Annotated in this window: 57 protein-coding genes and 1 tRNA gene (2 of these 58 only partly in view); 30 read left to right on the top strand and 28 right to left on the bottom strand. The window is 60.4% G+C overall.

The features are described 5' to 3' along the window. The 7 genes from IE127_RS16875 to IE127_RS16905 all read left to right on the top strand — a co-directional run. A protein-coding gene (locus IE127_RS16875) for a tape measure protein (RefSeq protein WP_189426961.1) crosses the window boundary here: on the top strand, positions 1-103 show its final stretch. It extends 2,171 nt beyond the left edge of the window; 103 of the gene's 2,274 nt are visible here — the last part of the coding sequence; its start codon lies beyond the left edge, outside the window; the stop codon is at positions 101-103. A gap of 81 nt (positions 104-184) precedes the next feature. Beyond that, a complete protein-coding gene (locus tag IE127_RS16880) occupies positions 185-631 on the top strand; it encodes a hypothetical protein (protein ID WP_189426962.1) in 447 nt (148 codons plus the stop codon). Positions 632-1,454: 823 nt separating this feature from the next. Further along, positions 1,455-1,676, top strand: coding sequence for a hypothetical protein (locus IE127_RS16885; RefSeq protein ID WP_189426963.1), 222 nt, complete (start codon positions 1,455-1,457; stop codon positions 1,674-1,676). A 53-nt stretch (positions 1,677-1,729) separates the two neighbouring features. Further along, a complete protein-coding gene (locus tag IE127_RS16890) occupies positions 1,730-2,233 on the top strand; it encodes a hypothetical protein (RefSeq protein WP_189426964.1) in 504 nt (167 codons plus the stop codon). Positions 2,234-2,332: 99 nt separating this feature from the next. Continuing rightward, positions 2,333-2,776 carry a hypothetical protein gene (locus tag IE127_RS16895; RefSeq protein ID WP_189426965.1) on the top strand — a complete coding sequence of 148 codons (444 nt, stop codon included), beginning with the start codon at positions 2,333-2,335 and terminating at the stop codon, positions 2,774-2,776. Beyond that, entirely contained in the window at positions 2,773-3,108 is a 336-nt protein-coding gene (locus IE127_RS16900) for a hypothetical protein (protein ID WP_189426966.1), read from the top strand. The genes IE127_RS16895 and IE127_RS16900 overlap by 4 nt, the downstream gene beginning before the upstream one ends. Then, entirely contained in the window at positions 3,105-3,284 is a 180-nt protein-coding gene (locus tag IE127_RS16905) for a hypothetical protein (protein WP_189426967.1), read from the top strand. The genes IE127_RS16900 and IE127_RS16905 overlap by 4 nt, the downstream gene beginning before the upstream one ends. Positions 3,285-3,414: 130 nt before the next feature. Here the strand turns inward: IE127_RS16905 and IE127_RS16910 are convergent, their stop codons facing one another. The 4 genes from IE127_RS16910 to IE127_RS16925 form a co-directional block, all read right to left on the bottom strand. After that, positions 3,415-4,896, bottom strand: coding sequence for a DUF8370 family protein (locus IE127_RS16910; RefSeq protein WP_189426968.1), 1,482 nt, complete (start codon positions 4,894-4,896; stop codon positions 3,415-3,417). A gap of 61 nt (positions 4,897-4,957) precedes the next feature. Next, positions 4,958-6,604, bottom strand: coding sequence for a site-specific integrase (locus IE127_RS16915; RefSeq protein ID WP_189426969.1), 1,647 nt, complete (start codon positions 6,602-6,604; stop codon positions 4,958-4,960). 147 nt (positions 6,605-6,751) lie between these two features. Beyond that, a tRNA-Gln gene (locus IE127_RS16920) sits at positions 6,752-6,825 on the bottom strand. A 113-nt stretch (positions 6,826-6,938) separates the two neighbouring features. Beyond that, complete coding sequence (locus tag IE127_RS16925) at positions 6,939-7,178, bottom strand: hypothetical protein (protein WP_189426970.1); 240 nt, start codon at positions 7,176-7,178, stop codon at positions 6,939-6,941. Positions 7,179-7,461: 283 nt separating this feature from the next. Between IE127_RS16925 and IE127_RS16930 the strand changes: the two genes are divergently transcribed. Both IE127_RS16930 and IE127_RS16935 read left to right on the top strand, forming a co-directional pair. Then, positions 7,462-8,658: a Ppx/GppA phosphatase family protein gene (locus tag IE127_RS16930; protein ID WP_189426971.1), complete on the top strand. Its 1,197-nt coding sequence runs from the start codon at positions 7,462-7,464 to the stop codon at positions 8,656-8,658. After that, a complete protein-coding gene (locus tag IE127_RS16935; protein ID WP_373297336.1) occupies positions 8,594-9,367 on the top strand; it encodes an RlmE family RNA methyltransferase in 774 nt (257 codons plus the stop codon). Before IE127_RS16930 ends, IE127_RS16935 begins: the two co-directional genes overlap by 65 nt. A gap of 66 nt (positions 9,368-9,433) precedes the next feature. Here the strand turns inward: IE127_RS16935 and IE127_RS16940 are convergent, their stop codons facing one another. From IE127_RS16940 to IE127_RS16950, 3 genes are all read right to left on the bottom strand, one after another. Continuing rightward, complete coding sequence (locus IE127_RS16940) at positions 9,434-10,183, bottom strand: dienelactone hydrolase family protein (protein WP_210310539.1); 750 nt, start codon at positions 10,181-10,183, stop codon at positions 9,434-9,436. Positions 10,184-10,504: 321 nt separating this feature from the next. After that, entirely contained in the window at positions 10,505-10,684 is a 180-nt protein-coding gene (locus tag IE127_RS16945; protein ID WP_189426974.1) for a hypothetical protein, read from the bottom strand. A gap of 100 nt (positions 10,685-10,784) precedes the next feature. After that, on the bottom strand, positions 10,785-12,230 hold the full coding sequence (locus IE127_RS16950) for an MFS transporter (RefSeq protein ID WP_189426975.1): 1,446 nt from the start codon (positions 12,228-12,230) through the stop codon (positions 10,785-10,787). Positions 12,231-12,459: 229 nt separating this feature from the next. On the opposite strand from IE127_RS16950, the gene guaB reads away from it, so the two are divergent. The 5 genes from guaB to guaA all read left to right on the top strand — a co-directional run bounded on the left by guaB (position 12,460) and on the right by guaA (position 17,887). Further along, positions 12,460-13,959, top strand: a complete 1,500-nt coding sequence (guaB, locus tag IE127_RS16955; RefSeq protein ID WP_189426976.1) for an IMP dehydrogenase — start codon at positions 12,460-12,462, stop codon at positions 13,957-13,959. Between the two features lie 55 nt (positions 13,960-14,014). After that, a complete protein-coding gene (locus IE127_RS16960) occupies positions 14,015-14,449 on the top strand; it encodes an MAPEG family protein (protein WP_189426977.1) in 435 nt (144 codons plus the stop codon). Continuing rightward, a complete protein-coding gene (locus IE127_RS16965) occupies positions 14,449-15,726 on the top strand; it encodes an RsmB/NOP family class I SAM-dependent RNA methyltransferase (protein WP_189426978.1) in 1,278 nt (425 codons plus the stop codon). The genes IE127_RS16960 and IE127_RS16965 overlap by 1 nt, the downstream gene beginning before the upstream one ends. A gap of 32 nt (positions 15,727-15,758) precedes the next feature. Further along, positions 15,759-16,244 carry a TspO/MBR family protein gene (locus tag IE127_RS16970; RefSeq protein WP_189426979.1) on the top strand — a complete coding sequence of 162 codons (486 nt, stop codon included), beginning with the start codon at positions 15,759-15,761 and terminating at the stop codon, positions 16,242-16,244. Between the two features lie 74 nt (positions 16,245-16,318). After that, positions 16,319-17,887: a glutamine-hydrolyzing GMP synthase gene (gene guaA, locus IE127_RS16975; protein WP_189426980.1), complete on the top strand. Its 1,569-nt coding sequence runs from the start codon at positions 16,319-16,321 to the stop codon at positions 17,885-17,887. A 32-nt stretch (positions 17,888-17,919) separates the two neighbouring features. Here guaA and IE127_RS16980 read toward each other — a convergent pair whose 3' ends face one another. Continuing rightward, complete coding sequence (locus tag IE127_RS16980; RefSeq protein WP_189426981.1) at positions 17,920-19,068, bottom strand: acyltransferase family protein; 1,149 nt, start codon at positions 19,066-19,068, stop codon at positions 17,920-17,922. Positions 19,069-19,184: 116 nt separating this feature from the next. Next, a complete protein-coding gene (locus IE127_RS16985; RefSeq protein WP_189426982.1) occupies positions 19,185-19,922 on the bottom strand; it encodes a DUF4336 domain-containing protein in 738 nt (245 codons plus the stop codon). Positions 19,923-20,084: 162 nt separating this feature from the next. Here IE127_RS16985 and IE127_RS16990 point away from each other — a divergent pair, with 162 nt between their 5' ends. The 4 genes from IE127_RS16990 (at position 20,085) to IE127_RS17005 (ending at position 24,174) form a co-directional block, all read left to right on the top strand. Continuing rightward, on the top strand, positions 20,085-20,426 hold the full coding sequence (locus IE127_RS16990) for a DMT family transporter (RefSeq protein WP_189426983.1): 342 nt from the start codon (positions 20,085-20,087) through the stop codon (positions 20,424-20,426). 93 nt (positions 20,427-20,519) lie between these two features. After that, the gene (locus IE127_RS16995; RefSeq protein WP_189426984.1) at positions 20,520-21,245 is read left to right on the top strand and encodes a tetratricopeptide repeat protein; all 726 of its coding nucleotides are present in this window, start codon (positions 20,520-20,522) and stop codon (positions 21,243-21,245) included. Positions 21,246-21,348: 103 nt separating this feature from the next. Next, positions 21,349-22,791 carry a ribosome biogenesis GTPase Der gene (gene der, locus IE127_RS17000; protein ID WP_189427244.1) on the top strand — a complete coding sequence of 481 codons (1,443 nt, stop codon included), beginning with the start codon at positions 21,349-21,351 and terminating at the stop codon, positions 22,789-22,791. A gap of 81 nt (positions 22,792-22,872) precedes the next feature. Continuing rightward, positions 22,873-24,174 carry a hemolysin family protein gene (locus IE127_RS17005; protein WP_189426985.1) on the top strand — a complete coding sequence of 434 codons (1,302 nt, stop codon included), beginning with the start codon at positions 22,873-22,875 and terminating at the stop codon, positions 24,172-24,174. Here the strand turns inward: IE127_RS17005 and IE127_RS17010 are convergent. The 9 genes from IE127_RS17010 to rpsF form a co-directional block, all read right to left on the bottom strand. Then, on the bottom strand, positions 24,171-24,905 hold the full coding sequence (locus tag IE127_RS17010; RefSeq protein WP_189426986.1) for an SDR family NAD(P)-dependent oxidoreductase: 735 nt from the start codon (positions 24,903-24,905) through the stop codon (positions 24,171-24,173). The two genes, IE127_RS17005 and IE127_RS17010, sit on opposite strands and share 4 nt — an antisense overlap. After that, entirely contained in the window at positions 24,906-26,447 is a 1,542-nt protein-coding gene (gene purF / locus IE127_RS17015) for an amidophosphoribosyltransferase (protein WP_189427245.1), read from the bottom strand. A gap of 40 nt (positions 26,448-26,487) precedes the next feature. Beyond that, complete coding sequence (locus IE127_RS17020) at positions 26,488-27,087, bottom strand: CvpA family protein (RefSeq protein WP_189426987.1); 600 nt, start codon at positions 27,085-27,087, stop codon at positions 26,488-26,490. 129 nt (positions 27,088-27,216) lie between these two features. Then, entirely contained in the window at positions 27,217-28,614 is a 1,398-nt protein-coding gene (radA, locus tag IE127_RS17025) for a DNA repair protein RadA (protein WP_189426988.1), read from the bottom strand. A gap of 67 nt (positions 28,615-28,681) precedes the next feature. Further along, positions 28,682-29,812, bottom strand: coding sequence for an alanine racemase (gene alr / locus IE127_RS17030; RefSeq protein ID WP_189426989.1), 1,131 nt, complete (start codon positions 29,810-29,812; stop codon positions 28,682-28,684). An 8-nt stretch (positions 29,813-29,820) separates the two neighbouring features. Continuing rightward, entirely contained in the window at positions 29,821-31,305 is a 1,485-nt protein-coding gene (locus tag IE127_RS17035) for a replicative DNA helicase (RefSeq protein ID WP_189426990.1), read from the bottom strand. 255 nt (positions 31,306-31,560) lie between these two features. Next, positions 31,561-32,145 carry a 50S ribosomal protein L9 gene (gene rplI, locus IE127_RS17040; RefSeq protein WP_189426991.1) on the bottom strand — a complete coding sequence of 195 codons (585 nt, stop codon included), beginning with the start codon at positions 32,143-32,145 and terminating at the stop codon, positions 31,561-31,563. 84 nt (positions 32,146-32,229) lie between these two features. Further along, positions 32,230-32,484 carry a 30S ribosomal protein S18 gene (rpsR, locus tag IE127_RS17045; RefSeq protein ID WP_373297337.1) on the bottom strand — a complete coding sequence of 85 codons (255 nt, stop codon included), beginning with the start codon at positions 32,482-32,484 and terminating at the stop codon, positions 32,230-32,232. 18 nt (positions 32,485-32,502) lie between these two features. After that, positions 32,503-32,868, bottom strand: coding sequence for a 30S ribosomal protein S6 (rpsF, locus tag IE127_RS17050; RefSeq protein ID WP_189426992.1), 366 nt, complete (start codon positions 32,866-32,868; stop codon positions 32,503-32,505). Positions 32,869-33,177: 309 nt separating this feature from the next. Between rpsF and fabD the strand changes: the two genes are divergently transcribed. The 6 genes from fabD to gmk all read left to right on the top strand — a co-directional run bounded on the left by fabD (position 33,178) and on the right by gmk (position 38,627). Continuing rightward, positions 33,178-34,128 (top strand): ACP S-malonyltransferase, encoded by a 951-nt coding sequence (gene fabD / locus IE127_RS17055; protein WP_189426993.1) that lies wholly within the window; start codon positions 33,178-33,180, stop codon positions 34,126-34,128. 47 nt (positions 34,129-34,175) lie between these two features. Continuing rightward, positions 34,176-34,913, top strand: a complete 738-nt coding sequence (fabG, locus tag IE127_RS17060; protein WP_189426994.1) for a 3-oxoacyl-[acyl-carrier-protein] reductase — start codon at positions 34,176-34,178, stop codon at positions 34,911-34,913. Between the two features lie 207 nt (positions 34,914-35,120). After that, entirely contained in the window at positions 35,121-35,357 is a 237-nt protein-coding gene (locus IE127_RS17065; RefSeq protein ID WP_189426995.1) for an acyl carrier protein, read from the top strand. Positions 35,358-35,388: 31 nt separating this feature from the next. Continuing rightward, on the top strand, positions 35,389-36,651 hold the full coding sequence (gene fabF / locus IE127_RS17070; protein ID WP_189427247.1) for a beta-ketoacyl-ACP synthase II: 1,263 nt from the start codon (positions 35,389-35,391) through the stop codon (positions 36,649-36,651). A 93-nt stretch (positions 36,652-36,744) separates the two neighbouring features. Next, a complete protein-coding gene (mltG, locus tag IE127_RS17075; RefSeq protein ID WP_189426996.1) occupies positions 36,745-37,875 on the top strand; it encodes an endolytic transglycosylase MltG in 1,131 nt (376 codons plus the stop codon). 113 nt (positions 37,876-37,988) lie between these two features. After that, complete coding sequence (gene gmk, locus IE127_RS17080; RefSeq protein WP_244640297.1) at positions 37,989-38,627, top strand: guanylate kinase; 639 nt, start codon at positions 37,989-37,991, stop codon at positions 38,625-38,627. On the opposite strand, the gene rsmA is transcribed toward gmk, so the two are convergent. From rsmA to IE127_RS17110, 6 genes are all read right to left on the bottom strand, one after another. Continuing rightward, on the bottom strand, positions 38,628-39,476 hold the full coding sequence (gene rsmA / locus IE127_RS17085) for a 16S rRNA (adenine(1518)-N(6)/adenine(1519)-N(6))-dimethyltransferase RsmA (protein WP_189426997.1): 849 nt from the start codon (positions 39,474-39,476) through the stop codon (positions 38,628-38,630). Positions 39,477-39,478: 2 nt separating this feature from the next. Next, complete coding sequence (gene pdxA, locus IE127_RS17090) at positions 39,479-40,471, bottom strand: 4-hydroxythreonine-4-phosphate dehydrogenase PdxA (RefSeq protein ID WP_244640300.1); 993 nt, start codon at positions 40,469-40,471, stop codon at positions 39,479-39,481. Positions 40,472-40,509: 38 nt separating this feature from the next. Next, positions 40,510-41,427, bottom strand: a complete 918-nt coding sequence (locus IE127_RS17095; protein ID WP_189426998.1) for a peptidylprolyl isomerase — start codon at positions 41,425-41,427, stop codon at positions 40,510-40,512. A 79-nt stretch (positions 41,428-41,506) separates the two neighbouring features. Beyond that, positions 41,507-43,792 carry an LPS-assembly protein LptD gene (locus tag IE127_RS17100; RefSeq protein ID WP_244640332.1) on the bottom strand — a complete coding sequence of 762 codons (2,286 nt, stop codon included), beginning with the start codon at positions 43,790-43,792 and terminating at the stop codon, positions 41,507-41,509. After that, positions 43,792-44,868, bottom strand: a complete 1,077-nt coding sequence (locus IE127_RS17105) for an LptF/LptG family permease (protein ID WP_189427000.1) — start codon at positions 44,866-44,868, stop codon at positions 43,792-43,794. The genes IE127_RS17100 and IE127_RS17105 overlap by 1 nt, the downstream gene beginning before the upstream one ends. Continuing rightward, positions 44,865-45,953 carry an LptF/LptG family permease gene (locus IE127_RS17110; protein WP_189427001.1) on the bottom strand — a complete coding sequence of 363 codons (1,089 nt, stop codon included), beginning with the start codon at positions 45,951-45,953 and terminating at the stop codon, positions 44,865-44,867. Before IE127_RS17110 ends, IE127_RS17105 begins: the two co-directional genes overlap by 4 nt. Before the next feature lie 186 nt (positions 45,954-46,139). Here IE127_RS17110 and IE127_RS17115 point away from each other — a divergent pair, with 186 nt between their 5' ends. Together IE127_RS17115 and IE127_RS17120 are read left to right on the top strand one after the other, a co-directional pair. Next, positions 46,140-47,639: a leucyl aminopeptidase gene (locus IE127_RS17115; protein ID WP_189427002.1), complete on the top strand. Its 1,500-nt coding sequence runs from the start codon at positions 46,140-46,142 to the stop codon at positions 47,637-47,639. Between the two features lie 10 nt (positions 47,640-47,649). Then, positions 47,650-48,096, top strand: a complete 447-nt coding sequence (locus IE127_RS17120) for a DNA polymerase III subunit chi (RefSeq protein ID WP_189427003.1) — start codon at positions 47,650-47,652, stop codon at positions 48,094-48,096. A gap of 17 nt (positions 48,097-48,113) precedes the next feature. Here the strand turns inward: IE127_RS17120 and IE127_RS17125 are convergent, their stop codons facing one another. The 3 genes from IE127_RS17125 to IE127_RS17135 form a co-directional block, all read right to left on the bottom strand. Beyond that, positions 48,114-48,965, bottom strand: a complete 852-nt coding sequence (locus tag IE127_RS17125) for a DUF4344 domain-containing metallopeptidase (protein ID WP_189427004.1) — start codon at positions 48,963-48,965, stop codon at positions 48,114-48,116. 89 nt (positions 48,966-49,054) lie between these two features. Then, a complete protein-coding gene (locus IE127_RS17130) occupies positions 49,055-49,486 on the bottom strand; it encodes a cupin domain-containing protein (RefSeq protein ID WP_189427005.1) in 432 nt (143 codons plus the stop codon). Then, on the bottom strand, positions 49,483-51,357 hold the full coding sequence (locus IE127_RS17135; RefSeq protein WP_189427006.1) for an ABC-F family ATP-binding cassette domain-containing protein: 1,875 nt from the start codon (positions 51,355-51,357) through the stop codon (positions 49,483-49,485). The genes IE127_RS17130 and IE127_RS17135 overlap by 4 nt, the downstream gene beginning before the upstream one ends. A 246-nt stretch (positions 51,358-51,603) precedes the next feature. Between IE127_RS17135 and ndk the strand changes: the two genes are divergently transcribed. Continuing rightward, complete coding sequence (gene ndk / locus IE127_RS17140) at positions 51,604-52,026, top strand: nucleoside-diphosphate kinase (RefSeq protein WP_189427007.1); 423 nt, start codon at positions 51,604-51,606, stop codon at positions 52,024-52,026. A gap of 53 nt (positions 52,027-52,079) precedes the next feature. Here ndk and IE127_RS17145 read toward each other — a convergent pair whose 3' ends face one another. Further along, complete coding sequence (locus tag IE127_RS17145; RefSeq protein WP_210310540.1) at positions 52,080-52,664, bottom strand: MarR family winged helix-turn-helix transcriptional regulator; 585 nt, start codon at positions 52,662-52,664, stop codon at positions 52,080-52,082. 131 nt (positions 52,665-52,795) lie between these two features. Here IE127_RS17145 and IE127_RS17150 point away from each other — a divergent pair, with 131 nt between their 5' ends. From IE127_RS17150 to IE127_RS17160, 3 genes are all read left to right on the top strand, one after another. After that, on the top strand, positions 52,796-54,346 hold the full coding sequence (locus IE127_RS17150) for an MDR family MFS transporter (RefSeq protein WP_189427009.1): 1,551 nt from the start codon (positions 52,796-52,798) through the stop codon (positions 54,344-54,346). 266 nt (positions 54,347-54,612) lie between these two features. After that, entirely contained in the window at positions 54,613-55,236 is a 624-nt protein-coding gene (locus tag IE127_RS17155) for a hypothetical protein (RefSeq protein WP_189427010.1), read from the top strand. 67 nt (positions 55,237-55,303) lie between these two features. Continuing rightward, positions 55,304-56,965: the 5' portion of a molybdopterin-containing oxidoreductase family protein gene (locus tag IE127_RS17160; RefSeq protein ID WP_189427011.1), read on the top strand. It continues 444 nt past the right edge of the window; 1,662 of the gene's 2,106 nt are visible here — the first part of the coding sequence; the start codon lies at positions 55,304-55,306; its stop codon lies beyond the right edge, outside the window.

Here is a 56,965-nt window from a genome sequence, read left to right on the forward strand (position 1 = left end):
CGCACGGCAGACCGCCAAGCATGTTGAGAACCAAGTCCGGGCGGCCGTTCATGAAGAAATTCGTGCCGCAACCCGACCGGGAGGCTATCTGCGGCGCGCTTAGGCCCTGCCTCAAACAGCAACCCACACCTTGCATTCTTTCTTGTTAACAAGTAATATTGCATTTTGTTAATAGGAGCCCAAAATGTCCAAGCACGTTGTGTTGCCGGATGAGCGGGAAGCCAAGCTCAAGCAAATTGCTGCCAAGCATGAAATCACGGTTGCCGAAGCGGTAGGTCTACTTATCGAGTGGGCCGTCGAGCATGAAAAAGTGGAACCGGGGATCCCTGGCATCGAAATCCGTCGCGACACCAATAACGTCGTGATCGACTTCGGCGTGTTCCGGCGCACCTATTCCTTAGAGGTTGCCAAGGCATTCTCAGTAGCATTGCGCTGGTATGCGCGGCCTAAAGGGACGCAGTTCTCAGATATCCTCGACGCGCTTAGCGGGTCGGAGATTGTGGGACTTTCGCGTCGAGGCACCTCAGTGAAGGTAGCCGGCCCAAACGGGGCCGAGCGCACGCTAGCGCCATCTGTCGCGCGCGAACTAGCTACGTTAATCGAACGCAGCACCGCTCAACTTTCGCTATAAATACCGAAATAGGCCGAACCGGGCCGTTACCCGGTGAGGAGCATACTGGCACAAGACTAAAATCCGCGAACTGGGAATGAGACCGGCGCGATGAGCCCGCCAGTGGGCGAACACGGAAAGGCGGCATACCGCTCCCCGGCAGAAAATGCTGGACGCGCTTGCTGAGAGGCCGTGCTGGGAAATGCCCAGCGAAAAGAACCATCAATGATTGCGGCAATGTTGAAAGCCTCACAGGATGAGGTAGCGACAACCGCAAGTCATGCTGCGGTTGAAGGTAAGCCGCGCATGACGAGAACCGACAGGTTCGACCGTGTTGCCCTCTATGGGCAGGATATCGGAGCTAATGCAGGTCAATGGACACCGCCTGCTGGCCTAACAAGCCTTGGCTCTTCACCACTTCGACGGATGAGATTGAAGCTATCCCCAAGCGCTATGCAGTGCTTTTCCAATACTGCGTAGGGCTGGGGGATAAGTCTTACTCTGGATGAGGCTGTTCATCCTATTCTTCCGCTTCCGGCAAGCAAGACAAAGGGGCAGCGAGCGAAGCGAGCTGGTAAGGCCGAAGGCCGCGCAGGGAGGCGCGAAGCGCCGAGTGACGCCATTCATTTCTCGTCTGCATGCTTCCCGCTTGGACCATAAAAGTAGCGAGACAACCTCACCCTCGCTTGGCGTGAGGGTCGTTTTTCGTGGCACTGTGATGGGCCGTTCTGTGTGAGTAAGTAAGTGATTACTTATTTAAAAAACAATGACTTAGATAGATAAGTGACTTGACTAAGGCCGTTGTGGTGTCGGATTCTGAACCTGCAGATCAACGGGGACACCGATGCACGACGAAACGACCTATCTATCAAGCTTAAGCTGGTCTGAACTTCTTCATGTGTTCAACATCAATGCCGCGTTGCGCCTCAAGCTAGGTGTCAAGCTCTGTCCGTTCACCGGTAGGGTGGAGGAATACACGCTGGCGGACCAGCTTGGTGGCATGCTCAACGTGTGGCCCGCAAAGTGGCGCGAGATCATCGAAGACAGTCGGATTGAAGCCGCTTGACACGTAAGATAGTGTCGGTTACATGTAACCGACACTATGGAGCTGGTTGGAAAATGGCATTGTCTAACGCAGAAAAGGTCCGTCGCTACCGAGAGCGCAAGAAAGCCGCCAAGGAAGCAGCGCCAGATCTGACGGCAAACTTCATCGAAGGCTCGTTCGCCGAATTTGTCGGCGAAAATTATGAATTTGAGGAGTGGATTGTCGCTTCTGGTTTTCAGCTGCCGAACTGCTTCGCCGAAGAGGTCTGCACCTTCGATGTCGATGATCTGACTGAACGCAGCCAGAGTGGGAAACCGAGTCTTGAGCGAATGGAGTTTCTGGCCGGCGTATTTCTGAACGCTGCGACGGAGCTGCATGAGAAGATAAACGCCTTCAAGCTCGCTGAAATCGAAGCCCGCATTGCCGAGATCGAGCAAACCGACTTGTCGGACGCTGAAGCTAAGAGCAAGGCGCTAAAGGACATCGTGGCATTGCAGGGCATTAAGAGCAGCTTGGAGGGGAAGACGTTCCGCCGCTCATTTGCTGAGATCAGCGTAAAAGGCAGCTACTCCGAATAAGAAATTCCGCTGGGTGGGCTCTTGGGCTCAATCGCGAACCCACCACAGCGGCGCAGCGCGGCAGGCGCTTCCTGCCAACACTAGTAATGGGAGCCTATCATGGCCCGCACCTCTCGCTCAACGTCCGTTACAGGGCGCGACGGCTACATTGTCAATCAGGCGCTTCTCTACGCCATCGCGCACATTCAGTCTTTGCCTGAAGAAAAGCAGGAATTTAGCAACATGTGCGATATGTGCGCTATCGTGCTGAGCGACTTGTCCGCCTTTACCGCAAACCAGATCAGGGACGTGGCTCTTCATACTGGCCACACAGTCAACCTCTGGCCGTTGGAAGATGAATTCTACACGGCTGCAGAGTTGGGGCGGCGGCACGATCTACAGCGGCGCATCAGCCGTGCTTTCAAGTGCAACAAGGCCTTTATGGTCAGTTGCGGGGAAGGCGTTACAGACGATCCTGAGATTCTGATGATGGCGGCACACCTGAAGAGCGGTGGTGCTATCGACGCGACCGGTGGGCTGTTCGATCTGGAGCCGGCAGCATGATGGAAAAGTTCGACAACTATCTGGTTACGAAGGTTATCGGAGTGGGTGTGATTCCTGTGTCGTTTGTCCCGGAAACGACTGAAGCGCTTCCCGGCACCTACCGGGTAGACATGCTGGCAAACGCCACCCTTGTCACAAGTTCGGATGGCGATGACCTACCCTTCTTTGCCTTCCGCTTCATACGCGATGGACACGTGCCGGTGACATTCTATAGCACCTGCCGCGATGACGGTGTTGCCGGCTATCTGATCAATGACGCGCCCGAGCGGGAAGTGACGATCAATGATCTTGATGACGCTGACCGCGCCTACATTCGGGGTGAACGCGCATGACTATCACCACCAGTCTCGACCACCAGATGAGCTACCGCGAACGCCAGGAGTTTGAAGTGATGATTACCTTGGAAGAGGCCATCAAGACCGCCCAGCCGATCGACACTAGCACTTTGGCAACTCGCATTGTGGACGCGATCGAGAACATCGATCCGGCTGAGTTCGAAGAAAACTAGGCGGGCTACCAGACATGGCACCCCGAGCTCAGTTCGGGGTGTCAAGCTGAACATTTCACCTTCGCTGTAGTCGACATAAACCGTGCCAATTCCATTAGTGATAGGCTAGACGCCGGCCCTGTCAGCCGCTCTATTCTTCGGGTTCTTCTTCCCCACCTTCATCATCATCGATCACATCGTCGATGTTCTCTCTCGTGCTCGCCGATTTGCGACGACGACCGTCCACGATTTCGATCTGAGGTGCCTTTTTTCCTGCGGCCACCTCATTCTCGTGGAGCTTCGTGATGACACCCAACTTGTTTCTCATGCCGCCTACGTTGACCACTATAAAAACCGCTTCGTCGGTGCGAGCTGCCTGCTGATAAATTCGAGTCTGGGTCTTGTAGCCATGAACCACTTGACCCTTTGACAGCTTCATTTCGACAACAATTCTATTCGCGTAACCGATCGAAAAACGAAAATCGACAGGGCCACCACCGGTGTTGGTCTCAGGCGCTATGTCGATGTTGTTGGCTTTGCAGAACAGTTCAGCGACAGCAAAGAAAACAAGCTGCGCCGCGCGCTCTCTCTTCGGCTTATCCTTGTCCCAAAGGAGTTCCCATAAATTGTTCTGTTCCACCATGTAGCGAAAGTGGTTGACGATTTCGGTGACTGCGCGAAGGAGTTCTTCGCGACTGGGAGGCGCAGCTTGAAAGCCTGGCTTCTTAAAGGCTTCAAGTCGGCTAGCCATTAGCTCGCGGAAGCGAAACAGGTTCAGCGGATCACTCTTTGGGTCGTAAGCATCGCTTGACACTAGGATAGCTTCGAAGATGGTCCTGAAGTTGCCGACCGATTCTAACGCGGCCTTGCGCAAGGCCGCCTTTTTGTCGGCCATAGTCGCTTCGGCGATGGGACCAACGAAGCCGTTGAAAGCCTCCCGAATTCTCTCAATCTCAAGGACCACACGCGATACGTCCGACCAGTCAGCGGCAAGAGGCAGGTCCCTCAGGATGTCGCAGGGCACCAAGATTATTGGGACTTCGGGCGCGCCCGGGTTTGGGGGTAGTTGCCTCCCGCCATAGTCCTTGAAAATTCCGGTTTCGACGCCGTAGTCCTTACAGAACTTCTCAGTTACCTCGATCAGCGCCGGGAAAATCGCGTTGGTCGCGAGGTCGCTGATCGTGTCCGGTCCCACACCCTCTTCGAACATTCCCATAAGCGAGATGATCTCGGGGTCGGTCTCTCCGAGAGTAATGATCTCCTTGGCTGTCGCGAGAACTTGGTCTCGAACGTTCCTCGGTCTCGAGCTGCCCCTCGTGCTCGACCCACCATAACCCAGACACGTCTCTGGTCGCTCTTTTAAATTGAGCAGCCGCCCAGCTCCCTTCCAAGCCGCATCCCCTGGTGTCTTGCTCGCAGCGAGAAGCCTTACAACGTCACCGAAGTGCTTCCGCAGCAGTTCGTTGCCATTCTCGCGAATTAACTCGATATCGCTATTCTTTAGCAGGAGAGGGTCTATGAACAGTCGACTGTCTGCATTCAGAACGGGATCAAAGAGTCCCTCGGCCGCGAGCGCCTCCGGCGATACACCGAAGTGTTTAGAAAACAGGATCGGTGTGACAAGAGTAGCCATACAATTCCCCCAACAGCTCGGGGCAGACTATTTGCGAAAGCAGCTAAAGTCCATGAATGAGCTAAGTCGTATGTTTTGCCATCTCAATAAGCTCGACGCGCTTCTGTAGTGTGCCCTGCGGCATCTGCCCGTAACGCGCGGTCATGCTGAACTTGCTGTGGCCCATCAGAAAGCCGAACTCTTCGTCCATCAGTCCCGCTCGGCGCATGGCATCTGAAAAGCCGTGCCGGAAGCTGTAGAGTGACAAGCCGCGCCCTTCTTTTAGTCCGAGCTTGATCAGATAGAGCCCGAACTTCTTTTCGAACTTGGCGGCGATATGTCCGCGCTCATTGCGCTCCGCTTCAGGAAACACGCGACGCTCGCCAGCAGCCCGCTGGCGCTCTACGTGCTCAATGAAGCCCATTTCCACCAACTTGGAGTGCACTGGCACGACGCGAAATGATCCCTTGGTTTTCAGGCTCTTCTCGTCATCGCCTTCGTCGGTAAAGTGCATTACCCAAACGCCGTGCATCTGTCGCACGTCATCCACTAGAAGCTGAGCGATCTCGCCGGGCCTGGCGCCGGAATACATCATCACATGCGGAAGCCAGTAGCGGTGGTCCCTGATCAGGTGCTCGCCCGGGACGTGCCACTTCACTTCATTCTTGCATCCGGTGAACAGTGGCGAGGCCAGAAGCACCTGAAGCTCATCATCTGTGAAAGGCCGGACGTTTGTCTTGGTCTTGTCCACCTTCAGATACATGTCGGTAAACGGGTTGGCCGCGATGTAGTCGTGGGCTGCAAGCCAGTTACAGAAAGCCCCGAAAGCTGCCATGTAGCGGTTTACGGTCTTGGCGGAGATGACCGGCTTGGGCGTTACGAGCCTGCCGTTCGCCTCAATAATTTCGCGGAAACTCATTCCCTTGAAGATGGAAGTCTCCGCTGCCTTCACCGGGTATTCCTGTAGCAGGGCCTTCCATTCGCGCACTGCCTTCTTATTGAGATCGCCAACCGGGAAGTCCGAACCGACCAACTCTACAAACGTGCCAATGTCGCGCCGTGCCTGCATCAGCGTCGCCTGAGAAATGGCCTTCGGGTTCTCCTTGGCGTAGCGCTCAAACAATTCCATCAGCCGTTCGCCCGGCTTTGCGACTTCCAGAGTAGCCGCAGGCCGTGTGACAATGGGGTCTACAGGCGCGCCAGCGTAGTTGCCTATGTCGCGCTCGCCGGCGCGTGTCACCACTTCGATCTGTGCGCGCATCAGCCGGAAGCATAGTTCGCGATACTGGCTGCTTCCGGGCTCGACTAGGAGCTGGTGGCGCTCAATGAAAGCATCAGCAGCCCATTCAATCAAAACCGTCTCGCCACGCCCAAGGTGCGCCCGCAGCGCGCGCGTATGGTGTTCGCGGCTTCCGGCCATCCATGTTCTGCTCGTCAGCTCCGGTATGGTGCGCTCAAGCTCGTCTGCCCGCAGCTCAGTCGCGTAGTGATCCCATGTGGCCCTCGCGAAGTCCTCTTCGGCGATGTCGCGCCGCCGACGCAGCTCGTCGAATTTGTGGTGCCATTCTGCAAGCACTGAAAGCTTGCGAGTATTAGCGGTCCGCCGATCCTTGGTGTTCAAAGACCGAACGAGCTCGCGCGTGCCCATGAGGTGCTGAAGTTCAGTCGGGACGACCTGCCGAGCATAATATGTGGAGCCGCGCCGTTTGAGGTTAGAGCCGTTTGCCATGCCATTTCTCCTTCCCCAGGCTTTATAGCGATCGGTTCACGGCGGTGCAGATTTCGCCGGAAGTGGATCACCAAAGTGGATCAGTGACGTGCTGATAAGTGCTTGTGAAACAAGAACTTATTGGAACATCAATGACTTAGGGAGGATTGGCTGGGGAACCTGGATTCGAACCAAGATCGACGGAGTCAGAGTCCGCTGTTCTACCATTGAACTATTCCCCAAGCAGCGCGGAGCGCTTGGCCAGGCGCCGAGCGCCTGTGTGGAGGGCTTTTAGCACATTTTCTGGTGAGATCAACCCTGCCGAAAGGCCGCGTGCACGGCGTCCGGACAAGCATCAGTAGGTGGGCGCAATCACGCAGAAACCCTGGAGTTTGAGCGCCTCTTCTATGCGCTCCGACTGGCCCCCGATCAGTTTGTCCGCCGAAGAGGTCGTCGCGAAATACGACCAGTCAATGTCGCGCAGGTGGGTGGGTATCGCGGCTTTGGCGCTGTCCGGCAGCACGAGAAGGCGTGGCTCTTCCTTCTGAGATGCCTCCGAGGAGGCTGGCTTGGAGATAAATACGACCACCTGCATTGCCGCCCCCGGGCCTGCTCAAAACGCCGAAACTCCTCAAGAATGAAATGATAACGGAAAAAGTCTACGTCGCAAGAAAGTTGGGGCGTTGATGGTACAATAATGTCAGCCTCTGGCCGATACTTAAGTCACTGGCCCTGGGTGTCGTTGCGGGTGAGAACCTTAGTCTCGCCATTGCGCCTATTCGTGTTCTGCACTAGGCTCCATACCAACGTTGATTGACACCGTAATCGGGCGCGATCGGAGCTTCCGCATCTAGCGACCGGACGGACTGGAGACTTGAGTGACCGATGAGAATCGGTCCGCTGTCGCTTTGCCTGATGGCGAAGTCGGCGCCCGCTTTCGTACTGGTGGCAACAAGCCGCCGTCGAGAGCAACGGAGGGAGCGCAACTGCCCTCCGGAGCAGCGGACAGGCGGACGAAGTTTACCCACCCTGCCACGCGCAGATACCGCGGCCCCACCTATGCGGCACTGGATCTCGGCACGAACAATTGCCGCCTTCTGATCGCCCGTCCGCACGACCGCAGTTTCCGCGTCCTCGATGGATTTACCCGCATCGTCCGGCTTGGCGAGGGCGTCTCGCAGACGGGACGTCTTGGGGATGCGGCAATGGCTCGAACTGTCGAGGCGTTGCGGCATTGCGCCAACAAGCTGAACGATCATCAGCCGGCCCGTATGCGTCTGATCGCGACAGAAGCCTGTCGCGCAGCAGAAAACGGCGTAGAGTTTCTGGCGCGCGTCAAGGAAGAGGTCGGGCTCGATCTCGAGATCGTCGATCGCCGGACGGAGGCCGAACTGGCCGTGACCGGGTGTGCCGACCTGATCGAGCAAGGAGCCGACGGCGCTTTGATGTTCGATATTGGCGGCGGCTCGTCCGAACTGGCCTGGCTCGATTTCCGCGGCGGCCGGCCGCGTAGCCAGGGCCGCATGTCTGCCTCCATCCGCTCCTGGCAGTCGCTGCCCGTGGGCGTTGTCTCTATCGCCGAAAAATTCGGCGGCGTCGATGTGACCCCCGAAGTGTTCGAGGCGATGGTCCAGCATGTCTCAAGCCATCTGCGCCTGTTCCGCGGACGGGAAAAGCTCAAGCAGATGATCATCGATCATCCCGTGCACCTCATCGGCACGTCCGGCACCGTCACCACGTTGGCGGGCCTGCATCTTGGCCTTGAGCGCTATGAGCGTCAGAAGGTTGATGGCCTGTGGATGGCACGTCCGCAGGTCGATGCGACGATGAAGGCGCTTCTCGGCATGACGTATGCTCGTCGCATGGCACATCCTTGCATCGGTCGGGATCGCGCCGATCTTGTGCTGCCGGGCTGCGCGATATTCGAGGCGATCCGGCGCGAGTGGCCAACCGAGCGCGTGCGTGTCGCGGACCGGGGATTGCGCGAAGGCATTCTGATCTCGCTGATCGATGCGGATCGGCCGCGCCGCATCTCCACGAGCAAGCAATCCCGGGGGCGGCGCAATGGCAGATAAGGCTCTGGGGCGGGGCGGTCGCAAATCGGCGCGCGATCTGAAGGTGCGCGTGAAAACTGCGAAAAAGCGCACGGTCTCCTCGACCAAGTGGCTAGAGCGTCAGCTCAACGATCCTTATGTCGCACGGGCACGCGCCGAAGGCATGCGCTCGCGCGCTGCTTTCAAGATCAAGGAGATCGACGAAAAGCACCATCTGTTCAGGCGCGGCGGCAGAGTGGTCGATCTTGGCGCGGCACCGGGTGGCTGGTCGCAGGTGGCGGCTCAAGCCGTCGGCTCGACCGATGAGCGGCCGTTGGTCGTTGGCATCGATTATCTCGAGATGGACCCGATCCCCGGTGTAAAACTGCTGCAGAAGGATTTTACCGAGGACGATGCCCCGGAGATGCTGATCGCAGCACTCGAGGGGCAAAAGGCGGACGTGGTAATGTCTGACATGGCATGGCCGACCACGGGCCACCGGCCCACCGATCACTTGCGCATCATTCAACTGGTGGAATTGGCGGCAGATTTCGCCATGGATGTCCTGAAGCCGGGTGGCAGCTTTGTCGCAAAGGTCTTCCAGGGCGGCACCGAGCATGAATTGCTGCATATGCTCAAGCGCAATTTCCGCACCACCTTTCACGCCAAACCCCCGTCCAGCCGACAGGATTCTGCCGAGGCGTATCTCGTCGCGAAAGGCTTCAAGGGCAGCGAGATCGAGGAAGAGTAGGCGGCCTGCTACACCACTCTTCGCGAGCGTTAAGGTGGGGCCGGAATAGTCCCGGCCCCCGAGAGCCTAAAGCTCTTCTGCGAGAAACGTCTGCAATGCGGCCCAGCTGGCCTGGTCAGCATCGAGATCATAGTCGTCCGAGCTGAAAACAGTGAAGGCGTGCAGGGCGCCGCCATAGATCTCGGCATCATGCTCGACGCCGGCTGCCTGCAGTTCATCCATCAGTGCAGCCAGTTCCGACATTCCCGAATTCGGGTCGGCAGAGCCATGCAGCACCAATATGGGGCTGTCCACACCCTCGTAGCTCTGTCCTTCCGGTGTCGCCAGCGAGCCATGAAAACTGACAAAGCCCTCAAGATCCATGCCGGCCCGCGCCGCTTCCAGCACCGCAGCGCCACCGAAACAGTAGCCGATCATGACGATCTCGTCCGTCACACCATCGAGTTCCTCGGCCGCCGCTAGTGACCCCATGAGCCGCTCGCGAAACAGATCGCGGTCCGCATAAAGCTCACCTGAGCGTTCGCGGTTCTCCTCGAATGAGGACGGACGACGCTCGCTGCCATATACGTCGATGGCAACGGCCGTATAGCCAAGAGCAGCCAGCATTTCGGCGCGGCGTTCTTCGTAATCCGTCAGCCCGTCCCAATCATGAACGATCAGAACAGTACCCTTTGGCTCGATTGCGGTATTTGTGGCGACATAGCCCTGCATGGGTACGCCGCCAACCTCATAATCGAAGCTCTGCGCAACCAGCTCCGCATATGCGGGCGTGGCAGTGAGCATAAGACCGGCCCCGATAATCCCTAAGCGTGACATCATAACTCTCCCTGAAGTTTGCGCGTCGTGAAAAACAGACACAGCAACCAAACTCGCTACTTCGGCAAGTGTTGCGAGCGACAGTGACAGGAACGTGTCTCGAGCGACGACGCGGGGGATGCACGTGAAGAGTGTCGAACGCACTGGTGCCTAAGCCGGCTGACGGGGGTCTGGCGATACCAGTCCTCGCTACGTAGCTTGCCGGTTTACCCATTGATCGAGAAGCCCAAGCTGTCTGCTAGAGTTGGGATTTTCTGCCAATAGTGGCTGAACCGACAGCTTTCAGACCGGCAGCAGAAGGCCCGGCAGACTGCACCGACATTAGTGTGCGCGGCTATCGATCAATATCTGGCGCAACTGGCGCATCAGCGCGGGCCCAGTGATTTGGGAGGCTGTGTAGCCTTCCTGGGCAAGAACCTGCTTGATCTCGCCATTGGTCGTATAGCGTCCGGACTTTGCGAGTTCGAAGGCGCGTTCGAGAGTGGTTTTGTTCGGGTCCATATCTAAGTCTAGCATGACAGCGTACGACTGTCGCTTGCTCAATGCGTTCGCACCCTATTTTCGATGCAGCTCTCGATCCCCGTGCTGTCGGGATGCCGGCCTAAAATCTCGGAGCCTTTGCGGCGAGACCCGATTGCGTCGATTTTGCCAGCGCAGCAGCGCGTTCGCTCTTTGATCGGTGGCCCGATACGCTGGCGCCCGCTTGCCGCGACATCAAGAGGAACGGCACGGCTGAGAGCGCGGAGACGGCTGCAACGACGTAAAAGGCGATCTGAAAGTCGATCAGTTCCAGTTCCGCGCCTCTCAAGCTAGAGCTGGCTTCCAGAACACCGCCAGCGAGCGCAACGCCGAGCGCGGTCGCAATGGGGCGCATGACCGCGTGGATCGCTGTCGCTGGCCCCTGATCCTCTTCCTTGACGTCTGCAAAGGCCAATGCGTTTTGTCCGGTGAAAAAGACGGATCGGAAGATGCCGACCATCAGGATCACCACCATCATCACGACCACCGGTGTCGAGGCATTGAATGAGCCTTTGATGACCATGCCGATTGTCGAAAGCACTGCTGCCCAGATCAGCGCCGTCCTGAAGCCGATGGCCATGTAAAGCCGCCCGGCGAAGAACTTCATGATCAGGGCGCCAAGTGCGCCAGTGAACGTGATCATGCCGGATTCAAACGGGGTATAGCCAAAAGCGAGCTGCAGCATCAGCGGCAGCAGGAAGGGCACGGCGCCGGCGCCAATGAGGAAAAGCGTCGTGCCCGAGATGGCTGCCCGGAAGGTCGAATCCTCAAAGATCTTGGGATCGAGAAGCGGGTGTGGCGCGCGTCGTGCGTAGCTCAAATAGGCAATCGCCGCCACGACACCCACCGCAGTCGATACTGCCGCGACCCACATCGGCAGCACCGGCAGGCTGACCAGCGACAAGCCGAAGACGATACCGGCAAACGAAATGCCGATCATCACAAATCCTGGGAAATCCATTGGACGGCGCCTGACAACCGGCACTTCCGGCAGGAAGCGAGTGATCAGCACGAGCCCCGCGAGCCCGATCGGCACGTTGATCAGGAAAATCCAGTGCCAGCTGAGGAATGTCGTGAGAAAGCCGCCCACCGGCGGGCCCATCGTTGGTGCTACCAGCGCCGGAATTGTGAGCCAGGCCATGCTGTCGACGAGTTTCGACTTTTCCGTCGTCCGCAGCAGGATAAGACGCGCCAGAGGCGACATCATCGCGCCGCCCATCCCCTTGAGGAATCGCGCCCCTACGAATTCCTGCAGTGACCCGGCGAAGGCGCAACAGATCGAGCCGATGATGAACACGACGATCGCCGCACGGAACACGTTCTTCGCGCCGTACTTGTCGGCAACCCACGAACTGATCGGAATGAAGATCGCCAGGGAAACGAAATAGGCGGTGAACGCCAGTTTCAGCGCGACAGGTGTCGTGCCGATATCCTCCGCGATCGCGGGAAGGGACGTTGCGATCACCGTCGCGTCCATGTTCTCCATGAACAGCGCGACCGCCAGGGTCAGGGGTATGATGCGGGTCAATGTAAAATGCAGGTATGTGCCACGGTCATGTATTTATCGCCCTCAATGGCGGGCGTTGCAATGGGTAACGCACATTATTGACGATCGCTCCCATCGATTAGGGTCACTAGCCAAGCCAGCCTGGCGCTGGTAATGACCCTTGCCAACCTTGCCCCAGCGTTTCGCAACAGCGTCACCGGGGCGTGTTCCAACAGTTCTGTTTATTTCAGAAGGCAGGAAGGGTCTGGCCTTGGCGAAAATCATTACCTCGATCACCGGTGAAGCTGCGCTGACATTTGATGACGTGCTTCTGCAGCCGGCGCGTTCCGACGTCCTGCCGACTCAGACCGACATCTCAACCCGCGTCACTTCCGATATCGCGCTCAACCTGCCGATCCTGTCCTCGGCCATGGACACTGTGACAGAGGCGCGCATGGCCATCGCCATGGCGCAGGCAGGTGGCATGGGTGTCATTCACAAGAACCTCAGCGCCGAGGCGCAAGCCGAACAGGTCCGCCAAGTCAAAAGCTTTGAGTCCGGCATGGTGGTGAACCCGATCACCATCGGCCCTGACGCTACGCTGTCGGATGCGCTCGGCCTCATGCAGAACCACCGCATCTCGGGTATTCCGGTGGTCGAAAACGGCGGCAGCGGCGGACGTGTCACCGGCAAGCTCGTTGGCATCCTCACCAACCGCGATGTGCGCTTTGCCTCCAATCCCACTCAGCCGATCCGCGAGTTGATGACGCATGAAGGCCTCGTCACCGTCCACGATGACGTGTCCAAAGACGATGCCAAGCGGCTCCTGCACGCCAACCGCATCGAAAAGCTCCTTGTCGTCGATGCGCAGGGGCGCTGCGTCGGCCTTATCACCGTCAAGGATATCGAAAAGGCGCAGCTCAACCCGAACGCGGTCAAGGATGCACAGGGCCGTCTGCGCGTCGCCGCGGCGTCGACCGTCGGCGAGGACGGGTTCCGCCGCTCCTTGGCGCTGATCGAAGCCGGTGTCGACCTTCTGGTGATCGATACGGCCCACGGCCATTCGGTACGGGTGGCCGAGGCGGTCGAGCAGGTGAAGCGCGAAAGTAATTCTACGCGCATTGTCGCCGGCAACGTCGCGACCGCCGAGGCGACCAAGGCGCTGATAGACGCCGGCGCCGACGCCATCAAGGTGGGGATCGGGCCGGGGTCGATCTGTACGACGCGCGTGGTCGCCGGTGTCGGCGTGCCGCAGCTCGCGGCCGTCATGGCGTGCGCGGAGGAGGGCGACCGGCAGGGTGTGCCAGTGATCGCCGATGGCGGCATCAAGTTCTCCGGTGATATGGCCAAGGCGCTCGCCGCTGGCGCATCCTGCGTCATGGTCGGCTCGCTGCTCGCGGGTACAGATGAGGCGCCCGGCGAGGTCTACCTTTACCAGGGGCGCTCCTATAAATCCTATCGCGGCATGGGCTCGGTCGGCGCCATGGGGGCAGGCTCTGCCGATCGCTACTTCCAGCAGGATGTTCGCGATCAGATGAAACTTGTGCCCGAAGGTATCGAGGGCCAGGTCGCCTATAAGGGTGCAGCCAGCGCTGTGCTGCATCAGCTCGAAGGCGGCCTTCGCGCATCGATGGGCTATACCGGTGCGCATAACCTCAAGGACTTCCGGGACAACGCCACTTTTGTGCGGATTTCCGGCGCCGCCCTCAGCGAGAGCCATGTTCATGACGTGTCGATTACGCGCGAGGCTCCGAACTATAGGGGTCGTTGAAAAACAACCACATAGCTCGGCTTTCAGACTCTGATTCAAGACTTCAGGTGTGCTTGTGACACTCGTTGAAAAGTTCCTGCTCGTGGCGATGGCCTTGCAGGCCGCGCTGACCTTTTTCGTGCTCGTCCGCATGGGGCAGGAGCGAGTGCCGCGGGTCATGCGCGGTGAAATTCCGATGCGCGACATCGCTGTTGATCGCGAAGCCTATCCGCTCAAGGCCCGGTTGCTGTCGAACAATTTCGACAACCAGTTTCAACTGCCGGTACTGTTCTACGTGGTGGTTATTCTGGCTATCACTGCCGGAGGCGCCAATTGGGCTGAAGTCGCTCTCGCCTATTTCTTCGTCGCGCTGCGGTATTTTCACACGGCGATCCATACCGGCACCAACAACGTTATGCAGCGATTCCAGGTCTACGTTGCCGGGTTCGGGGTTCTGGCGCTGCTGTGGCTCGTCGTTCTCTTGCGTCTTTTGTTGTCGGGAGCCGCTTGATGCGTCTTGCAGGTCGAATAAGTGCTGCCATTGAGGTCTTGACCGAGGTTGAGCAACGCCATCGCCCGGTTTCCGAGGCGTTGAAAGCCTGGGGGTTTGCCCACCGCTTCGCCGGAGCAGGCGATCGCGCCGCCATCGGCAATCTGGTCTATGATGCGCTGCGTCGCCGCCAGTCCCACGCTCAGGCGATGCAGAGCGATGCGCCGCGCGCGCTCGTTCTTTCTGTCGTCGTGCGGGATTGGGGCGAGCCGGCAGAAGCCCTCGCCAATAGCTTCACGGACGATCGACACGCGCCTGAACCTATCACCGAGACGGAAATGGAAGCGCTGCGGCGCGCCGATGGTCCTGCCGTTCCCGATGTACCGGAATGGCTGCAGCCGAGCCTCGAACGTGCACTCGGAAGTGAGTGGATCGCTGAAATGCAGGCAATGGCAGAGCGTCCGCCGCTCGATCTTCGCGTCAATACGCTCAAGAGCAGTGTCGAACGCGTGGCCAATAGCCTGAAGCGCTTTAGCCCACAATCAACCGATATTGCCCCCACCGGCCTACGTCTGCCCGCGGGCCAGCGCGATTCGCGCACGCCGAACGTGACGACGGATGAAGGCTATCAAAAAGGCTGGTTCGAAATTCAGGACCAAGGCAGCCAAATCGTATCGTTGCTGGCGGGGGCGCAGCCGGGCGAGCAGGTGCTGGATCTGTGTGCGGGCGGCGGCGGCAAGACGCTGGCAATGGCAGCCGCGATGGACAATCGCGGACAGATCTTTGCCCACGACAGTGACCGATCGCGCCTCGCACCTATTTACGACAGGCTCAAGCGGTCCGGTGTCCGCAATGCACAGGTGAGACCGCCCGAACCAGAGGCCCTTGATGACCTTGCTGGCCGCATGGATCGGGTCCTCATCGATGCGCCGTGCACGGGCACCGGTACATGGAGGCGCCGGCCGGACACAAAGTGGAAACTCTCTACCGAGCAGCTGCAGTTGCGCGTCGCCGAACAGCAGGCAATTCTCGATGCCGCCGTGGCAAGCCTGAAGCCGGGCGGCACTCTCGTTTACATCACATGTTCACTGCTCCCGGAAGAGAACGCCGATCAGGTTGCCGATTTCCACCGTCGCCACGAAGGATTTGAGGATCTCAATCTCAAGCATGTCTGGACGAGCTACCTGAACGGTGATTTCCGTGGCTTGGACATGCCGCATGGCTTGCTGCTGACGCCTCTGCGCACCGGCACTGACGGATTCTACATCGCAGCGTTGAAACGAACCGCTACCCGGTGAACCGAAGCCGCTCAGCGCTCGTTTGATGAATCATGAGCACACAAGGTCTGGGCGCGGCCCATCGCACGAAGAAATGGATTGTTTATCTGCTGTTCGCAGTGGGTGTCATTCTTGTCGGGGGCCTTATCGGCTCGCAGGTGCAGCCCGGCGAATGGTATCGCAGCCTTGAAAAGCCCCCGTTCAATCCACCCGATTGGGTGTTCGGTCCCGTCTGGACAATACTCTACGCGATGATCGGTGTTGCCGGCGCGCGTATTTTCCTCGTCAACCCGAGATCCGTACCGATGGCTTTTTGGGTGGCGCAAATGGTGCTCAACTGGGCGTGGACGCCGCTATGGTTCGGAGAGAACCTCATCTGGCAGGCATTTGCCGTTGTCTGCCTGCTACTTATCGCGATTGTTGGATTCATTTTCACAGCCTGGCGGCAAGACAGGATCGCGGCTTGGCTGTTTGTGCCGTATCTGTGCTGGGTGGCATTCGCAGCCACGCTCAATCTGTCGATCGGTCTTCTTAACTAGGCCTGCGCGCGAAGCATTCGTCATCTTCGGTGACGGTGCTTGCGCTTGCCTCACGAGGTGGGTAAAGCCCCGCCATGCAGCACGACACATCCGCCTTTGCCGAATCCATCCTGATCGTCGACTTCGGGTCGCAGGTCACGCAATTGATCGCCCGCCGCATACGCGAGGCCGGAGTTTATTGCGAGGTTCACCCATTTCAGAAGGCCGGGGAAGCGCTGGAGCGCCTGGCCCCCAAGGGCATTGTGCTGTCGGGCAGTCCTGCATCGACCCTCGATGAAAACGCGCCGGAGGTCGATCCTGTTCTTCTTGATGCGGGGGTGCCAATCCTTGGTATCTGCTATGGTCAGCAGGCTCTCGTAAAGGCTTTGGGTGGACGCGTAGAAGGCGGTCATCATCGTGAATTCGGTCGCTCCGAACTGACGATCAGGCAGCACTCGGCGCTTGTCGACGATGTCTGGGAGCTCGATCACAGCTATCAGGTGTGGATGAGCCACGGCGACCGTGTCGTCGAGATGCCGGAAGGCTTCGAGATTGTCGCCACCTCCTCGGGCGCTCCGTTCGCGATGATCGCCAACGAGGAGCGCCGGATCTGGGGCGTGCAGTTCCACCCGGAAGTCGTCCACACGCCGGACGGCGCGAAGCTCTATGCCAATTTCGTCCGCAAGATCTGCGGTTGCGAGGGCAACTGGACCATGGCCACGTTCCGCGACATGGCAATCGAGCGCATCCGCGAACAGGTCGGCGACAGCAGGGTTATTTGCGGCCTTTCAGGTGGCGTGGATTCGTCAGTCGCCGCGGTGCTGATCCACGAAGCGATCGGCGATCAACTCACCTGCATCTTTGTTGACCACGGCCTGCTGCGCCTCGGAGAGGCGGAGCAGGTGGTCTCGATGTTTCGGGAAAAGTACAACATCCCGCTGGTTCACGTTGATGCGGAGAACACGTTTGTCGCTGCCCTCGAAGGAGAGAGCGATCCTGAGATCAAGCGCAAGACCATCGGTCGGCTGTTCATCGAGACCTTCGAGGCAGAGGCGGGCAAGATCGGTGGCGCCGATTTTCTGGCGCAGGGCACGCTCTATCCGGATGTCATAGAGAGCGTCTCCTTCACTGGTGGTCCCTCCGTCACCATCAAGTCGCACCATAACGTTGGTGGACTGCCCGAGCGCATGAACATGAAGCTCGTTGAGCCGTTGCGCGAGCTGTTTAAGGATGAGGTCCGGGCCCTCGGCCATGAACTTGGCCTGCCGGAGCATTTTGTGGGCCGCCATCCGTTCCCTGGCCCCGGTCTCGCCATTCGCTGCCCCGGTGGCGTCAGCCGGGAGAAACTCGATATCCTGCGTCAGGCCGATGCCATCTACCTCGACGAGATCCGTAAGGCCGGCCTTTACGACGAAATCTGGCAGGCGTTCGCCGTGCTGCTGCCGGTCCAGACCGTCGGTGTCATGGGAGACGGTCGAACATACGAATTTGTCTGCGCCCTGCGCGCCGTCACGTCGGTCGATGGCATGACTGCCGATTTCTACCACTATGACATGAGCTTTCTCGGCAAGACGGCGACTCGGATCATCAATGAGGTGCGCGGCATCAACCGGGTCGTCTACGACGTCACCTCGAAGCCCCCCGGCACGATCGAGTGGGAATAGGCCCGGCGTAAAGCCACCAGCCCGACCAATCTCTACTCAGCGGGCGTTGCTGGCGCCCGCGTCCTCAGCGGCGCAAGCGCGCTGGAGCGGTCTGCAACCCAATCGAGTATGGCGCCGGCAGCACGCTCAAAGCCCTTTCGAAACCGCCACTCGAACAAGTACGAGAACACCGCCGCGATGCCGATGGTGGCGAGGATAGTTTCTGCCAGACTTACGCCCGCCGGCATCGACAGGTTGAGATTGGCGAGCAAAGTCACGCCAATCGTTTCGTGGATCAGATACCACGAGTAACTCAGCAGGCCGAGCTTCGCGACGGCACCGGAGAATCCCGGCAGCACGGGAAATCGTACGCCCATGCTAAACACGACGAACAAAGCCACCAGCACGCCAAAGACTGCTGTGGTTATTATCTGGCCCCACACCGCTTGCTCCGCTTCAGTGCCGCCGGCACTGACCCAGATGACGCCGAGGCACATCAACAGATTGGCCAGCATTAATGGCCACACCTCTGTCGATCCGGATTTCAGCCTTTGGCCGAGAATCCCGACGGCAAAGAACGGCACATAAGGCGCGATCAGCAGGAATTTGAGCATTGATTGTGGGGTGATCGTTCCAGGCCCTGAGATGACGGTCGAGGCCATCCACACCGGCGCACTGAGCAGGCCGAGCAGACCGAAGACGCGGCTGAACCGCGACGCGTCTGGGATGAATGCCCACAGCAACGCCACCAGCAGGTAGAACTTGATCTCGACGGCGATCGACCAGAACGAGCCGTTCACCCATTCGCCGAGTTCACCGAGAAACATGAGATTGAGAATGAGATCGACCCCGGACGGTGCGACCTCGCGGAAATGCGCTTCCGGCACACTCGGAACCGCAAAGACAATCTGGAAGACGAACAGAAGAATCACCGCGGCCGCAAACGCCGGGTAGAGTCTCGAAAAACGCCGAGCCAGAAACACGCCCACCGACTGCGATCGCTCAAGCGTCATGAAGATGCAGTAGCCCGAGACAATGAAGAAGAAATAGACCCCGATCCAGCCGAAGGTCACCGGCAACGGCCCACCTGCACCGATATGCAGCGTCTGGTCGGGAAGCCGCGCCGTGAAATGAAACAGCACCACCATGAGTATGGCGGCACCCCGAAAGATGTCGATCGTTTCAACCCGCTGTCCGCTCATGGCCGCACTCCGCTATCCCGTTGACAGTAGCGATCGGCAGCAGCGGCGCGAGGCTATAGTTGATATAGTCTTAATATCGAAAATGCCGCTGATATTGGATGCGGTTTTATCTCAAACTATTGCTCGAGCCACGCGAAGGCGCGGCGCAGCTCGTCCGCGCCGTTCTCTTCGTACCATCGGCCGTGCGACAGGATAATCCGCTGAGGATCCCAGGATATCATCGTGTCGACCGCCGCCCGCAGCGCAGTGCGGTGCTTTCGAAAGGTTACGCGCATATCGCGCGGCATCTGCCCATGCGGATCCTGAACGCCGCCTAGCCGCGTCAGCAGGCGCGTGATCGGGTTGCGGATCTTGTGCGGCTCGAAGTTCTCGATCAGATCCGTCAGGATCAGCGTCCGCGATGGCCGATGGAAGAACACGACTTCGGTCATGAAGTCGCCATGCACGGGCAGCGTATCCAGCACGCCGTACCAGGGCAGGGCGGCGGTCCCGACAAGCTCGACAGTCTCGAAATCGATACGGCCCTTTGCCTGCTCGCGAATTCTGGGCGCGAGGTAAGTCACCGCCTCCGGATACGCCGCGCGCCAGTCGGGCAGCCACCAGTAATGAATGCGGTTCGGTCCCAGGAGCCAGCGAACCTTGCCGAGTGCATCCACCTTGGCCTTCAGCTCCGGCGTCAGTTGCGTTGGCGAATGAACGAACAAGCCCCCATCGATCAACACGATCGTCATGCGCGTCGGAAACGTCATTTTTGGCCACGGCATCCCGAAGCGGATTGTCGGTCCGTCAACGATGTAGACATCGTCTGCGACCTGTTTCGGCGTATTGATCGGCTGATAGGTGGCTTCAGACATGGGCAACTCTGGTACTCTTTCTGCGCAACGCCTAGCGCATGCGGGCGCCGAAATGAACCTTGGCAAAGCGGCAATCTTGCCGCATCGCCTGGCCGGCACCCTTGCCGCTTGCACGCACCAGGGGCTATCTGCCCGCAACGGCAACGCGCGAAAGGCACGGAAATGGCCCTGTTGGCACTCTACTGGCCCCTTGTGGTGGCCATTGCACTTGAAACAATCGGCACATCCGCGTTGACCGCCTCGCAACAATTCACGCGTCTCGTGCCCTCCATCATCACCATCGTGGCCTACTTTGCCTCGTTCTATTTTCTATCGCTGGCGCTCAAAACCATTCCGGTCGGCGTTGCCTATGCCATTTGGAGTGGCCTCGGGATTATCTTCATATCGATGATCGGCCTAGCAGTGTTCGGCCAGAGGCTAGATCTGCCAGCGCTGATCGGCATCGGGCTCATCATCATGGGCGTCATCGTCATCAACGTCTTCTCGAAGAGCATCGGACACTAGGCCAAACTGCCCTAAAACTACGCGAGTACGTTTGCATTCCCGAAGGCCGGCAACTATTGTGCCGCGACTTTCGAACCCCTGTCCAAGGCAACCATGTCCAACGAGAATATTTTCCGCGAGGTCGACGAGGAACTGCGCTCTGAGCGGATGCGCAATTTGTGGCGCCGCTTTGGTCCGTTCATCATCGGCGCCGCCGTTGCCGTGGTCGTGGTCGTCGCGGCCAATGAGGGGTGGTCGTGGTGGCAGCAGTCGCGCGCTGCGGAGGCCTCGGAAGAGTTTTACGTCGCGCTCGATCTGGCCGAATTCGGTGATCTCGATGCGGCGCGTCAAAACCTCGAGCAGATTGCGGCCGAAGGATATGGTGGCTATCCGGTCCTTGCGCGTTTCAGCGAAGCCGGCTTGCTTGCCGAGCAGGGCGAGACCGAGGCTGCGATCGAAGCTTACGATGCCCTCGCCAGCACGTCCGATAATCAGCGTTTGCGCGAGTTGGCGCTGGTTCTCGCTGGTATGCTCCTGGTTGATTCCGGCACCGTCGACGATGTCGAGGCGCGGGTGTCTTCCATTGCTGCCGAAGAGGGGCCGATGCGCAACCCGGCGCGTGAGGCACTGGGGCTCGCTCACTATCAGGCGGAGGACTACGCGGCGGCGCGCGAAAATTTCGAAGCCGTTCTGAGCGATCCGCTCAGTCAGGACAGCACCCGTACGCGCATGAGCTTTTACCTGGCGCAGCTTGTCTCCATGGGTGAAGTTGCGCCCGACGCTGTCCCGGACGAGGTTCTTGAGCCGGAAGACGCTGGCGCAGCCGAAACCGCCGAATAGCCTCGGCGGCGGCCGGCCGCTTCGGCGGCATATGAATGATATCGAAACACAACGGCAAAGGGCGCACCCCGAGGCCGTCAAGATCAGGACGCTGGTTGCTGGCATGACCGTCACCGTTGCCATTGTAGGACGGCCCAATGTCGGCAAGTCCACCCTGTTCAATCGCCTTGTGGGGCGCAAGATCGCGCTTGTCGACGATACGCCCGGCGTTACCCGCGACCGCCGTGAGGCGGAAGGCCGAATCGCCGATCTGCGCTTTCGCATTCTCGATACTGCCGGCTACGAGGACCGCACCGATGGGAGCCTCGAAGATCGGATGCGCCAGCAGACCGAACTGGCGATCGCCGAAGCCGATGTGATCCTGTTCATGATCGACGCGCGCGCGGGCATCGTGCCGCTCGATGAACGGTTCGCACAGGTGCTGCGCAAATCCGGCAAGGACGTGCACCTGATCGCCAATAAGGTCGAGGGTCGCAGTGCCGAGGCGGGACTGATGGAGGCCTACTCACTGGGTTTCGGTGAGCCGGTCGGGCTTTCGGCCGAGCATGGTCTCGGGCTGGCGGATCTGCATTCCATCGTCTCGCAGGCGATCGATGCCGCCGCCGCACGCGCCGAACGCGCCGAGCAGGAAGTCCATCTCCCGGCAGTCGATGTGGATATCGTTGAAGATGAACTGGAAGGCGAGGGCGAAGAGGCCACTCTTCGCTGGAACCCAAATCGCTATCTCAACGTCGCGATTGTCGGCCGCCCGAATGCGGGCAAGTCCACACTGATCAATCGCCTGGTGGGCGAAGATCGGGTTCTCGTCGGCCCTGAAGCGGGTATAACCCGGGACAGCATTCTGGTGCCGTGGGAATGGCAGGGCCGCACAATCAATCTTGTCGACACGGCCGGCATCCGGCGACGCTCTCGCGTCACCGAAAAGCTTGAGAAGCTTGCAGTGGGAGATTCACTGCGTTCCATTCAGTATGCCGAAGTTGTCGTTCTGATGCTGGACGCCACCCAACCGTTCGAAAAGCAGGATCTGCAACTCGCTGATCTCGTCGAGCGCGAGGGCCGCGCGCTCGTCATTGCCGTGAACAAGTGGGACCTGATCGAAGACAAGCAGGAAACGCTGGCCAATCTTCAGGAAGCCTGCGAACGGCTCTTGCCACAGGTGCGCGGCGTGCCGCTTGTCACTCTGTCGGGACTGACCGGGCGAAATCTCGACCGCTTGATGGACGCCATCTTCGAGATCGAAAAGAGCTGGAACGCCCATATCTCGACCGCGCGGCTCAATCGTTGGCTGGCGGGCATGGTCGAAGGGCATCCGCCGCCGGCTGTTTCGGGCCGCCGGCTCAAATTGCGTTACATTACTCAGGCCAAGCGCCGCCCGCCGAGTTTCATCGTCTTCGTTTCGCGTCCAGATGCCTTGCCCTCGTCCTATGTGCGCTATCTGGTGAACGGCCTCCGCGACACATTCGGGCTCAAAGGCACGCCGATCCGTCTATGGGTGCGCGCCAGCAGCAACAACCCTTACGATGATCCGACCAAGCGTCGGCACTGACATCAAACTGCCAGCGTTCCTGTTCATTGAAGCCAAAGCGGCGTAGCCTCGCGCGCAGTTGTCTTGATACTGGACCCTTTTGTGTACCTAGAAATTCTCCTCGTCCTCGTGCTCATTCTCGTCAACGGCCTGCTCGCCATGTCGGAGCTCGCGGTTGTCTCGGCCCGGCCTGCACGGTTGCGGCTCATGGCGGAAAGTGGTGACAAAGGCGCCGGTACAGCGTTGGAACTGGCCGAAGATTCCGGCAAGTTTCTTTCGACTGTGCAGATCGGCATCACGCTGGTCGGGGTGCTTTCAGGTGCATTCTCCGGTGCAACGCTCGGCCGCCGCCTTGCTGATAGCCTGTTGAGCATGGGAATGTCGCCGGCGGTCGCCGAGATCGTCGGCGTCGGCGTCGTGGTCGTCACCATTACCTACCTGTCTCTCATCCTTGGCGAATTGGTGCCCAAGCAACTCGCGTTGCGCCACCCGGAGCGGATCGCGAGCAAAGTTGCGCCGATGATGGCAACGCTGGCGGTAGTGGGTGCCCCACTCGTCTTCGTCCTCGATAAGTCCGGTGATCTGGTCCTCGGCTTGCTGGGGCAGGGCGGTGACGACAAGGACTCCGTTACTGAAGAAGAGGTTCGTAGCGTTATTGCCGATGCCACCAATGCCGGCGTGCTGGAGCGCGAAGAGCACTCGATGATAACCGGCGTGATGCGCCTCGCCGACCGCTCCGCGCGTGGCCTGATGACCCCGCGAATGGATGTTGATTTTCTCGACCTTTCCGACGATGCCGCAACGATCCGCAAGAGGATTCTAGAAACCACCCGCTCGCGCCTGCCTGTGCAGGATGGAGATGCCGATTCAATTGTCGGGGTCGTCGCGATCAAGGATCTGGTCGATGCCTTTGATCGTGGCAAGGACTTCAACGTTCGCAGCTATGTCAGCAAGGCGCCCGTGGTGCTCGACCACACCGAGGCGCTCGACGTCATCAAGGCCCTGCGCCGCTCGACCGTTCATATGGCGCTGGTCTTTGATGAATACGGACACTTTGAGGGCATCGTCACCTCCGGGGACATTCTGGAGGCGATCACTGGCGTTTTCCGTGAGGAAAACGACGAGGAACCGGCAATGGTGACGCGCGTCGATGGTTCGCTGCTGGTCGCCGGTTGGATGCCAGTCGACGAATTTGCCGATCAACTCGGCCTCTCGCTGCCGCGAGACACCAAATACGAGACGGTGGCCGGCTACGTCCTGTCTGTGGCGAACCACCTGCCCAAGGAAGGCGAGATCATCGAAACCGAGGAGTGGAACATCGAGGTGGTCGATCTCGACGGGCACCGGATCGATCGCGTCATCATGCATCGCAAGGGCGACGCACCAAAACAGCCACGCGATTAAAGGTCAGAGAATCCGTTATTCTGAATGTCGAAGAGCCGCCCGTTCTCGCTCGTTGAAGGCTTGATCAGGTCCACGATTTTCGGAGCAATCTCTGCCGGCGTTGGCAAGGTCTCGGGGTTCTCGCCCGGCATCGCCTTCTTGCGCATCGCGGTGCGGACAGCCCCCGGGTAGAACACGTTGACCTTCACAGAACTCTGCGCGATCTCGCCCGCATAGGACTTGATCATCGCATCGAGCGCAGCCTTGCTGGCCGCATAAAGCCCCCAATAGGGTCGCGCTGACTTCGCTGCACTCGACGAGATGAAGACCGCACGTCCGGCATCCGCCTGGCGCAACAGCAGATCGAGCGAGCGCACCAGCCTGAAATTGGCGGTCACGTTGACCCGCAGCACATTCTCGAATTCCTGCGGCTTGATATGAGGCAGCGGCGACAGTGTGCCGAGAAGGCCAGCATTGGCAATCAAACCGTCGAGAAGCCCCCAGCGCTCGAAGATCGCGGCTCCGAGCCGGTCAATGGCATCGCCATCGCTGATATCGAGCGGCACCAGGGTACTGGCCGAGCCCAGCTCCTGTATTTCGTCATCAAGTTCTTCAAGGCCGCCGACGGTCCGGCCCACGGCGATAATGTGGGCACCGCGCCGTGCGGCTTCGAGCGCGCTGGCATAGCCGATCCCGCGAGAGGCTCCCGTAACCAGTACGACTTTGCCTTGCAGGTCCTTGGTATCTGACATTCAGCCGGCTTCCTTGAGCAGCGACACTTGTTTTGGCTCGCTTTTGGACCGCCCGCCGAGGTCGGTCAACCGCGTCGGGTAATCACCCGTGAAGTAGTGGTCTGTGAACTGCGGCGCCTTGGCGTCGCGCGGTTCGCCCCCAACGGCCTCGTAGAGACCATCTATCGACAGGAATTGTAGAGAATCGGCGCCGATATGCCGGCACATGTCTTCAACCGTCGCATACTGGTTGGCGAGCAGATTGTCCGGGTCCGGTGTGTCGATGCCGTAATAGTCCGAGTGATAGATCATCGGGCTCGCCACGCGGATGTGGACTTCCTTCGCGCCTGCCTCACGGATCATCTGCACGATCTTGAGCGAAGTGGTGCCGCGAACGATAGAATCGTCAACCAGCACGACCCGCTTGCCGGCGATCTCTTCGCGGTTCGCCGAGTGTTTCAGCTTCACGCCGAACGCGCGGATCGACTGCGTCGGCTCGATGAAGGTTCGGCCCACATAGTGGTTGCGGATAATGCCGAGCTCGAACGGAATACCGCTTTGCTGAGCGTAGCCTATAGCAGCCGGGGTGCCGCCATCGGGCACCGGCACCACGACATCAGCCTCAAGGGGTGCCTCAAGCGCGAGGTTCTTGCCCATGCGCTTGCGGGCCGCATAAACGCTGCGTCCGCCGACGATCGAATCGGGACGCGCGAAATAGACATACTCGAACAGGCACAGACGCTCGCGCCGGGGTTGAAACGGCTTATAGGAATCGATGCTGATGCTGCCGTCCGGCTGCTGCTCACACACCACCACTTCACCATTCTCAACATCCCGGACAAAACGCGCGCCGATAATGTCGAGCGCGCAGCTTTCCGAGGCAAAGATGGGGTGGCCGTCAAGGTCGCCCAGTACCAGCGGACGGATGCCGTTGGGGTCGCGCGCGCCGATCAGCTTGGTGCGGGTGAGTGCCACCATCGCGTAGGCGCCTTCGAGCGCGCCCAGCGCGTCGATGAACCGCTCGGAAGACGAACTGCGCTGCGAACGGGCAATCAGATGCAGCACGACCTCGGTGTCAGAAGTCGATTGGCAGATCGCTCCCTGAGCGATCAGCCGCTTGCGCAGGGTCAGCCCATTGGTGAGATTGCCATTATGTGCAATCGCGATACCGCCAACTTCTAGCTCCGCAAATAGCGGCTGAACATTGCGCAGTGCCGTCTCACCGGTAGTGGAATAGCGCACATGGCCCATTGCCATGTTGCCCGGAAGGCGGTTGATGGTCCCAGGGTCGGTAAAGTGATCGCCGACGAGACCGTGCTGGCGTTCCGAATGGAACTGGCGGCCGTCGAAACTCACAATACCGGCCGCCTCCTGCCCGCGATGCTGCAGCGCGTGCAGCCCCAGCGCCGTCACCGTTGCCGCATCAGGGTGGCCGAGAATGCCGAACACGCCGCACTCCTCGCGCAGCGTGTCGCCGTACAGCTCGTCATCAAGGCTCGGATGTGTCACCGAACTCTCCACTTCAAGAAATCTGCCCTCAATAGCAGAACTGGCCAGCGCCATGCCGCGCCATGACATGGCCCGCCCGAATTGTAAGCCGCTATCAGATCTCTGTAGTCGGCTCGACTGGCGGCTCTGCCGGCACTGTTTCTTCGGGCACAGCAGGCTCTACCTGCGCATCGTCAGTGATGCCGGTTGTCTGATTGAGAATCTCGGTCACCTGTTCCTCGAGATTGTCCGGCAACATGGAAATCAGCGTATCGCCCATCCTCGTAAGATAGGGCAGGGACTGGCTTTCTTCCAGCCAGTCAGGAAGGTTTTCCGGCAGCAGCCACATGCCGAATATAACCACAACGATGGCGATCAGAAGGCCGCGAAGCACACCGAACACGAATCCAAGCGTGCGGTCCAGCGGCCCGATCTTGCTATCGACGACGAAGTCGGCGATGCGCATTGTCAGCAGATGCAGGATGATCAACGCGACGATGAATGTCACGACAACCGTCGCGATATCCGCTGTCAGGTCATCATTGATGTAACCGCGCGCAATCTCTGGATGATACTGCCACATATAGATCGCGAGTGCGGCCGAGCCGGCCCATGTGGCGAGTGAAAGCACTTCGCGGGTCAGACCTCGTGCCGTCGCCAGAATGGCCGAAATCAGCACGACCACTCCAACACCCACATCGAACGCAGTCAGCATATTGAGATCGCCTGCCCAGTTTGATTGCCCTGTTCCTTAGCGGCGACACTTAACGGCTTTGGCTGCCAATGCCAAGCGCCGGGCAAGCAAAGCTGACTTGTGTTTACAAGGTAAAGTGGCTGTTGGGCCTCACTCCGCCGCTTCCGCGACCGGCATCTCCCCACCACTGGCAATCCGCCCGATCAGTTCTGCGAGTTCCGAGTACTCTGAGATCTGCAGTCCGTCACGCCGATCGGCGCTATTGAGCCGTGCCGTGGCAGCGGAAGCAAATCCCAGTTTTTCCGCCTCACGCAGCCGCAAGGCCCCATGCACCACCGGGCGCACGCCGCCGGCCAGTGAAATCTCGCCAAAATAAACCGCATCGCTCGGCAGCGGCGAGTTCGTCAGCGAGGAAATGAGGGCCGCTGCCACTGCAAGATCTGCTGCCGGCTCGTTGATCCGCAGACCACCGGCGACGTTGAGATAAATGTCATTCGCCCCGATACGCACCCCGCACCGCGTTTCAAGCACTGCCAGGATCATTGAAAGCCGGGAGGAATCCCAGCCAACCACCGCGCGGCGCGGCGTGCCAAGCGGCGATGGGGAAACCAGTGCCTGGATCTCGATCAACAGGGGGCGCGTGCCTTCCATACCGGCGAAGACCGCAGAACCGGCAGCGTTTTCATCGCGTTGATCGAGGAACAGCGCAGACGGATTCGAGACTTCCTGCAGCCCCAGGGCGGTCATCTCGAACACGCCAATCTCGTCTGTCGCGCCATAACGGTTCTTGACGCCGCGCAGGATGCGGAATGTGTGGCTGGCGTCGCCTTCAAAATACAGCACTGCGTCGACCATGTGTTCGACGACGCGAGGACCCGCGATCTGGCCGTCCTTTGTAACGTGGCCAACCAGTACAACCGCCGCACCGGATTTTTTCGCGAACCGCGTCAGCGCCTGTGCAGAGGTGCGCACCTGCGTTACCGTTCCGGGAGCGCTGTCGACGCGGTCGGTCCACAGGGTCTGGATCGAATCAATAATGACCAGGTCCGGTGCCGGCCCGCTTTCGAGCGTTGCAAGGATGATCTCGATATTGGTTTCACTCGCGAGCAGAACTTCTGCCTCGCCCAGCCCCAGCCGCTGCGCTCTGAGGCGCACCTGTGCGATGGCCTCTTCGCCCGATACGTAGACCACTCGCCGGCCTGCTTTTGCCAGGGCCGCGGCTGCCTGCAGCAACAGGGTCGATTTGCCGATGCCCGGATCACCGCCAACCAGCAGCGCCGAGCCACGAACAAACCCGCCCCCCGTGACCCGATCGAGCTCGGTGATGTTGCAGGTTACCCGCGCCGCGCTTTCGGTCTCTCCGGAAAGGGGCACAAGTTCTGTCGGCTTGCCGCTCGAGCGCGCCGCTTTCGGGCCCGCGCCGACGCCGCTATCCGTCAGTTCCTCGACAATGCTGTTCCACTCGCCACAGGCGTCGCAACGGCCTGCCCAACGGGCCGAGACAGCGCCGCAGGCCTGACAGACAAAGCTGGATCTCGATCTTGCCACGGAACTCCCCTTGTTCGCGCTGCAGGATAGCGGTCCAAGAAGATGTCGGCAAGAACAAAAAGAGAACCTATGCCGGTTTTTCGGCCCCGATATAAGACCGTGAATAGCGCCCGCGCAGGGTTGTGGTCAAAATCTCGTAGCCGATCGTTCCGCAGGCGTCGGCCTGGTCGTCGACGCCGATATTCTGGCCGAGAATTTCCGCGCCTTCCCCGGGCTTGGGAAGATTGTCGCCAAGGTCAGTCACATCCACAACGGTCAGATCCATGGAGACGCGGCCGATGATCGGGCAGGTCCGCCCATTGATATGTGCAACGCCGCCTTGACGCGCGCTGCTGCCCGACAGACTGCGGAAAAGGCCATCCCCATAGCCGATCCCAAGTACCGCAAGCCGGCTGTCACGCGTCAGCGTATAGCTGGCGCCGTAGCCGACAGTCTCGCCCGTCCTGGCCGGTTTCACCTGCAGCACCGGCGCATGCAAATTGACCACCGGCGCCATCGGGTTTGGACGTCCAATCACGGCCCGCCCGCCATAGAGCGCCACGCCCGGCCGCACCATCTGGAAATGGTAATCACGCCCGTTCATCAGGCCAGCCGAATTGGCCAGCGACGCGGGAATGTCTGGAAATTTCTGCCGCAGTGATTCGAACAGGGCCAGCTGTGTGCGGTTCTTCTCGTGCGTCGGATAATCTGCGCAGGCCAGATGGCTCATGATCATCTGCGGCTGGTAGCCGAGTGGCTCCATGCGCTCGATGACGGCGTTGGCTTCCTCTATCCGCAGGCCCAGCCTGTTCATGCCCGTGTCGAAATGCAGAACGGCGGGAAATGCTTCATTGCGCTCGATGCACTTGTCGAGCCACTCTTCGACCATCGCGACGGAAGAAAGCACCGGCATCAGGTTCTGCCGCACATAAAGGCTGGCGGCACCCGGGTAGAGGCCGTCGAGAACGAATATATGCGCCGCCGGAACCGCCGCACGCAGCGCCAGCGCCTCGTCGACCGTCGCGGTGAAGAAAAATTGCGCACCGGCATTGGCAAAAGCGCGCGCGGCTTCGGCAAGGCCAGTGCCATAGGCATCGGCCTTCACCACCGCAGCCGTCAAGGCGCCCGGAGACACCTTATCGAGTGCACGCCAGTTGCGGGCCAGGGCTCCGAGGTCAATCGTGAGCTGGCCGCCCAGGCCTGAAGTATATGCGGCCATGTGCGCCCTTATTCCATGCGTTCTGGCAAGTAGTCTGCACGCGCAAGGTTACCAAAACGCGTAAATTGCGCCTCGAACGAAAGCTGTACGGTTCCGGTCGGGCCGTGGCGCTGCTTGCCGATGATCACTTCGGCGCGGCCATGCACCTTCTCCATCTCCCCTTGCCAGGCAAGATGTTCCGGCGTGCCCTCCTTCGGCTCCTTGTTCTTGAGGTAGTATTCCTCACGATAAACGAACAGCACCACGTCGGCATCCTGCTCGATCGAGCCGGATTCACGCAAGTCGGCAAGCTGCGGATGCTTGTCGTCGCGCGCCTCAACCTGACGCGACAGCTGGCTGAGCGCGATGATCGGCACTTCTAGTTCTTTGGCCAGTGCCTTCAGCGTCGTGGTGATTTCCGTCAGCTCCTGCACCCGGTTCTGGCTCGCGGACTTGCTCGAGCCAGAAAGCAGCTGCAGGTAATCGACGATCAACAGGTCGAGTCCCTTCTGCCGCTTCAGCCGCCGTGCACGCGCCGCCAGCTGCGCGACGGAAATGCCGCCGGTATCATCAATGTAGAGCGGCACCTGGCTCATCAGGTTCGATGTATCGACCAGCTTGGCGAACTGGCTTTCGTGGATATTGCCGCGCCGGATATCGGCCGATGAAATCTGCGCCTGCTCGGCCAGAATACGGGTCGCCAGCTGCTCCGAACTCATTTCGAGGCTGAAGAACCCGACAACGCCGCCGTCAATGGTCTTTGAGTGACCATCCGGCGTCACTTCGCTGCGGAAGGACTTGGCGATGTGAAAGGCGATATTGGTCGCGAGCGAAGTCTTGCCCATGGCCGGGCGTGCCGCAAGGATGATCAGGTCGGAGCGCTGCAGACCGCCCATCAGCCGGTCGAGATCGACGAGACCCGTGGCAGTGCCCGAAAGCGAGCCATCCCGGCTATAGGCCTCGCCCGCCATCTGGATGGCATCCTTGAGGGCCAGGTTGAACGACTGAAAGCCTCCGTCATACCGGCCTTTTTCCGCCAGTTGGAACAGCGCGCCCTCGACCTCTTCAATCTGCTTTTCCGGCGGCTGGTCAATCTCGGCGTCGTAGGCCGAAGACACCATGTCCTCGCCAATCAGGATGAGGGAGCGGCGCAACGCCAGATCGTGAATGGCGCGGCCGTAGTCGACGGCATTCAGCACCGTCGTCGCTTCCGAGGCGAGGCGCGCCAGATACTGCTGCATCGTCAGATCGTTCAGCAGGTTTTCCGGCAGATGCGTCTTGATGGTGATCGGGTCTGCAGACTTGCCGGCCCGAACGAACTTGCCGATCACCTCATAAATTTCGCGGTGAATGGGCTCGTAGAAGTGCTCGCCCTGCAGGAAATCCGAGACGCGATAGAACGCCTCGTTGTTCACCAGAACAGCGCCGAGCAACGCCTGTTCGGCCTCAATATTGTGCGGCGCCAGGCGGAAGGACTTGTCCTCGGTGGGGTGCAACCTTTGAACCTCAGCCATGACCATCTCCTTCGTCGCTCGTGCGGCAGTGCCCCCCTTATCCACATCCACAAAAAGAGAGTCGATGAGTCGCAGTCAGCACACGGCCTCTCGAGGCACACTGCGTTTGTCGCCTGTGAACAGCGTGAATAACGGGAGTTTGCTGGAGAGCCGGCCTTGGCGCAACTCAACAACGGGCGAGGTGGCCAAAGAGCTCAAAGACAAAAGGGCCGGGCATACGCCCGACCCCTTCAAGACTTCAGAAGGTGAAGAAACTCAGGCTTCTTCGTCTTCGGAGAACGACTCGCGCTCCTCGGCGGCGGCGTCAGCCTGGCCGGCGGTGAAATCGCCCTCGGAGTCGTCGTCATAGGTGGTGACCGTCAGGTCCTCACCCTTCGCCTGGCGCTCGGCTTCGTCTTCCGAACGGGCAACGTTGACATTAATCGACACGGCGACTTCGGCGTGCAGGCGCAGCGGCACTTCGTGCAGGCCGACCGACTTGATCGGGTCCATCAGCTCGATCTGCGAACGCTGGATGGTGTAGCCGTCTTCTGCCAGGGCATCGACGATATCGCGAGCGGCGACCGAACCATAAAGCTGGCCGGTTTCACCAGCCTGGCGGATCATCACCACGGTGCGTCCATTCAGCCCTTCGGCAATACCGGCAGCAGCGTTGCGGCGCTCTTCATTGCGCTTTTCGATGACGGCGCGCTCGGCTTCGAACTTCACGCGGTTTGCCTCGGTCGCGCGCAGCGCCTTGCCCTGGGGCAGAAGGAAGTTGCGTGCATAACCGTCGCGAACGGTGATTTCGTCGCCGATCGTGCCGGAACGGCCAAGGCGCTCTAGAAGAATGACTTTCATTTTGGGTCCTTTCAGTGCTGTCCCATCAGCAGATGGTTAGAAGACTGCGGCGTGCCGCAGCCCCCAACGGAGCCTTTGTCGTGCTTATTGCACGGCGTAGGGCATGAGGCCGATGAAGCGGGCGCGCTTGATGGCGCGGGCCAGCTCGCGCTGCTTCTTGGCCGAAACGGCAGTGATGCGGCTCGGTACGATCTTGCCGCGCTCGGAAACGTAGCGAGACAGCAAGCGCACGTCCTTATAGTCGATCTTCGGCGCGTTCGGGCCGGAGAACGGGCAGGTCTTGCGCCGGCGCTGGAACGGGCGGCGGGTCTGAACTGTGGTCAGGTCCTTGATAGCCATGGAATCTGTCCTTTTCTCTTAGAACCGGCGCGGGCGACGATCGCCGCGGTCACCGCGCTCGTCGCGCTTCTGCATCATTGCGGACGGGCCATCTTCCAGCTCGTCGACGCGTACGGTCATGAAGCGCAGAATGTCTTCATTGATGCGCATCTGGCGCTCCATCTCGGTCACCGCCGCGGCAGGCGCGTCGATGTTGAGAAGGGTGTAATGTGCCTTGCGGTTCTTGCGCATGCGGAAGGAGAGACCCTTGAGGCCCCAGTATTCCGACTTTTCGACCTTGCCACCATTGCTGGTGAGAATTTCCGTCAGCTGGTTGGTCAGGTCTTCGACCTGCTGCTGGCTGACATCCTGGCGTGCCAGGTAGATGTGCTCATAAAGGGCCATGAGACGCCTTTTCGTATCGGTTGACGATCCATTCCTTCGGCGCGGAGCCTCCTTGAAGCCGGAAAGGCGTTCAAAGCAGTCTTCTAAAGAGCGGGAACACGGGAGGCCGGACGTGCTGCGAAAGCACCCTATCGGCAATAGCCGACCCTCCGTTCAGCCCCCGGCCGAACGAATGCAATGGGCGTATACTGCCAATCAGGCACATGCGCAAGCCTCGCCCGCGAAGCTTGACACTGAGGTGACAGGCGGGCAATCCCGGCATTGGAGCACCGGGCGCCGAGGAGCGGTGCAATAAACGGAGGACCGTTGATGGCCAAGTACGCATTCACCTTCCCGGGGCAGGGCAGCCAGGCCGTCGGTATGGGCAAGGCGCTTGCAGAAGCGCATCCCGAAGCGCGCGCAGTGTTCGATGAAGTCGACGAGGCGCTTGGCGAAAAGCTCTCCGAGATCATGTTCGAGGGGCCTGAAGACACGCTGCGACTGACGGAAAATGCGCAGCCAGCGCTGATGGCATCGAGCCTCGCCGTCATGCGCGTTCTCGAGGCCCGGGGCATCCGCATCTCCGAACTCGCCTCATATGTCGCCGGCCATTCGCTGGGCGAATACTCCGCCCTTTGCGCTGCAGGCAGCCTGTCGCTGTCCGATACGGCCCGCCTCTTGCGCACACGCGGTCAGGCCATGCAGAAGGCTGTCCCCGTGGGCCACGGTGCGATGGCGGCTTTGTTGGGGCTCGATCTCGATGCAGTGCGCGAAGTCGCGGCAGAAGCTGCAAACGGCGAAGTCTGCGCGGTGGCCAATGACAATGCGCCGGGGCAGGTGGTCGTCTCCGGTGGTGTCAACGCTGTTCAGCGCGCGATAGATCTCGCCCGGGAGCGCGGCGCCAAGCGGGCACTGCTGTTGCCGGTCAGTGCACCCTTTCATTGCTCGTTGATGCAGCCGGCAGCCGAAGCAATGGCTGAAGCGCTCGGCGATGTCGAACTGCGCGACCCGGTTGTGCCGCTCGTTGCCAATGTGGTCGCTTCCCCCATCAGCGATGCCTCTGAAATCCGCACCCGTCTTATCGAACAGGTCACGGGCGTCGTGCGCTGGACAGAAAGCGTGCGATGGATGGCCTCCGACGGCAAGGTTGATACCTTCGTGGAACTGGGCACCGGCAAGGTCCTCACCGGCCTCGCCAAACGTATCGATTCCGACGTGACAGCCATATCGGTGTCCAGCAGCGATGATATTGCATCGCTGGTCGAGCAGCTGGGTAGCTGACCTCAGCTCATAGAATATAGCACTGCATCCTCAACAGGAGCGATTAGATGTTTGACTTGTCTGGAAAGAAAGCCCTGGTCACCGGGGCGAGCGGCGGCATCGGTCGCGAGATCGCCAAGGCGCTGGCTGCGGCAGGCGCCACTGTGGCGCTGAGCGGCACACGGGTGGGTGCGCTCGAGGACACTGCTTCGGCTATCGGCAAGGAATGTCCGATTCTTCCGTGCAACCTGTCCAATCTTGATGAGGTCGATCGTCTGGTTCCGGCCGCAGAAGACGCCCTCGGCGGGCTCGACATTCTCGTCAACAATGCCGGCATGACGCGCGATAATCTGTTCATGCGTATGAAGAACGAAGAATGGGATGAGGTGCTCGCGGTCAACCTCACTGCCGCATTCCACCTTTCACGCGCGTGCCTGCGCGGCATGATGAAGCGCCGTTTCGGCCGCATAATTGGCATATCTTCCGTTGTTGGCGTAATGGGCAACCCCGGGCAGGGCAATTACGCGGCCTCGAAAGCCGGCCTGATCGGCATGTCGAAGGCGCTGGCGCACGAAGTCGCCTCGCGCAACATCACCGTCAACACCGTAGCACCGGGCTTCATCGGCTCGGCGATGACGGATGAACTCAACGAGAAGCAGCGCCAGGACATCATGTCGACCATTCCAGCGGGTCGACTCGGTACGGCTGAAGAAGTGGCAGGATGCGTGGTGTTTCTCGCAAGTGACGCCGCGGGATACGTCACCGGCCACACGCTCAACGTCAATGGCGGCATGGCGATGATCTAGGTCATTGTCCGATGAGAACGATGGAATAGCCGTATGAAGTATGATAATGCGCGCCGCGTTGCGGATTGGCGGTTGCCTTGCGGACGCCCTGAAGCGCATTTACAGTCGAAAAATTCCGGCTGTGAAGCTTATGAGTGCGCTTGCACGTTTAACTGAGCGCCAATAGAAGCGTACAAAACCTCGATTTCAGAATAAGGAAGTCAACACATGAGCGATATCGCTGATCGGGTCCGCAAAATCGTTGTGGAACACCTCAATGTAGATGCGGAGAAGGTCACCGAGAAGGCCAGCTTCATCGATGACCTCGGCGCGGATTCGCTCGATCAGGTCGAACTGGTCATGGCGTTTGAAGAGGAATTCTCGGTCGAGATTCCAGATGATGCCGCTGAGCAGATCCAGACCTTCGGCGATGCAGTGACCTTCCTTCAGAAGGCTGTCGGCTGACCTTTCAATCAACCGGGTTGTACAAATGGAAATGCGCCGAGTCGTCATAACCGGGATGGGAATTGTCTCACCCCTGGGTTGCGGTATCGAAGCCACGTGGTCGAACCTTCTGGCCGGAAAGAGTGGCGCAAAACGCATCGACGATTTCCAGGTGGATGACATTGCCTGCCAGATCGCCCATCGCCTGCCTTTAGGCGACTACGCAGATGGCAAGTACAACCCGGATGAATGGATGGACGTGAAGGAGCAACGTAAGGTTGATCCGTTCATCGTCTATGCCATGGCCGCCTCGCAGCAGGCGATCGAAGACGCGGGCGTCGTACCCAAGACCGAGGAAGAAAAGGAACGCACTGGCGTCCTGATCGGCTCGGGTATTGGCGGGGTGGGCGGTATCTACGATGCGTCCGTCACGTTGCATGAAAAGGGGCCACGACGCATCAGCCCCTTCTTTATCCCCGGACGCCTGATCAATCTTGCTTCCGGCCAGGTTTCCATCCGATTCGGGCTCAAGGGCCCCAACCATTCCGTCGTCACCGCGTGTTCGACAGGTGCGCATGCCATCGGCGATGCCGCGCGTCTTATCGCCCTTGGTGACGCAGACGTCATGGTCGCTGGTGGCGCCGAAAGCTGCGTCAACCGTCTTTCGCTCGCAGGCTTTGCCGCTGCACGGGCGCTATCCACAGGTTTTAACGACGCTCCCGAAAAAGCATCTCGCCCTTACGACAAGGATCGCGACGGCTTTGTCATGGGCGAGGGCGCCGGCATTGTCGTGCTCGAGGATTATGAGCGTGCCAAGGCCCGTGGCGCCAAGATCTATGGCGAAATCATCGGCTACGGTCTTTCGGGCGACGCCTACCACATCACGGCACCAGCTCCGGACGGTGATGGCGGCTACCGGGCGATGAGCGCCGCGATCAAGCGTGCGGGTATCAGCCCCGGCGACATCGATTACATCAACGCGCACGGCACCTCGACGCCGCTTGGTGACGAGATCGAGCTGGGCGCGGTGACCCGTGTCCTCGGCGATGCCGCCTCAAGTGTCTCGATGAGTTCGACCAAATCGGCAATCGGCCATCTGCTCGGCGCCGCCGGTGCAGTCGAGGCGATCTTCTGCGCGCTGGCAATGCGTGACAGCAAGCTGCCAGCGACACTCAATCTCGACAACCCATCCGTCGAGACCGAGATCGATCTGGTTCCCAATACGCCCAAGGACAAAGAGGTCAACGTCGCGTTGTCCAACTCCTTCGGCTTTGGCGGAACCAATGCTACGCTGGTGATGCGCAAGGTCGCCTGACCGTCCCAATGCCGCACCATCGCACATGCACATAGACCAGGCTGACGCCGCAAGCAGCGCCGATGGCGCGTCTAGAGGAGGGTAGAACACGCGATGGCCAACCGTAAGACACGCCGCACCCGTCCGCGTCGGCGCAATGGTTTTGTGGAACTGGTCAATGGTGTTCTCTCACTCATTGTCTTTGCAATGCTGCTGGTCGGCGGCGTGTTGTTTTATGGGGCGTGGCAGTTCTACGGCGAAGGCCCGACAGCCGAGGAAACAACGTTTCGCGTTGAAGCCGGCAACAACCTCTCGACTGTCGCGACGCGTCTTGAAGAGCAGGGGCTGATCGCCAATCAGTACATTTTCCAGCTCGGCGGCCGGGCACTCGATCACCAGACCAACATCAAGGCTGGCGATTTCCGCATTCCTCCCGGCTCCAGCATGTCGGAAATCCTGCGTGAGCTGACACAGGGCGACCCGATACGCTACGCCGTCACCATCCCCGAGGGCTGGACGTCCTGGGAGGTCGTTCAGCGGCTCAACCGCGAAGACAACCTCACAGGTGAAATCGATGCGTTGCCTGCTGAAGGATCGATTCTCCCCGGCAGCTACGATTATACGCCTCAAGACGCGCGCCAGTCCGTGCTCGACAGGATGCAGCAGGCGATGGACGAGGCCGTCGAGGAAATCTGGGCCGGGCGAGAAGACAACCTTCCGCTCGAAACGCCAGAAGAACTCGTGACCCTCGCCTCGATCGTCGAAAAGGAAACGGGTGTGCCTGAAGAGCGGCCACAGGTCGCCGCCGTCTTCGTCAATCGCCTCAAGGTGCCGATGCGCCTGCAGTCAGACCCGACGATCATCTATGGCATCACGCGCGGCCAGTCGACGCTGGGACGCGGCTTGCGACGCTCCGAGATCGAACAGGAAACGCCCTACAACACCTATCAGGTGGATGGACTACCGCCGACGCCGATCGCCAATCCAGGGATCGAGTCCCTTCGCGCGGTCGCGCATCCGGACGAACACGCTTATCTCTACTTCGTGGCGGCGGGCCCCGTGCCGTCCGACGGGCACGTGTTCGCGGAGACTTATGCCGAGCATCGCGAGAATGTCGCGCGCTGGCGCGAGATCGAGCAGGAGGCCGCTGCACAGGCAGAGCAAGAGGCTCAGGCCGCCAAGGACGCCATAGAGGCGGCAGAGGCGGAAACAGAGGACGAAGAGGCTGCCCCCGTCACCGAGTAACGCGCCCTTTCGGTCGCACCACTGCAGGCGGTGGATAGCGGCTCAGCGCTCTTGACCTCGGCAGGGCCATAACGCAACTAGCCTGCATCACGGATAAACAGGCGGGGCGTCCCATGGAGTTTCAACGTCGCGGTGTGATGCTGGTCATCGCCTCGCCCTCGGGCGCCGGCAAATCCTCGATCTCGCGGGCCCTGTTCGGCCAGGACCCCAACATCAAGCTTTCGGTCTCTGTGACCACGCGCGCTCGCCGCACCGATGAGGTTGAGGGCAAGCACTACTTCTTCATCGATGTGCCGACCTTCGAGCGCATGCGCGCCGATGGTGAACTGCTGGAATCGGCCGAGGTGCATGGCAATTTCTACGGCACGCCCCGCGCCCGCGTTGAGGAGCAGCTGGCCTCAGGCAACGATATCCTTTTCGATATCGATTATCAGGGTACGCTGCAGCTCTATGAGAACTCGCGCCCCGACATGGTGACGGTTTTCATCCTGCCGCCCTCGATAAAGGAACTGCGTGCCCGCCTCGAACGGCGCGCGCAGGACAGCGTCGGCACTATCGAGAAGCGCCTGACCAATGCCCGCAAGGAGATGGCGCACTACAACGAGTATGATTTCGTCATCGTCAACGAGGATCTGGAGGTCTCGACGCAGCGCGTGCGCTCGATCCTTGCGGCGGCCCGCCTCGAACGCGAGCGCCAGACCAACCTCGATAGCTTCGTGAAGGGCTTGCAGAACCAGATCGGCTCGATCTGATCACTGTCCGCGTCTGGCGGCCAGTACCTTCGCCATCTCGAGAAATGTTGCAATCGGCAGTGTTTCCGCACGCTCGTCGCCGTTCAGCCCACCGGCTTCGAGCAGTTCCGGTACCGGTAAGCCGGTTGCCTTAAGGCTCTGCCGCACCATTTTGCGGCGCTGGCCGAACGCCGCTCGTGTGATCGCCTCGAGCGCCTTGACCGGAAGGGCACCGTCCACCGGCTTCGGCTTCAGATGCACCACCGCAGAGGTGACTTTTGGTGGCGGCGTGAACGCTTGTGGCGGCACGTTGAAGGCAATGCGCGCATCGCTGCGCCAGCCGCTCAACACCCCCAGCCGACCATACGCCTTGTCGCCGGGCGCTGCACAGATGCGCTCCGCCACTTCCCGCTGAAACATCAGCGTCATGCTCTCAAAGAAAGGCGGCCATGGGTCCTGGCTCAGCCAGCCCGTCAGTAGCGGGGTTGCGATGTTGTAGGGCAGGTTGGCGACGATCCGCGTCGGCCCTTCCGCAAGGCGCGCGTAGTCGATCTCGAGCGCGTCGGCCTCGATGATCGTCAATCGCCCCGGATAGGCGTCACTGATCTCTTCGAGCGCCGGCAGGGCACGCGGGTCGCGCTCGATGGCGACGACCTCACGGGCGCCCTCCATCAAAAGCGACCGCGTAAGGCCACCCGGGCCTGGTCCCACCTCGATCACCCGTACCCCTTCAAGCGGCCCAGCCGTGCGGGCGATGCGCCTTGTGAGGTTGAGATCGAGCAGAAAATTCTGCCCCAGTTCCTTTTTTGCGCGTAACGAATGCGCCGCGATCACCTCGCGCAATGGCGGCAGCGGGTCGGTTTCGTCCATGCCTAATTGCGCCTTTCGCTCATGCTGGCCGCAAGTTCGATCGCCGCCTTCATGCTCTCATAGGATCCTTGGCCCGTGCCAGCGAGGTTGAACGCCGTCCCGTGATCGGGCGAGGTTCGCACAATCGGCAAGCCAAGCGTCACATTCACCGCCTTATCAAACGCCACCGTCTTGATCGGGATCAGCGCCTGATCGTGATACATCGCGATGACCGCATCGTAGCTTTGCCAGTGCGGCGGATGAAACAGCGTATCGCCGGGCAGCGGTCCCGCCAGATCGAACCCTTGGCCACGCAGCCGGTCCAGCGCTGGCGCGATAATGTCGCGTTCTTCAACTCCAATCGTTCCGCCTTCGCCGGCATGCGGATTGAGGCCCGCCACGGCTATGCGTGCCCGCTCGGCCCCGAAGCGGTCGCGCAGATCCTTTGCGACGATCTGCACCGTCTGAGTTATCAGCTCTTCGGTGATCAGCTTCGACACGATGTGCAGCGGAACGTGGATGGTCGCGGGAACAGCACGAAAACGCTCATGTGCCAGCATCATCACCGGGTGCGGAATGCGCCCGTTCTCTGCGCAAAGCGCCGCCAGAAACTCCGTATGTCCAGGATATGTGAAGCCTGCAGAATAGAGTGCGCCCTTGTGGATCGGCGCAGTTACCAGTGCGCTGCAGCGCCCTTCGCGCACATCGCTCACTGCCCGCTCGATCGCCCGAACCACCACCGGCGCTGCTGCCGTGTCGGTCTCGCCCGGCCGGTCCGCGACGGCAATGCCATCTGCGACGTCGATGACACCGATGCATCCTTCAGGCACCGGCTCCCCGGGCCAATCAAGCGTTCTGATCTGTAGATTTATACCAAGCCGGGCAGATCGTGCCGCCATGAACGAGGCCGCGCCATAGACCACGAACTCAGGCAATCCGGTAACCTCGGCTGCCAGCCGAAGGATCAGGTCAGGTCCGATCCCGGCTGGCTCGCCCATGCTGATGGCCAGGGGCACAGCGTATCCTCGTCTCGCAGGGAGAAACCCCGGCGCAATCAGTTGCGAACGATGCGTGCCTTTTCACGCAGTTCCTCAAGGAACGCCGCCGCGTCGGCCTCGACCTGATCCTGGCCGGCTTCGCTGCGCAGTTCTTCCTTGATGAAGGTCGTGTCGTTCGCCTGGGCCTTCTCGCAGACCGCCAGCATCGAAACACCGCGATCGGTCACCCGTGGGCTGGTGATACCGCCGACATTGAGCCCTGCCAGTTCGCGTGCCACGGCCTCGGGAAGCTGCGTAGCGTGACGCCGCCCGACATCGATCACCGCGGCGTCGGTGTAGTTCATGGTCAGGTCTACTGCGGAATCGCAGCCCGAAAAGCTGCCGCGATAGCGGTTGGCCTGCGCGGTCCGTGCAGAGGCGTTCTGTCCGCCGGGAGCGAGAAAGATCACTTCCTTGAGGATATAGTCGAAGCTCATCGTTGCATTGAGCTGGTTTTCTGCCTGCTGGTCGAGTGCGAGGTCAGAGACCTGAACCTGCGGTGCAATCGTGCCCTGAACCACCTCGTTCCAGGCAATTGCGGCCTCGAGGCGGTCACGCAGGGTTTCGGGGGTCGCGCCAACGCCGCGAAGGATCTCGTCAAGACGCTGCTTGCTGATCTGGACGTTACGCGCAACCTGAAGATAAGCGGCGTCGATTTCGGTTTCCGCGACCGAAATGTTCAGCCGCTCTGCTTCCTGCATCTTTAGGGCTTCCTCAATCAACTGATCGAGCGCCGCGCTTGCCCCGCCTCGGTTCCCTTCAACCTGAAACAGGCGGGCGCGCTGCGTGACCTGATTATCGGTAATCTGTTGACCGTTGACGGTTGCGCGGACGCCAGTCTGCGCGTTCGCCGGATTAGCGGCAAGGCTCAGCGTCAGCATTGTGGCCAGAGCAGCAACGAGGTGCAGCCCTCGAGACATTGCAAGCTTCATCATCGTGTTCGTCCAACCAGTTCGAGGAAACGCGGCAAACGGAACAGCCAAAAATGGCCAAAATCCGCTCGCCACAGAGTCGTTATTCGCCTGCGCCCACCCGGAAACCGGAAGGCGCCTTAAGCTCGAACGTTGCGGTAAAGCGTGTATCGTTCGGGCTTCTATGGGTCGGGCCGGTCACCACGGCGCCAGCACCAAACCCGAGATAGCCGTCGTCATACTGCAGTCCGCCGCCTGCCTGCAACCAGCTGTTCGCGGCAAGGTCCCAGTATCCGTTGGCGCTCAGGGTCCAGTAATCCGAGATCGGTACGCCAACAATGGCGCCAATCTCATGCTGTGGATCCAGCACACCGGCCGCGGGGTTCGCAGCTTCATAGAAATAGTCGAGGTCGGCGGAATAGCGATTGTATTCGAGGCGCGCGCCGAGGCCGGCTCGGGCAATGTCGATCTCATCGGGGGCGAACTGCAGCTTCGCGCCAACATCAACGCCCCCACCGAGATAGGCCTTGGCGCCGAGCACGGCATAAGACGCGTCGCTGTCGAGCGCCGGAATGCCGCCGGGCAGGGCAGGGTCATCTGCAGCGAAAGCATTTTCACCGGCGATCTGCAGGGACTGGCCACCGGTAATCTCGAGCCGGCTACCATCAGCAAAGTCTGCCAGGTAGCGTCCGCCGATATTCGCACGCAGCCCGGTTTCCTGTCGGTCGATCCCGGCAAAGCGGTTCGTGCTGAACACATTGGTCTCATCGAGCACCAGGCCTTGCGAATCGTCGTTAACAATCCCCGGCATGCTCTCGCCGCCGCGATAGCCAAGTTGCACGATTGGCTCGACGATATGCGTGCCACCGGAACGGTCCACCCCAGCCCATGGCCAGCGCATATCCAGCAGCGCCACTGGTGCGGCGCCGAAATGCTCTTCATCGCTCGGTGCCGATGCCAGCGCGCTGCCCGGCTCATAGATTGTCGCGTCGAGCCGCGCTCCAAGATAAGGCGTGATTAGAACGCCCTGTGGGGTCGCAAACTGCCGGCGCCACCCGCCCTCAAGCATTGCGTGATATTTTTCGCCCTCAAAGCCGAGAACATGGTCGACGCCGTTGACGCGCACCCAGTCATCGGTGTCCCGCTGAACGCCCAGCAAACGGCCGCTCAGTTCGATCTGGCCGGCATCGCGCCCAAGCGGCTGAACATGTTCGATACGAAAATTGGGTAGAGCTGAAGCCTGCTGGTCCTGATCGTTCTCGGTGACGTCGCCGAGTTCATTGAACTGCTGCAGCCGCAGATCGATATAAAGCCCCTCGGAGACATGCGTGGCAAAGACCTGATTGATGCTCGCTTCGGCTGCATCGAGTCGATAATCGCCGAGATAGGCTGGGTCCGTGAATGCGGTATAGGACCATCCTGCTGTCCAGTCTTCTGCCGGCGTAAAGGCGCCAGCTGATTGCAACGCGCCGCGCCACTCGCGGTCGCCGACCGTGCCTGCAAAGGCCTCGGGGTCGAACTGGTAGATGCCCGAAGCCTTGATCGCGAACGAGCCGCTGTCGAACCGCTGGATCCATTCCGCGCCCATCAAAAAGCCCTGCCCGGACACAGGGGTCGGCGAGAGGATGACTTCCGTATCGCGGTTCGCAACGATGGCAAAGGGCAGGGACAGGATCACACCGGTCTCATCGGAGTAATCAAGGCTTGGCACCCTGATCCGCTCCAGCGCTTCGCGTGTCGCCTGGGGCAGCCAAACATAGGGCAGGTACGCAACCGGTATACCGAGCAATTCGAGCGTCGGCTGTTCGACCAGCACCGAGTTGTCCTCGGCGTTGTAAACGAAGCGCGAAGCCCTGACGGACCAGCCGATTTTTCGGCCTTTCTCGTCAATGCAATCTCCGCACGGCGCGTAGGTCGCGTTGGTGAGATAGCTGCGCAGCGCCGAGTCGTACTCGATGCTGTCGGCAGTGATGCGGGCGCCGTCATATGTGGTGATGGTCAGCGACTCGACGAATGCCTCACGCAGGCCTCCAGTAACCCGGAAATCCCTGCCGGTCGCGATATTGCCGTAGGGGTCGCGAAGGCTGACGGGACCGGCAAATCGCACCGCGCCGCTACGGCGGTCATAAACCACCTGCGCGCCTTGCGCGGAATAGCCGCCGACCGAGAGCACTACGTCGCCGCGCGCTTCAATGACGCCGCTGTCGAGATTGAATGAGAGCGTATCGGCTTCGACCGTTGTCGGAGAGCCGGATGGTACGGCGGCATTGAAGAACTGCTCGGGCACGAGGCCTTGTGCTGCACTCGGCGCGACACCTGCGGCCGCCAGCGCAGCCGTTAGTGCCAGCCGTTGCAGCCATGACGCAGTACTGAAGCCCCACGGCTGCATCACGCTCGACCGTCTTCCTTGTAAAGCAGCACCGTCACGCCAATGACGATTGCCACGAATGCCGGCCCGAGTGCCGCAAGAACCGGGTGAAGCACGCCACCGGAGCCGGCCCTTTCGGACATCTCCGTAACGACGAACACCACGAACCCCAGCACCACCCCATACAAGATCGAAGGGCCATATTTATCGGACCTTCGATAACCCGCGGTAAACGCAAAGGCAATCAACAGCGAGCCCACGAGAACCAGCGGCATGCTGAGCAGCTTCAGGAACCGGGTCAAGACGGCAGCGGCGATCGTCTCGTCTGCGATGCCATTGCGCAACAGCCGCGCCAGTTCGAAGAACGTCACGTCCTGCACCGACGTCAGCTGCAACTCGATTGCTGCCGGTGTTGAAGACGTCGGCAGCAAATAATCGCTGACGCGCCGCGGTGGCTGATCAAGCCGGCGCAGCACCGCCGAAGGCATGAACCACTCGCCATCGCGCAGTTCCGCTTCTTCCGCCTCGATGCGCATGGTGGGGTTATCCGCGATGAAAACGGTCAGGTTCTGAAGGCGGCTGCCACCGAACGACATGTTTTCGGCCGCGATGATATAGTCCCGTGCGCTATCATCGATAGCGCGTTCCTCGATCCAGATTTCCCCAGGCGGTTGCAGTAAGGAGGCCTCGCCAGGCGGCGTCGGGGCAAGCTCGCGCAGGATGCGTGTCGATTGAGTCTCAACAACCATCGAAACGCCAAGGGCTGCTACCAGAACGCCAAGCGCCGGTGCTCGCACGATGCGCCAAAAGGAGAGCCCGCTGGCCTTAATCACCGTCAGCTCGTGCCGCGCCTTGAGGTCGATGAGGCCGATAATGCCGCCAAGCAGCACCGTGACCGGAAGCGTCTTGATCGTCCACCGCGCACCGGCGGCCATCAGCATGACGATCGCCCAGAGCAGTCCGAACGTGTCCCGCACATAGTTGAATCGCCATGTGTCGAGCGCCTCGACGAGAACGATCAGCCCGTAGAATACCAGCACCGCTCCGGCGATGCGGCTCGACATGCGTTTGAGCACCAGCCAGTCGACACGACTCATGTCGGCACCTCGCCGCGTACCGGCGGAATGCGCCGCAGTCGCGTCCTCCACACCAGCACCACAAACCCGATGAGCGTCATCACGGCACCACCAAGGATCGGACCAATAAGCGGGCCGAACGGGCGATATGAAGTGATCGCAAGATCGCAGAACGCGATGAACAGCACGAACACTTCCATTGGAACATTAAGGCGCGTGCGGCTGCCACTGGGAAAGGCGCAGAGCGCCAGCACCAGCAGGCAAAGACCAAGCACCCGAAGCCCCTCGCCGAAGCGCTCGACGAGTTCACCGGCAATGCGCTCCGTCATCCCCGTACTGGCAACGCGCTGCAACAGCGCGATGGTGTCGACAGGCGACAGGCTCGAGCCATTGTCGAGGTCGGTGTTGAAGCGATCGACATTCAGGCGATACCGTCCAAACCGGATTTCCGAGAACTGCCCGCGCGGCGTCCGGGTCTGGATCGCGCCGTCGCGCAACTCGAGAATATAGCCGTCGTCGCTTTCCGCGACCGTCGCCGAGTCCGCAATATAGGTACGGCGCTCGTTCGGGTCGCGGCGATCATCGGCAAAGAACTCCGAGATCACGCCGTTGCCACTGCGCTCTCCGATCAGCACCAGAACGCCCGGCGTGACCTGCGAGAACTGACCTGGGCGCAGGGTCGAGCTCACCAGATCCGCCGTGATCGAGGCGTTTAGCGTGTCGAGCTGCTGGCGGGCGAGGGGCGCAATGAAGTTCGAGATCAGCATCACCACGAGAGCGCTGACGCCGACGACAAACAGCGCCGAGCGCAGCAGCGGCGAGAACCCGTCGGCGGTATGGATGATATGAAGCTCGCGGCTCGCCTGCAGCGCGACGATGGCGCGGGCGAGCCCTATACCAATGCAGACGAATGCGAATGTGAGGACCAGCGGCGGCATGCTCAAAAGGCCTTGCTGCGCCAGGGTCAGCAGGCCTTGGCCTTTGAGCGACACCGTGTCGAAAATCCGCAGACACTGCACCAGCCAAAGCAGGAATGAGACGACACCGAACAGAATCAGGGTGTCGGTCGCAAACAGGCGTACGAGATAGCTGGTCAGCCGGCGCATGAATCACAATCTGGCCGGCAAGTCCGGCAAAGGGCACTGTGTGCACGTTGCGGTATTGGCCACCGCAAAGCAACCCGCGCGACCGGACGGAAGCCTCTCGATGGCTTGACGCGGCACACCAACCCGGAAATGTTCTTGTGACGTGAGCCGACCCGGCCCGATACCCACAGAGAGCCTTTTTCCTGCATGTCCCAGCCCCTTTTCGTCCAACCGGTCGCTCAGCTTCCCGCCGATAGCGACGTCGTCGTCATTTATGCGTTCGAGGCAGAGGCGCCGCAGGGCGCAGGTGGTGAAATCTGGAGCCGCACCGGTCTCGACTGGCAGGCGGTCAGCGAAAGCGCAGGCTTCAAGGGTAAGCAGGGCCAGATGCTGGATCTGGTCGCCGCGCAAAACCTTGATGGTAAGCGCCTTGTCGTCCTCGGCGCCGGCAAGCCGTCCGAGCCCACTGAAGCGCTTACAGCGTTTACCGATCGCGGCGGATCGCTGATGGGCAAGCTGACGACTATGCGCGCGGCGGATGTGGCGGTGCAGCTCGACGACGCCTCGCCCGCTGCCGTCGCGGAACTCGTCGCGGGCCTGCATCTGCGTCACTACAAGTTCGACAAGTACAAAAGCGCGTCGAAAGAGGACGCTGCGAATCCAGCAATGTCCGTCCGCATCGTTGTCGACGATGTCGACGCTGCACAGGCCGCCATCGCTGATCGCATGGCCGTTGCTGAGGGTACAATCCTCGCCCGTGATCTCGTCAATGAGCCCGCGAATACACTTGGCACGGTCGAATTTGCGGAGCGCGCTTCAGCGCTGTCCGAACTCGGCGTCGAAGTCGAGGTGCTGGGGCTGGAAGAACTCCAGGCTCTCGGCATGAATTCCATGCTCGCAGTCTCTCAGGGGTCGGCCCGCCCTCCGCGGCTCGTCATCATGCGCTGGAACAATGGCGCTCACGATGAGGCGCCCGTGGCGTTTGTCGGCAAGGGTGTGGTGTTCGATACCGGCGGTATCTCGATCAAGCCAGCCGGCTCGATGGAGGACATGAAGGGCGACATGGGTGGCGCTGCCGCTGTCACCGGCCTCATGCATGCCCTCGCCAAGCGAAAGGCGCGGATCAATGCGGTCGGTGTGATCGGGCTCGTCGAGAATATGCCGAGTTCCACCGCGATGCGGCCCGGCGATATCGTCAAGGCGATGTCCGGCACCACCATCGAGATCATCAACACTGATGCCGAGGGTCGGCTCGTTCTGGCCGATGCCCTCTGGTATACGCAGGATCGTTTCAAGCCGAAATTCATGATCGACCTGGCAACGCTGACCGGTGCGGTGATCGTGGCCTTGGGCCACGAACATGGCGGGCTTTACGCCAACGACGAAGCGCTGGCGACGCAATTGCTGCGGGCAGGGCGCGAAAGCAACGAGAAGCTCTGGCGGATGCCGCTCGATGCTGCTTATGACAAGCTCATCGAGTCCCGCTTCGCCGATATCAAGAACACCGGTGGTCGCCCTGCCGGCTCGATCACTGCTGCGCAGTTCCTGCAGCGTTTCGTCAATTCCGTCCCCTGGGCGCATCTCGATATCGCATCGACTGCCTTCGGGCCGCGTACATCCGAGATCAACACCTCCTGGGCGCCGGGCTTTGGTGTCGCGTTGCTCGACCGTCTGCTCCGAGACGATTACGAGGCTGGCTCGAACTGAGGCGGAGCTGATGGGCGAAGTTCTGTTCTACCACCTAGAGGTGCGCCCACTCGAGCAGGTGCTTCCGCAACTGCTCGAGAAGACGCTGGAGCGTGGTTGGCGTGCCGTGGTCGAAGTCGGTAGCAGCGAACGCGCTCAAGCGCTCGACCGGCATTTGTGGACCTACCGCGACGATAGTTTTCTGCCCCACGGCCTCGATGGTGAGGGGGAAGAACCGAACCAGCCAATCCTCCTCACAACCGCTGGCACAAATCCCAACGCCGCGGCGGTGCGCTTCTTTGTCGATGGCGCAGTACCGTCGAGCGCCGATGGCTACCAGCGGATTGTCTTCATGTTCTCAGGCCAGGATGGCGAGGCTGTTGCACAAGCGCGCAAGGCCTGGGTGGCGCTGCGCGCCGATAACGATGTCACCTATTGGCAGCAGGATGCCTCAGGGCGCTGGCAGAAAAAGGCCTGAGACGGGGTTGCGCGCCTCTACTGATCGAGGCGGCTGAGGCCCCCCGGGCCAAGGCTGAGCCGGCCAGTCGCCCGCATGTCCTTAATCGCCAGGTTGAAGAAGTCTTCCATCAACTCGTAGCAGAAAATGATCTCGACCGTGTTGGGGTCATAAAAGGCATTGGCCTCTGCGCATCGTTTTGCGGTCAGCGTCACCCCTCTTGGAAGTGGAAAACCGTCCCGCAGTTCCGTGGCAATCCGCTCGAAAATGCCGCTCTGGCGGAAAGCCTCGGCTGCGGGCTGCAAGCGCCCCGGGGCTTCCTGATAGGTCACCTCAACCTCGGCGCTGCTTGCTTTCTTGCCAGCCCGCTGGCCGATCAGAGACGTCAGGCTGCGGTCGATCAAATCGTAGTCCCACTCGCAGGTGAGCTGACGGTTGCGATCTATGGAATAAGCGTTCGCGATGCTTCTGAATTCGCGGGCATTGCTGCCCACCATCAGGCAGACGATCTGGTAAGCACGCTGCCTGTCGAGGCTGTGGCCTGCATAGTAATCGGCGTCGGCGAAGCTCGTGCCATATGCGATGCCAGAGAGCAGCCAGCCATAGGCGGCATCCGCCAGCACCTGATGAGAGTCAGGCGTTGTCTGCTTCAGTAGAAACCAGGAGGCCATGTTGTCGGCCGCGTCTTCCTCGCGGCCAAGGACCGGTAACGAAAACTGGTCGATCAGCAGATGCCCCATTTCGTGATACAGCACGAAAAGGCTGTTATGCGCGGCGAACGCATTGGCGGCGGCACGGCTCTTCTTGCCGATCTGCTGCGCATCGGCAGCCGTTACGGCACCAAGAAGCAGTGTGACCGAAAGCAGGAATGCGGCGAGAATTCTAGACACTGTTCGCTCGACCGATCACTAAAGGCATTGCTCGCATATCTTCAGTTGAAGGGAGGCAGGCAGGGCTGTCAACTCACACAAATGCTCACTCAGGCCCCTGGGGACCAATCCTTGGGTGCAAGCTCAAAATCGGAAAACCTGAATCCGGGCGCGACAGTGCATCCCACAAGCGTCCACTCGCCCAGCGAGCGTGCCGACTGCCAGGTCCACCGCGGCACAACGGCCTGCGGACGCTCGTCCACCTCAAGCGTTGCTCCAAGAACGCGGGTCTCGACTGTGACACCGTCGGATGTCTTCAACTCCAGCGGGGCGCCCTTGTACCAGTGCCAGACTTCGGCAGAATCGACGCGGTGCCAGTGTGAGACCTGCCCCGCCTCCAGCAGGTAATAGATTGCGGTGGAATGAGAACGGCCGGTCTCGGCCTTCTCGTCTGCAAATGTTTCCACATACCAACCGCCCTCAGGATGCTGCTGCATCTGCAGCGTGAAGATAACGTCGTGGGCGGTCAGCTGTGCAGTCATGCGTCCATCTGTTCCAGTTCGGCGCTCATTTCCAGCCAACGCTCCTCGAGCTGTTCGAGTTCGCCGGCAAAGCGAGCCTTGTCCTTGCCCAGGGCGATCAGGCGCTCCGGGCTCTCGTTGTAGATGTCCGGATCGTTGAGTCGGTTCTCAATTTTTTCGATCTCCCCGCGTAAACGGGTCATTTTGGTTTCCGAATCCTTAATCGCCTTGCGCAGTGGGGCGATCTCGGCGCGGCGTGCGGCGGCTTCCTGCTTTGCGGCCTTGCGCTCCTGCTTCGACAGACTGTTGCCGCCAGCGGACGACTTGTCCTTGTTTCCGACGATTGAGCGCTGATAGCTGTCGAGATCCTCGTCGAGTTCCTTGATCGTGCCGTCTGCTGCGATCCAAAGCGTGTCGCAGGTCGCCTCCACAAGGTGTCGATCGTGGCTGATGATCAGGACGGCGCCCTCATACTCATTGAGAGCTGCGACAAGCGCATCGCGGCTGTCGATATCCAGGTGGTTCGTAGGCTCGTCGAGGATCATCATGCCGGGGCCATGAAAGGTTACGAGGCCCAGGAGCAGCCGGGCCCGCTCGCCGCCGGAAAGATTCTTGGCCACCGTATCCATGCGTGAGCGAGTCAGCCCCATCTGCGCCAGTCGGGAGCGCTGCTGCGTCTCGCTCTGGCCGGGCATTAGCGCAGCTACGTGTTGTAGCGGCGTTTGCTCCGGCACCAGCTTGTCGAGCTGGTGCTGGGCAAAATGGGCGATCTCGAGCTTGTTGCTCTTGTTGAGGGCCCCATCCATCACTGGCAGATCGCCTGCGAGCAGCTTGGCGAATGTAGATTTACCGTTGCCGTTGACTCCGAGGAGCGCGATGCGATCTTCCGGATCGATCCGCTGCGTGATGTTGCGCAGAATTATGCTGTCGCCGTAGCCCGTAGACACACCCTCGAGGTTGATCATCGGCATCGGCATCGCTTCCTTCGGGGAAGCGAACTTGAATGGGGCGGCGTACTCGTCAAACATCGCTTCTGGCGGCTTCAGCTTCTCGATCATCTTGAGGCGAGCCTGCGCCTGCTTGGCTTTCGTCGCCTTGGCGCGGAAGCGATCGACGAACTTCTGCATATGGGCGATCTGACCAAGGGTCTTTTCGCGGCTCTTGTTGTGCAGCTCCATCTGCATGCGCCGCGTCGCTTCGAACGTGTCGTAAGCGCCCTTGTAGAAGGTCAGCGACTGATGCTGCAGGTGAACAATCGAATCCACAGCCTTGTTGAGCAGATCGCGATCGTGGCTGATCAGAAACACGGTGTGAGGGTAGGTGGCGAGATAGCGTTCGAGCCAGAGCGTGCCTTCGAGATCGAGATAGTTCGTTGGCTCGTCGAGCAGCAGTAGGTCGGGCTGCGAGAACAGCACCGCGGCGAGCGCCACGCGCATGCGCCAGCCACCAGACAGTTCACGCGTTGGCCCGGCCTGGCGCTCTTGCGAAAACCCCAATCCCTTGAGGATAGATGATGCGCGCGCTTCTGCCGTGTGCGCATCGATATCGGCAAGGCGGGTATGGATTTCGCCGATCCGGTGCGGATCGGTTGCCGTTTCGGCCTCCTCAAGAAGTTGCGTCCGCTCGCGGTCGGCCGACAGCACCACATCGAGAACGCTTTCGTCGCCCGCCGGGGCTTCCTGTGCCACCGCGCCGATCCGGGCGCGCTTGTGCACTTCCAGCGTACCCGCATCCGCGGCGATGTGCCCCTGGATCAGGTGGAAAAGCGTCGTCTTGCCTGTGCCGTTCTTGCCGACAAACCCGGCCTTGCTGCCGGTCGGCAATACCAGCGAAGCATCGGAGAACAGCTCTCGGCCCTCAATCCGGTATGTCAGGTTCGAGATGGTCAACATGGGTGCACTCGCAGCTTCTCGGGCGGACGCGGCGTCACGCGGAATACATGGGATGGCATTATTTGCGCCTCCCATATCGCTGCCGGCGATCCAAGTCCAATGCCGCCGGCTGCGGTCGACAGCCTCAGAGCGCAGCAACCACACGAGGACGGCTTGTGTGCTTAAGGCGGTGAAGCTAAAAGGCGCACGAAATCGCCCCCTAGGGCACCATTCAAGCATTCCTGCTGATATAAGAGGACATCACCCATGGCCATCGAACGCACTTTCTCGATCATCAAGCCGGACGCCGTCCGCCGCAATCTGATCGGCAAGATCATCGCCCGCTTCGAAGAGAACGGACTGCGTCCGATTGCGATGAAGAAGATCCATATGAGCCGCCAGCAGGCCGAAGGCTTCTATGCGGTCCACAAGGATCGCCCGTTTTATGGCGAGCTGGTCGAGCAGATGAGCGCATCGCCGGTCGTCGTCCAGGTCCTTGAAGGCGAGAACGCCATTCTCAAGAACCGCGAAGTGATGGGCGCGACCAACCCGGAAAACGCTGCCGAAGGCACCATCCGCAAGGATTTCGCTCTATCCGTCGGCGAGAACTCGGTGCACGGCTCGGATGCTCCCGAGACTGCAGCAGAAGAAATCAAGTTCTTCTTCAACGACGACGAACTCGTCGGCTGATCCATCAGCACTACTGATTGAAGCGGGGGCTGCCATTCGGCGGCCCCTTTCTCTTAGGCGCTGCGCGCGCCGTCCGCATCTGGCCGCTCGACCCGCTTGGCCAGATCTTCAATTTCGGCGGTAAAACTTTCTCGCCGCCGGTCGATATCCTCTGACCATTCGCTGAAGCGCTTCAGCAACGGCAGGAACTGCTTGCGATCCTCTTCCGACCACTCGGACAGGAAATCGCCCATCAGCAAGAACTTGTAGCCGCGCACCGCATCGACAATGGATTGTCCCGCCTTCGTGAGCCGCAAAATGGTGCGGCGCGAATCCGCCTGGCTGACAGCGCGCTCCGCATAACCAGATTGAACCATTTCCGCGACCAGACGGCTGGCGCGAGACGGATCAATGCCCAGCCGTTGAGCAACGGTCGAAACCATCGTCTCTTCGCCTTCGACCGTCAAAAACTCCGGTTGCGGTCCGGCAATCGCGGTTAGCACGTCGAGTTGCGGCAGATCGAGAGAAATGCCCAGATCCCGCAGCGCCGCATGTCCCACCTCGCGTTTGGCAATGCGTCTTCGCCAGTTCTGCATCACGGCATCGATCTGCTGTGCCGCCACCATGGCTGGATTGTCAGTCTGGGACTTATGCGCCAAGGACAGGTCTCCCATTCGTTAGTTGTATGCAGCAGATGCATGCTGTTGACATGTATTTGCTTCTAGCAGATATATAGCTCACGAACAACGATGCGCCAGATGCGCGCGGCTGAATTTTCGAGAGTTTTATTATGTCGCATATCTCCGACGGGGCGCCAGTCACCCCGGAGCAGTCCATCCCATGGGTTATCGGCGCCGTGGCTGTCACTCTTTTGCTGGCTTCGCTGAATCAGACAATCGTTTCCCCCGCCTTGCCGGTGATCGTCGGCGAACTGGGCGGGCTTGATCATCTTACTTGGGTCATTACCGCCTACTTGTTAGCTGCCACTGTCGTCGCCCCGATTTACGGCAAGCTCGGTGATCTGTTCGGCCGTAAGCGAGTCCTGCAGGCCGCCATCCTGATCTTCCTCGCAGGTTCCGCGATCTGCGGCCTTGCAGGCAACATGCTCACGCTGATCGTGGGACGAACCATCCAGGGATTGGGTGGTGGCGGACTAATGGTTGTCGCCATGTCCGTGGTAGCCGATGTGATCCCCCCGCGCCAACGTGGCCGTATTCAGGGCATTTTCGGTGCTGTTTTCGGTATCGCGACCATTGTCGGTCCTCTGCTTGGCGGCTTCCTCGTCGAAACCACGTCCTGGCACTGGATTTTCGCAGCCAATCTGCCGCTTGGGCTGCTCGCGTTAGGTGTCATTTCTGCTGCGCTCAAGGTCCATCCGGAGCGCCGTCGGCACAGCATCGACTATGCTGGCGCTGTGCTGCTCACCACCACGTTGAGCGCCATGGTGCTGTTCACCAGTCTTGGCGGCACCACGATCGCCTGGGCATCGTGGCAGAGTATCGGCCTCGTGCTGCTGGCTATCGCCGCACTCATCGGCTTTGTCGCCGTCGAGGCGCGGGCGAAAGAGCCAATTCTGCCGTTGTCGCTGTTCCGTAACAATGTCTTTGTCGTGTCCAACGCAGTCGGTTTCATCGTCGGACTTGCGATGTTCGGATGCGTAACCTTCCTGCCGCTCTACATGCAGACAGTGCAGGGCGTGTCTCCGACGAACTCGGCGTTCGCCGTGCTGCCAATGATGATGGGAATGATTGCATCATCGCTGGTTGCTGGGGTCGTAATGACCCGCACCGGTCGCTATAAGCTGCTCCCCATCGTGGCGAGCGCCAGCCTGTTCATTGGCCTGATGCTGCTGACCACAATCGGTACCGAGACTTCGCCCGTCATGGTCGGGGTCTACATGCTGCTGGTCGGCATGGGGATTGGTCCAGTCAACAGCGTATCGGTTACCGCCATCCAAAACGCTGTGCCCTACAACATGGTCGGCGTCGGTACTGCCGGCGCCACCCTGTTTCGACAGATCGGCGGCTCGGTCGGCGTATCGGCCTTTGGCGCCATCTTTGCTGCCGGTCTCGCGGCCAACCTCGCCGGGTCAGCCAGCGAGGGCCACGCCATGTCGGCTGCCGCTATTGCGCAACTGCCGCCGGCGGAACGGTCGCTCGTTCTCGAAGGATTTGTGTCCGCGCTGCATCCGGTGTTTCTCGTCGCTGGTATTGCCGCCGCGCTCGCCTTCATCATCGCCATGTTCCTGCGCGAAGTACCGCTGGCCAATACGCTGCGCCGTGAACCCGAGAGTGAAATCGAGGCGGAAGAGCACGCAACCGCAGCAGCCGTCGGCGGATAGTGATTCCGCGTCAATGCCTTATCGCCAGATCCGGAATCAGGCTGGCAGCGTCTTGATTCCGGATCTCAGCGCGTTGACTCACAGCCTCAACGGCCTCGGTGTGACATGAACACACCACCCGCAAGCTTCGGGTCGGACTCGCGACTTTGTTAATGGCGGCTCGATTAGCCCATGTTAGACTCTTCGTCACGGCGCTTCGGTTGCCCGGCGCCAGTGTCCACAAAGCCGATCGAGCGTCAGCGGCGTCGAACCGAACGGAGAGGATTTTGCCCCTACGTTGGCAGGAAGTGGTGTTGCCACTGGTCTTGATTGCGCTGTTGATCTTTCTCAAGCACGTCCCGGTGGTCGATCACTTGCCGCTTGCACGCGCTGCAGGTGTGGTGGCTTTTGCCACTGGTGCCTTTCTGGCGCTGCGTCTGCTTCAGCCCGAAAAAGCTGTGGAGACCAATGGCTGGTCGGAACTGCATGCCTCGCCTGCCGAGTATTTTGCCGTTTATGGCGGTGCCGCGCTCTCCGCCGCGCTGATGATCGCGATCATTCATGCCGGCTGGAAGACCGTCGATCCCATTGAAATGATCGCAGCCTTCATTGCGTCGCTCGGCCTCGCCGGCGGCGCCACGCTGGCGGCAGTCAGCGGGCTGTTCCAGCGTATCCGCTGGAACCATCGCACGCTGGTCCATCGCAGCGCTTTCGGTCGCCTCACCGAATTGGCCTGGGCGGATGTGGAACATTGCGAGCCGAGCTGGCGCGGTGTCGTCATCTCGACCCGTGGCGGGCGCCGCGTGACCTATAGCGCATTGCACGCGGGGGCTGCCGAACTTGCCGCACACGCGACTTACCGGGCGCGCAGGAATGCCGAGACGGCAAGCCAGGCCTTCGCCTCGGTCTAAACTGGCAATCTGCTCCCTTGTCGTGCCAAAAGCTTAGGACCAAACCAAGCGACGACTGGGGACTCACATGGCAAGCAATGCTGCTGTCCGGACCGCAAGATCCGTCTGCCCGCACGATTGCCCCTCAAGCTGCGCACTCGATGTGGATCTGCTCGAAGATGGCAGCATCGGTCGCGTCCGCGGTGCAAAGGACGATCCATATACCGATGGCGTGATCTGCGAGAAGGTCGCGCGTTACGCCGAGCGCGTGCACCACAAGGATCGTCTGCTCTACCCCTTGCGCCGTATTGGCGCCAAGGGGTCCGGGCAATGGCAGAGAATCGGGTGGGACGAAGCGCTCGACGAGATCGCTTCCCGTTTCAGGCAGGCCGAGGAAGAGGCGGGACCCGAAGCTGTCTGGCCCTACTACTATGCCGGCACGATGGGGCATGTTCATCGTGACGGGCTCAACCGCTTGCGGCATGCCCGCGGCTATTCCGATCAGTATGACACTATCTGCACGGGGCTCGCCTGGCCTGGCTATGTAGCCGGTACGGGTCTTCTTGGTGGCGTGGACCCGGTCGAAATGGCCGACAGCGACGTTGTCGTAATCTGGGGCACCAACGCTGTGGCAACTCAGGTGAACGTCATGACCCACGCCATGCGCGCCCGTCGCCGCAATGGGGCGAAGATCGTCGCAGTCGATGTCTACGAAAACGCCACCATGCAGCAGGCCGATATGCAGATGCTGCTGCGCCCGGGTACGGATGCGGCGTTGGCACTTGCGGCCATGCACGTCATGCTGCGCGAGGGGCTTGCCGATCGCGACTACATGGCGCGGTTCACCGATTTCTCGCCCGAATTCGAGGCGCATGTCATGACACGCAGCCCTGAGTGGGCGGCGCCGATCACCGGACTTTCAGTAGAGGCGATCGAGGCCTTTGCGCGTCTCGTCGCATCCCCCAGGACTTACTTCCGGCTCGGTTATGGCTTCACCCGCCAGCGCAATGGCTCTTTCGCCATGCACGCTGCTCTGTGCCTACCGGCGATGTCGGGCGCGTGGCAGCATCGCGGCGGCGGGGCGTTGCATTCAAATTCCGGCACCTGGCAGCTCGACAAGTCCCGGCTCACTGGCCAGCATCTGGGAAAATCCGGGCGTTCGCTCGACATGTCGCAGATCGGCGCGGTTCTTGCCGGCGATGAAAAGGCGCTGAAGGGTGGCCCGCCGGTCAAGGCCATGATCGTCCAGAACACCAATCCGGCTTCGGTCGCGCCGGATCAGACCGCGACACGAAAAGGCCTCGCGCGCGACGATCTGTTCCTCGTCGTCCATGAGCAGTTCATGACCGAAACCGCCGAACTGGCGGATATCGTCCTGCCGGCGACGATGTTCCTTGAGCACAATGACTACTATACGCGCGGCGGCCATACACGCGTTCTGCTTGGCCCCAAGCTGGCGGAGGCGCCAGGAGAAGCGCGCTCCAACCATGAAGTCATCAACGCCATCGCGCTGCGCCTCGGGCTCGAGGACGAGGGATTCAGGGCCTCGGATCAGGCCATCGTCGCGGATACGCTGACACGCTCCGGCTATGGAGATTTTGATGAAATCGCTGCGCGCGGCTATGTCGAACGCGCCCGTCCGGAGCGCGATGCCCATTTCGCTGGCGGGTTCGGCTGGCCTGACGGCCGCTTCCGCTTCGCCCCGGATTGGCCTGGAGCGGCGGCAAAGATGGGGTTGATCTGGGCCTGC

Origin of the sequence: Devosia pacifica (assembly GCF_014652635.1) — a bacterium.
Taxonomy (GTDB): domain Bacteria; phylum Pseudomonadota; class Alphaproteobacteria; order Rhizobiales; family Devosiaceae; genus Devosia; species Devosia pacifica.

Coding starts and splice junctions, on each gene's coding strand:
- IE127_RS16880 (WP_189426962.1), top strand. CDS start 185: ATGTCCAAGCACGTTGTGTTGCCGGATGAGCGGGAAGCCAAGCTCAAG.
- IE127_RS16885 (WP_189426963.1), top strand. CDS start 1,455: ATGCACGACGAAACGACCTATCTATCAAGCTTAAGCTGGTCTGAACTT.
- IE127_RS16890 (WP_189426964.1), top strand. CDS start 1,730: ATGGCATTGTCTAACGCAGAAAAGGTCCGTCGCTACCGAGAGCGCAAG.
- IE127_RS16895 (WP_189426965.1), top strand. CDS start 2,333: ATGGCCCGCACCTCTCGCTCAACGTCCGTTACAGGGCGCGACGGCTAC.
- IE127_RS16900 (WP_189426966.1), top strand. CDS start 2,773: ATGATGGAAAAGTTCGACAACTATCTGGTTACGAAGGTTATCGGAGTG.
- IE127_RS16905 (WP_189426967.1), top strand. CDS start 3,105: ATGACTATCACCACCAGTCTCGACCACCAGATGAGCTACCGCGAACGC.
- IE127_RS16910 (WP_189426968.1), bottom strand. CDS start 4,896: ATGGCTACTCTTGTCACACCGATCCTGTTTTCTAAACACTTCGGTGTA.
- IE127_RS16915 (WP_189426969.1), bottom strand. CDS start 6,604: ATGGCAAACGGCTCTAACCTCAAACGGCGCGGCTCCACATATTATGCT.
- IE127_RS16925 (WP_189426970.1), bottom strand. CDS start 7,178: ATGCAGGTGGTCGTATTTATCTCCAAGCCAGCCTCCTCGGAGGCATCT.
- IE127_RS16935 (WP_373297336.1), top strand. CDS start 8,594: ATGCGGATCGGCCGCGCCGCATCTCCACGAGCAAGCAATCCCGGGGGC.
- IE127_RS16940 (WP_210310539.1), bottom strand. CDS start 10,183: ATGTCACGCTTAGGGATTATCGGGGCCGGTCTTATGCTCACTGCCACG.
- IE127_RS16945 (WP_189426974.1), bottom strand. CDS start 10,684: ATGGACCCGAACAAAACCACTCTCGAACGCGCCTTCGAACTCGCAAAG.
- IE127_RS16965 (WP_189426978.1), top strand. CDS start 14,449: ATGCGTCTTGCAGGTCGAATAAGTGCTGCCATTGAGGTCTTGACCGAG.
- IE127_RS16970 (WP_189426979.1), top strand. CDS start 15,759: ATGAGCACACAAGGTCTGGGCGCGGCCCATCGCACGAAGAAATGGATT.
- guaA (WP_189426980.1), top strand. CDS start 16,319: ATGCAGCACGACACATCCGCCTTTGCCGAATCCATCCTGATCGTCGAC.
- IE127_RS16980 (WP_189426981.1), bottom strand. CDS start 19,068: ATGAGCGGACAGCGGGTTGAAACGATCGACATCTTTCGGGGTGCCGCC.
- IE127_RS16985 (WP_189426982.1), bottom strand. CDS start 19,922: ATGTCTGAAGCCACCTATCAGCCGATCAATACGCCGAAACAGGTCGCA.
- IE127_RS16990 (WP_189426983.1), top strand. CDS start 20,085: ATGGCCCTGTTGGCACTCTACTGGCCCCTTGTGGTGGCCATTGCACTT.
- IE127_RS16995 (WP_189426984.1), top strand. CDS start 20,520: ATGTCCAACGAGAATATTTTCCGCGAGGTCGACGAGGAACTGCGCTCT.
- der (WP_189427244.1), top strand. CDS start 21,349: ATGACCGTCACCGTTGCCATTGTAGGACGGCCCAATGTCGGCAAGTCC.
- IE127_RS17010 (WP_189426986.1), bottom strand. CDS start 24,905: ATGTCAGATACCAAGGACCTGCAAGGCAAAGTCGTACTGGTTACGGGA.
- purF (WP_189427245.1), bottom strand. CDS start 26,447: ATGGCGCTGGCCAGTTCTGCTATTGAGGGCAGATTTCTTGAAGTGGAG.
- IE127_RS17020 (WP_189426987.1), bottom strand. CDS start 27,087: ATGCTGACTGCGTTCGATGTGGGTGTTGGAGTGGTCGTGCTGATTTCG.
- alr (WP_189426989.1), bottom strand. CDS start 29,812: ATGGCCGCATATACTTCAGGCCTGGGCGGCCAGCTCACGATTGACCTC.
- IE127_RS17035 (WP_189426990.1), bottom strand. CDS start 31,305: ATGGCTGAGGTTCAAAGGTTGCACCCCACCGAGGACAAGTCCTTCCGC.
- rplI (WP_189426991.1), bottom strand. CDS start 32,145: ATGAAAGTCATTCTTCTAGAGCGCCTTGGCCGTTCCGGCACGATCGGC.
- rpsR (WP_373297337.1), bottom strand. CDS start 32,484: ATGGCTATCAAGGACCTGACCACAGTTCAGACCCGCCGCCCGTTCCAG.
- rpsF (WP_189426992.1), bottom strand. CDS start 32,868: ATGGCCCTTTATGAGCACATCTACCTGGCACGCCAGGATGTCAGCCAG.
- fabD (WP_189426993.1), top strand. CDS start 33,178: ATGGCCAAGTACGCATTCACCTTCCCGGGGCAGGGCAGCCAGGCCGTC.
- fabG (WP_189426994.1), top strand. CDS start 34,176: ATGTTTGACTTGTCTGGAAAGAAAGCCCTGGTCACCGGGGCGAGCGGC.
- IE127_RS17065 (WP_189426995.1), top strand. CDS start 35,121: ATGAGCGATATCGCTGATCGGGTCCGCAAAATCGTTGTGGAACACCTC.
- fabF (WP_189427247.1), top strand. CDS start 35,389: ATGCGCCGAGTCGTCATAACCGGGATGGGAATTGTCTCACCCCTGGGT.
- mltG (WP_189426996.1), top strand. CDS start 36,745: ATGGCCAACCGTAAGACACGCCGCACCCGTCCGCGTCGGCGCAATGGT.
- gmk (WP_244640297.1), top strand. CDS start 37,989: ATGGAGTTTCAACGTCGCGGTGTGATGCTGGTCATCGCCTCGCCCTCG.
- rsmA (WP_189426997.1), bottom strand. CDS start 39,476: ATGGACGAAACCGACCCGCTGCCGCCATTGCGCGAGGTGATCGCGGCG.
- IE127_RS17095 (WP_189426998.1), bottom strand. CDS start 41,427: ATGATGAAGCTTGCAATGTCTCGAGGGCTGCACCTCGTTGCTGCTCTG.
- IE127_RS17100 (WP_244640332.1), bottom strand. CDS start 43,792: ATGCAGCCGTGGGGCTTCAGTACTGCGTCATGGCTGCAACGGCTGGCA.
- IE127_RS17105 (WP_189427000.1), bottom strand. CDS start 44,868: ATGAGTCGTGTCGACTGGCTGGTGCTCAAACGCATGTCGAGCCGCATC.
- IE127_RS17110 (WP_189427001.1), bottom strand. CDS start 45,953: ATGCGCCGGCTGACCAGCTATCTCGTACGCCTGTTTGCGACCGACACC.
- IE127_RS17115 (WP_189427002.1), top strand. CDS start 46,140: ATGTCCCAGCCCCTTTTCGTCCAACCGGTCGCTCAGCTTCCCGCCGAT.
- IE127_RS17120 (WP_189427003.1), top strand. CDS start 47,650: ATGGGCGAAGTTCTGTTCTACCACCTAGAGGTGCGCCCACTCGAGCAG.
- IE127_RS17130 (WP_189427005.1), bottom strand. CDS start 49,486: ATGACTGCACAGCTGACCGCCCACGACGTTATCTTCACGCTGCAGATG.
- IE127_RS17135 (WP_189427006.1), bottom strand. CDS start 51,357: ATGTTGACCATCTCGAACCTGACATACCGGATTGAGGGCCGAGAGCTG.
- ndk (WP_189427007.1), top strand. CDS start 51,604: ATGGCCATCGAACGCACTTTCTCGATCATCAAGCCGGACGCCGTCCGC.
- IE127_RS17150 (WP_189427009.1), top strand. CDS start 52,796: ATGTCGCATATCTCCGACGGGGCGCCAGTCACCCCGGAGCAGTCCATC.